Here is a 57,671-nt window from a genome sequence, read left to right as displayed (position 1 = left end):
TCGCCGATATATTCTCGTAGTTGTCACGAAGCTTTATCCGGTTTTCTCTTGTGAGAGTACCTATATGATAGTTTATGTGCTTCATTTCCCTAATCTCTGAAATATCTATGTCTGCGCTGTCAAGAAAACTTATATTCTCAAGAAAATACTCTTTTTCCTGAATGCTCTTCTTCATGTTTTCCATCTTCATTTTTATAGGAGCTATTACGCCATACATGGAATTCAGCCTGGATGTTATTTTCTCAAAATCATATTCCATGTCGATGTTTCTATCTGTCCTGAGCTCCATGTCGATGCTGTCTGCAATGAATGTCAGCTTTTCAAAGAGATCCTTGAAATCTGTTTTTTCAAATCTCAGTTTCTGCATGCTGCCAATATCGATGGAATCTTCCATTGCATCGCTGACCTTGTACATGGTAAGCGTATCGGAACTGTTGGACTTTGTATAATTCTGTATATGGACGCTTCCATCAATAACCAGGTCCTCAAGAATCGAATGCAGATTTTCAACTGGAGATACTATATTAAGCATCTTCATTTTTTCTATTGCCAAGCCTACTCACCACCTTTTACAAGTAATTTTCTTATTTCTCTGTTTTTGTATCTCACGCCTTCAAGTATGGTTGTTATATCCAGCGCCTCAAATTCCGAATCATGTATATATCTTACAAATTTGGCTATTGTCATTGGATTTGACTTGTCCAGCTTTGTCATCATCCTTACAAGATATCTGTTTATCATGACCTGGAGATACTTATCATCATCAGGATCGAGTTTTATCCCATAGCTTTCCAGCATTTCTATTATCAGCTCTATACAGTTTTCTGAATAAATAATGTTCTTCATTTTTTTTAAGTTGAGCTTTTCTCCGCCCAGTAGCGTGTAGTTGAAGATTTCTTCGTCCATAAGGTTATAATAGCGTTTTGCCCTGTATATCCACTGAATGTTTATGAGATCTATGTTCAGTCCTATTAAATATTCTACTATCTCTCTGTCCTCACCTGACAGCTTTTCTGCTCTTTTTCTGAGTTCTCTGAAATAAACCGCATCAAGGTTCATCTCGGCATGAAATTCTCTGAGCTTGAGGTCATCCTCGGTTATGCTTCTGAATGCATCCTCAAATATGGTTCCTCTGAACTCTTCGACTACATCAAATAATGTATTGTTGCTCAGGAGCCTGTCAAATGACACTGTCTCATATTTTCTGCTGTGCTCAAAATGCTGTGGAAGCTCATGGAGATCTTCCTTCCTGCTTACAGCCCTCAGTATGAGCTTGATGTCTTCCACCTCAGCCCTCAGAAACATAGCCTCGGCAAACTTTCTGTACGGCGTATCCAGATAGCTGATGAGCTTTTCGATATCGTTTATCAGTTCTCTTTTGAGTACCAGCTCGAACTCCCATCTCATTATTCTTTCTATGCTGTATTCGCTGAGAACTCTGGCATATCTGGTGTTGTGCTTTATATAGTTTCCAATTTCTCTTTCGGTGCCAAGTCCAAGCAGGATATCATATTCATTCTGACTGAGCAGCTTTGCATCCATAGCCTGCAGTTTGGTGTTCAAAGCACTGAATTTTGCTGCACTTCCCATTTTATTCCTCCAGGTTTCTTATTATCATATCAAATGAATCCTGAATAACCTTATCTTCAAACAGCCTGTATCTTTCCTGAAGTTCTCTGGCTTTCTGCTTTGATGATTCTCTTATCTCTGATATCTCAGCATCGGTTTCCATTGATATCTTCTTCTGGTACTCTTCAAGATCAGATCTCACTTCGACCTCTATTTTCTCCCTTATTTCTCTGAGTCTCAGCTTCTTTTGTTTTTCAAGATCTTCAAGCATGTTTTTAAAATCTTCTTCCTTCTGTATTGCGTCTTTGTCGATCTTAATTATACTTCTTATTATGTCTTTCAAAGTCTCCCCTCCTGTCCTTAAAAATTGAGTAATATTTGAATATCACATTTATCCATTATATACCCTTATTTCTTTAAAAACCAATTTAAAAATACGTTTAAAAACACATTTTATGCTGTAAAAACACAAATTATAGACTTTAAGCCCGAAATATCTTTGTATTGCTCGTTATTGCTCTGTTTAACTCTGTTTTGCATCGTTTATCTTTTTTGACAATAATCTATTTTTTATCACAAAAAAAGAGCCAGGGAATTTAATCCTGACTCTTTGCTGATAATCGTGTATTACAGATCTTTTCTTGCTTTTACCTGTTTCCATGCATAGAGTGCAAGTGATATTCCTATTACACCATATGCAACGAAAACCCTGAAGTATTCACCAATCTGTGCATTTCCAAAAAGATTCTGTCCTGCCTGAGGCGATACTATGAACAGAGTATGGAAAAGCGCTGTTCCTATTATGGCCTGACCGATGGTTGCCTTGCTTACTGAAGCTCCTCCTACAAGAAGAGCTGCTATGGCATACATACCAACCTGCTCATGGCCTCCGTAAGTATTAAGCGTACCTATGTTCTGAAGGAATATAAGCTGTCCCACTCCGGCAAGAACCGTTGAGATCATGATGGCTTTTATTCTCGTCTTATTTACATTTATTCCCGATACCGCAGCAACATGCATATCCTGGCCTACAGTCCTGAAATCCTGACCAAGCTTTGTGGTCATAAGGAATTTAGTGAATATGCAGATAAGCGCTACGCTGGCAAATGAAGCAGTAGGGAATTTTATCATGTTTATTATTGATTTCTGCTGTGAAAGCACTATCAGAAGCGCAAATATCACAACGAATATTCCTGCCTTTATAGCAGCGTTTATATATTTTTCGTATCTGTCTTCTTTTTTGTTCTTATATGCTCCATATGCGAACAGTGCAATAAGCACTACACATATCACCATGCTGGCATGTACGAATGTAATCTTGAAAAACGGATCAAAGGCTCTGTCCAGAGCATATTTTATCGCGTTAAGGTCTATCGTGTTCTTTATTCCTATCCCACTGCTGAGCACGAGCACAGGGTTGTTCATAGGAATGATTGTTCCTACAAGGAACAGGAACAGAAGCTGATAAAGACCGTTTGTGAAGTATCCAAGGATCATACCCGCTATCATCTCCTGGCCTCTGGTCTTGTTAAGGATTACTCCCGTAAGATAACCGAAAACTATGGAGATAGGTATCGTAAGCGCCACTGCCAGAGAGAATCCCGCAAGTCCTGTAACTCCCCAGTGAGTGACACATATAAGCGCTATCTGACCCGCCATGGCACCTATTACTATACCGAAGTTAAGTCCCATTCCGGCAAGTACCGGTATTATTAGTGAAAGCACAAGGAACAGGTTTCTTGAAAGCCTGCTCACAAGCTCATTTACAATAAAGCTCATAGGCATCTGAGCAACCTGTATACAGGCAAGGCACAGAGCCACGAATATAATAACAACTATGTTTTCTGTAAGCGTTTCCTTTATCTTTTTATTCCAGTCAATCTTATTTTTAGGTGTTTGTTGTGCCGGAGTTAGTTTATTATCTAGATTTTCCATTAGTCTGCTCCTCCTCCCATCTTAGTTAAAGCGTAGAGAATGATTCCATTCTGAACGATTATTCTCATTACCTCAGAGAGGTTTCCTTCGGTAACTATCTTGTTTGCTACCGGAAGAGAGAGAGTAAGAAGTCCCTGGAAAAGGAATGTTCCAAGCAGTACGTGGAATATAGTGGCTCTTTTTGAGCTTGCTCCACCAATCAGTATAGAGGCAACCGCAGCGAATCCCATCATCATCGGAGCCTGATACAGCTGATAGAAACCAAAGCTCTGTGCATATACTATTATTCCCACAGCTCCACACATTGTAGATATCATGGTTCCAAGAAGTCTTGCATTGTCAACGTTTATTCCTGATGATTTTGCAAATCTTGGGTTGTCCCCTGCAGTAGCCATAGCTATTCCTGTCTTTGTTCTGAGGAAAATCGCCATAAGCACACAGCAGAATGCAAAGAATATTAAAAGTCCGGTTGGTATGGTAATTCCAAACACATTGAATGCACCGTAATTATCAAGTATCTTGGAATATCTGCTTCCAAGAGTTATCGTAGTTCTTAGTCCGTCACCTATAGGCCATTTAAGCTCAAGGCTTTTGAAAGGAGCTACAAGCCATACGATACACATAAGTGAAATGATAGAGAATCCTGCATATGTAGATACAGTCATTTCAGATCCCTTTACCCTGTTAAGAAGTAGCCCATAGAGCCATCCTGCAACAAGTGAAAAAGGTATGGATACTATCATAGCCACAAAGAGGGCAGTGAATCCTGTAAGGTTGAGCTCTATACTTATAAGTCCTCCAAGGAGTCCGCACACTATGCCTATAGGTATACCAAAATTCAGTCCTATACCGCAGAGTATTCCTGGAACCATTGCCAGAACAAGCACTCCATTCATCCCCATCCTTACGAGCGCATCTGACAGCAGATTGTTAAGCGGAAGTCCAAGCTGAACGGCTGCCACACAGAGTATAAGGAAGAAGGAGATGATTATCAGTCTCGGAGTTCCTAATGAATTTATTCTCTTCTTTATATTATCCATTTAGATTTCCTCCTTTAACTTTCTTGTAATCTCCACTCATCATGAGTCCAAAATCTACGTCACTGTCTGTCGGAAGAAGTATTCCTTCAACCTTTCCTTCAGTTATTATAGCTATTCTGTCGCATACCATTCTCAGCTCGTTAAGCTCAGAAGATGTCATTACTACAGTCATTCCCTGCTCCTTGCTCAGTTCAACGAGGGTATCAAGCACTATTTTCTTTGCTCCGATATCAATACCTCTTGTCGGTTCAGACACGAACAGAAGATCCGGCTCAAGTGTAAGCGCCCTCGCTATACACACCTTCTGCTGGTTACCACCGGAAAGTCTTCTGGTAAACTGCTTCGGTCCGGTGCATCTTATGTCGAGCGACTGTATATATTTTTCGGCATTTTCTCTTATAGCTTTGTTATCAGCAAGTCTTATTCCTATTTTTTTAAGGAATTTTTCCTTTATCTGCATGGCAGTTGCGGATATGTTCTCTTCGATCGATACATCAAGAAGAAGGCCGACCCCTTTTCTGTCCTCTGAAACGAATGCTATTCCGTCCTTAAGTATGCTTTTTGTGTCACCAAGCTTGAGCTCTTTGCCCTTGAAGGTTATGTCTCCTGCCGCAGGATAGAGTCCTATTACTCCATTTGCGATACCAAGCTTTCCGTGCCCTGCCAGTCCACCGATACCAAGTATTTCACCCTTCATTATATCAAGATCTATACCCTTTGCTTCTTCAGCCGGCATATGTACTCTCATATTTCTTATAGACATTATAACTTCGTGGTTTTCCGCACTCTTTTCCTTTGTGTGCATCTCAACCTCACGACCTACCATTCTCTGAGCGATGTCTTCGATGTTGGTTTCTGAAGTATGAAGCTTGCATACGAGCGTTCCATCCCTGAGTATTGTTATATTGTCCGCAGCTGACATTACTTCGTCGAGCCTGTGAGTTATAAAAAGTATTGCAATACCTGAATCAGAAATTTTCTTCATTGCTTTTATTAGCTGCTCTGCCTCTGATTCTGTAAGCACCGCTGTAGGTTCGTCAAATACAAGCAGCTTTACATTTGATTTGTCAATCTCTCTGGCAATCTCTATGAACTGCATGTATCCAACTGGAAGTCCTGATACATACTCTTTTTCGCTGAAATCCATTCCTAGAGTGTCAAGCGCAGTCCTTGCATCCGCTTCCATCTTTTTTATGTCAAGCGACTTGAGAGACTCTCCAAAAACCTTGCTCACCGGGTTGCTCTTAAGTATCTCCCTGTTGAGCTTTATGTTTTCAGCAACAGTGAATCCCGGAATCAGCATGAACTCCTGATGCACCATGCCTATACCCATCTCCATTGCCTGTTTTGGTGATTTTATATGAACTTCTTCTCCATCGAAGGTTACTTTACCCTCAAAGCCTCCCGTGGAATGAATTACCGGCATACCGAATAAAATATTCATAAGTGTAGATTTTCCGGCTCCATTTTCCCCCAGAAGGGCATGTATTTCGCCTTTCTTTACTTCAAGGTCTACACCTTTAAGTACTTTATTGCCAAAGTAGGTTTTCTCTATCCCTTTCATAGATAAAACAAATTCGTTCATAAAAATTACCTCCTTTCGTTTTTGCAATTTTCTGAAATTTACATTCAATTTAAATAAAGACTACCAATCCTGGTAGTCTTTATTCATTTATCCTTATTTTCTACACAAAATTAGAATACTACATATTCAGACAGTACCATTAGATAGTTTTCAAATGTCGTTCCTGTTGCCTCATTAGTGTAAGGAGTTATTGTTACAGTTCCACCAACTGAGCTAAGGATTTCTGATACCTTGTCAAAATCAAGCTTGTCTGTAAATTCTCCGTCAAGATAAGCTTTTGCATACTCAACTCCACCCTCAACAAACATCATGTTTATTGGAACTGGCCAAGTTGCCATTCTTCCGCTCATTCCTGCTTCTCCAACCTTAGCAGTTATCTGCTCGATTACATATGGAACGTCTCCAGCTTTGTCATCTGGTATCTCGATACCAAGTGCTCCTGGATATCCATGGAATGGAGATGGACAGCATTGCTGTGGATAAAGCGCTTTAGTCTCTATTATAGCCTTGATCATAGGCTCCTGCATTGCACAGTTTGTTCCGAAGAATGCAGTCTCTGTTCCGAATTCTTCAACTTTTCTTGGAATATCTTCAAGTATGAACTGCTGTGTTCCTGGAACTCCAGCGTCTCCAGTTGGGTCTGGTGCAGTTGCATCTATGAATACAAGTCCTGCTGCCTCAGCATTTTGCTTAAGAAGGTCTCTTCTTGCTGCAAGCATCTGATATGACATGTGTCTTGGGAATGAATAGTGAACGAAAGTCTTAGCTCCCATTTTAACAGCCTCATCTATTATAGTCTGTCCCATTCCAAGCTCGTCAGCAACGAGTACAAGGTCAGCTTTTGAAGCTATCATGTCCGGATCTTCTCCTGGTGTTCCTGCAATTATAAGTAGATCGTCTCTAAGTTCTTTGGCCTGATCGATTGCTGCAGATGCTCCAGGAACTGCCTGACACATAACTATAGCTTTAACATCAGGATCTGATGCCATACTCATAAAGTTTGCTATAGTTGTCTCAGTTTCCTTCATGAAGTTGTCCGGATATGTCTTAGTTATGATCATATCACCGTATTTTTCCTTCATTTTTTCTGCCGCACGGAACTCTTCTTCACCCTGTGAAACAGTTCCTGTCAATATGCCTATTTTATATGTAGGCGTTTCAGTTGATTCAGCTGTTCCCTCTGATTCTGTTTCAGAGCCACCACATGCTGCCAATCCGAAAATCATCGTTGCACTTAAAAGTGCTGCTAAAATTCTTTTCATAGTCAGTTTCTCCCTCGTAATTTTGATTTTTTTGTAAGATTATTTCCAATTTTGTGTATATTTATAATACTACATTTATTCAAATAAGTCTACAAATTTTTAATATAATGTTTGATTATTGAAAACGATTTCCAAAAAAATGTATAAAAAAAGACAGGTTGACAGTAATCAACTTGCCTTTTTTACCTTGAGACTGACCTGGCCTTTTCCCCCACACTCGCCTGCTGGAGATTTCGCTCTGGTTCGCATCACTACTTTTCTCTCTCGATTTTCTCGGCAGGGCTTACATCTAAGACGCGCCATGCTCACTTTGTACATTTTTGACAAAGCTTACGTGGGTCCTTTTGCCCGCGTCTGGCTTGGACTTGCAGCCACAGACTCTCAAAGCTTTTTTATTTTACTTTATCTTCACTGCTTTTGTCAAACAAAAAATTTGTTAAATCCGCTTTTTTATCCATACCGGTGACAATGTCACAAATGACTTCATCAATATATGCATATTATGATATAATCTTTATAATTATATAGATTCCTTACAGAAAATTACAATTACAAAGGAGTATTATGACTATGAAACTTGAAAATTTTGACCAGAAAAAGATTTCTATGATAGAAAAATATGCCGGCCTTATCGTTACCACCGGAGTCAACCTTCAGAAGGGACAGCCTGTCATCCTCAGAGGTCCTGTAGGTGCGAGTGAATTCATGAGACTGGTTCTAAGAAAATGCTACCAGAATGGCGCCTCATACGTTCATGTTGAATATATAGACAGCCTTGCCGAAAAGGAAAAATACCTGCACGGAGGAGAAACAGCGGTTTCATATTTCCCGCAGTGGAAGGCAGATGGATATGAGGAAATGTGCCGAAATAATGCCTGTTTCATACGAATAAGCGGCGATGATCCTGATGTTTTTTCTGATGTACCTGCAGAGATAATCGGGCTTGCCAATAAAGTCAATTCACAGGGAATGAAAAAAGTCAACAAGTACACAATGAACAGCGAGCTTTCATGGGTAGTGGCCGCAGCCCCTACTGAAGAATGGGCCAGAAAGGTATTTCCAGGCCTTTCCTGCGAGGAAGCTGTTTCTGAGCTCTGGGACAGGATACTGATTGCCTCACGCGTTGACAGGGATGATCCGGAAAAGGCATGGCATGACCACAACGAAAGCCTCAGATCCAAGACTGAGTATCTTAACTCGATGCAGTTTGCTTCACTTCATTACAGATCTGCCGGAAACGGTATTACAAAAGGCACCGACCTCACTATAAAGCTCCCTGAAAATCATATATGGAGCGGCGGAGCTGAAAAGAATGCCAGTGGAATATACTTTAATGCGAACATGCCAACTGAGGAAGTATTCACAGCCCCTCAGAAATATGGCATAAACGGTTATGTTTCCAGTTCTCTTCCATTCAACTGCAATGGCAATCTCGTTGAGAATTTCGTGCTGTATTTCGAGAACGGAAAGGTAGTCGACATGACAGCAGAAAAAGGTCTGGATACTCTCAGAGAGCTTCTGGCTACAGATGAAGGAGCTTCGTATATCGGAGAGGTGGCACTCGTGCCTCATGATTCTCCAATCTCAAATACAAATACCATTTTCTTCAATACCCTCTTTGATGAAAATGCATCATGCCACCTGGCATTTGGAGAGGCTTATCCAAGCTGCATAAAGGGTGGTGAACTGATGACAGAAGAAGAGCTCGAGAAGAATGGGCTTAATACTTCTCTCATACACAATGATTTCATGATCGGTTTCCCTGACATGGATATAACTGCTGTCACAAGATCGGGAGAGACTGTTCAGATATTCAAGAACGGCAACTGGGCCATATAATGTTAGCTGAAGCATGACATTGCTTAACAAAATTATACAAGGGGGAAATTTTATGGATTATCTTATTTTGTTTCTGGAGGGTATCATAACATTTGTATCTCCCTGCATACTTCCTATGATTCCGATCTATATAACATATTTCATGGGTGATCAGGATGCCGCAAATCAGGAATCGGGTCTTACTCTCAGAAATCCGGCACTTAAAAACTCAATCGGATTCGTGCTTGGATTCACTACGGTATTCGTGTTGCTTGGAGCCGCTGCAGGAAGCATAGGACGGTTCGTGTTCACTCACGGCCAGATGTTCAACATAATTACCGGAGTTGTAATGGTATTGTTCGGCCTCAACTATATTGATGTGATTAATATAAAATTCCTGAAGAGAACTCACAAGATTGATTACAGAGCGGGCTCTTTCAAGTTCAGCAAATCTGTGCTGTTTGGAATGGTATTCTCAATTGGATGGTCTCCATGCGTAGGAGCGTTTCTGGGTTCAGCTCTGATGATAGCGGCAAACAGCCAGACGATGCTCAAAGGCTCACTGATGCTTTTTGTGTACAGCCTTGGCCTTGGAGTACCATTCATACTTTCGTCACTTCTTATAAACAGCCTTAAATCTACTTTTGATTTTATAAAGAGAAACTACAGAATAATAAACAATATATCCGGGATATTCCTTATTTTAGTCGGGATAATGATGATGACGGGGATCTTTACAAAACTGATCGTGTTCTTTTCATGATAGTTCCGGTTTCCATTATTTTAGAGAAAGGTGAAATTTATGAAAAATAGCAAGCTGCCGGTTATAATCCTGGCTATCGTGATTTTGTTTGGCGGGTCATTTTATGCGTACAACACTCTCAGCACCAGAGAGCCTCAGTCTGCAGAATCTGATGCATCAGGATCTCCGGAGCAGGCTCAGCCTGAGCCGGATTCATCCGAGACAACTGAGGAACAGACAGAGATAAAAGCGCCTGATTTCAAGGTTTTTGATGCTGACGGCAACGAAGTTTTTCTCAGCGACTTTTCAGGTCAGCCTGCTGTAATAAACTTCTGGGCAAGCTGGTGTCCTCCGTGCCGTGCTGAAATGGATTATTTCCAGAAAGCATCTGACACTTATTCTGACCAGGGAGTCAAGTTCTTTATGATTAACTCGACAGACGGAGACAGAGAGACAGTAGAGACTGCAACCACATATTTTGAAGAGAATTCATACGATATGGACATGTATTTCGACCTCGAGTTTGACGCGTCCTACAAATACAGCGCCCGAAGCCTTCCTACCACTTTTTTTGTGGATGCGCAGGGAAATGTAGTCAGCTACCATCCAGGAAGCATGTCTGAGGAAAGCCTTTTCAGAGCTATAGATTCCATACTGGAATCCAAGCCGGAATAGCGTTTTGGAGATAATGATATGATAGAACTTCTGAGAAGCCTGTCCAACAATCTTGGATATATTCTCCTTATAGCTTTTTTTGTTTCGAATATAAGAGTTTTCAAGAACCTTATACAGAAAGATGATCTCCGAAAAAGAGATCTTTTTCTACTCTCTCTTATATTTGGATCGTTCGGAATTCTGGGAACCTACACTGGGACAGAGATAAATGGCGCCATAGCAAACACACGGATAATAGGTGTAATGTCCGGCGGAATCCTTTGCGGACCATTCGTAGGAATAGCTTCCGGACTGATTGCCGGAATACACAGGTTCCTGATAGATCCGGGCGGCGTAACTACGCTTCCATGCAGCATAACTACAATAATCTCAGGAATTGTGGCCGGATATATATATAAGCAGTCGGACGATTCCAACCGATGGGCATACGGACTGATTGCCGGGCTTGTGATACAGACATTTGAAATGTTTTTAATAATAGTAATGGTTCCAGATTTTGATACTTCGATAAACATAGTCAAGAGCATATATTTTCCAATGAGCTTTGCCAATGCAATCGGAATTTCCATAATCATACTTCTCATTCAGAAAATCTTCAAGGAAAAAGACGAGATATCCGCCGAGCAGGCTCAGATTGCGCTTGAGATAGCAAACAAGACTCTTCCTCATTTCCGCGAGATGGATGAGAACTCCCTGGAAAAAATCTGCAGCATAATAAGGGATTCCATACAGGCAGACGCAGTGTCGATCACTGACAGAGAATATATTCTTGCGCATGTCGGAGTGGGATCTGACCATCATATAAAGGGAAACCTCATTGAGACCGAGGCAACGAAAAGAGTCATAAGGGAGGGAAATCTGATTTCTATATCGACAAAGGAAGGTATAAGCTGCAGCTATCCAAATTGCCAGCTCAAGTCTGCTATAATATCTCCGCTAAAGGAAGACGCTGAGGTTTCCGGAACACTAAAGATCTACTACTGCAAGGAAAATGCAATCTCGTTCAGGAACATAAACCTTGCGGCCGGACTTTCTCAGCTCATATCAACCCAGCTTGAGATAAGCCGCCTGGGAGAGCTCAAGGACATGGCCAACAAGGCTGAAATCCGTGCTCTACAAGCTCAGATAAACCCCCACTTTCTTTTCAATGCTCTTAATACGATTATTTCATTCATAAGGATCAATCCAGATGAAGCACGAAAGCTCATCATTAACCTGTCAACATACCTCAGGTATAATATCGAATCCGGAGAAAATTTTGTAGATATCAATCAGGAGCTTGAACAGGTAAAAGCTTATGTCGAAATCGAAAAGGCCAGATTTGGAGAAAAGCTGGACGTAATTTACGATATAGAAGATAATCTTGACATTAAAATACCCAGCCTGATAATCCAGCCTCTCGTGGAGAATTCAATTAAACACGGAATCCTGGAAGGAAAAGGATGTGGAACCGTAACCATAAGGATCAAAAAGTCATCACCCGAAACAGTAATAATAACAATTGAAGATGACGGCTGCGGAATATCCGAGGAAATAATAACCGGGATTCAGGAAGGCGATATAGACGATACCAAGATAGGGCTGTTAAACGTACACAAGCGCCTCAAATTCATATACGGACAGGGGCTCAGTATAGAAGAGCCTGAAATCGGAAGCCGTATATGCTTTACTGTCAGACGATAGGAGGGATTTCATTGAACTGCATCATTGTTGATGATGAGTTTCCATCAAGAGAGGAACTCAAATATTTTATAAATAATTTCAGTTCCATCAAGATCCTCGATGAATTCGACGATTCTCTGAAGGCACTGGAATATATTGAAAAAAACAGCATAGACATAATATTTCTGGACATAAACATGCCCAAACTTGATGGAATGGCCCTTGGAAGGATCATCAGCAGGTTCCCGAAGCATCCTATAATAGTATTCATAACAGCCTACAAGGATTTTGCGGTCGATGCTTTTGAAATAGAGGCCTATGACTATATACTCAAGCCCTACTCAGAGGAGCGAATGGTCGGGACTCTTAAAAAGCTTGAAAAACCGGCATACCAGACCTGTATTTCAAATAAGATCACGCTTTGGAAGGACAACAAGATGATAGTCATGAGAATCCTTGATATCTCATACTGCGAGGCTAATGGCCACGAGACGCTCATTTCAGTAAACGGCACCAAATATACTACAAATATAAGTATTACTGAATTTTACAAGAAGCTTCCGAAGGAATTTTTCTTCAGAAGCCACAGATCATTTATAATAAATACTGAAAAAATAGTAGAAATCATTCCCTGGTTCAATAATACCTATATGCTGAAAATGCAGGGAGAGTCAGCAGATATTCCTGTAAGCAGAAACAACATACCGGAATTCAGGACAATAATGGGCATATAAAAGCACTTCATGTGCTTTTTTTGTTTCTTCGTGCATTCTATATTCATTTTTTTCTGAAAATAACATAAAATCATATCATATGAACAGCATACATATAAGAACAATCTTTTATATCAGAAAAAAATACTTACGATATGATTCTCTGGCTGCTGTTACAAAATCATACAGGAGGAAAAAAACATGGCAACTTTTTTAATTGGACTTGCAATACTGGTTTTTGGAGGCTTTGCGTACGGTGCTTATATCGACAGGCTCTTTGGACCAGATGACAGAAAAACACCGGCTATCACCAAGAATGACGGCGTTGACTTCGTCCCTATGTCAAAATGGAAAAATGCACTTATTCAGTTACTTAACATCGCAGGGACAGGACCAATACTAGGACCTATACAGGGTATACTGTTTGGGCCAATCGCTTTCATAACCATACCGCTCGGTTGTGTTCTTGGCGGATCAGTACACGACTATATGTCAGGCATGATATGTCTTCGTGAAAATGGTAATCAGATGCCTTCACTCGTTAAAACTTTTATGGGCAAGAAGATATTCCAGTTCTACAACATATTCCTTTCACTTCTTATGCTCCTCGTTGGCGCTGTATTCATATATACGCCTGGAGATCTTGCAGTTACTCAGCTTCTCGGACAGAAAGCTACTGCTGATAATCCTACAGTATGGATAGTATATGGAGTAATATTTGTTTATTATCTCTGTGCTACGCTTTTCCCAATAGATAAGATAATCGGAAAGATATATCCTCTTTTTGGAGCAATCCTGCTTCTTTCTGCAGTTGGGGTTGGCGTTGGAATTTTCACAAATGGATATGAGCTTACAAATCTAAGCGCTTCCAACTGGATGGGAATTCACCCTAAGGGAGTCCCTTTCATCCCTATATTCTTTGTAACAGTTGCATGCGGAATAGTTTCCGGATTCCACTCTACTCAGTCAACACTTATAGCAAGATCCGTATCAAATGAAAGAGAAGGAAGAACTACGTTCTTCAACATGATGCTTCTTGAAGGATTCATCGCTATGATATGGGCTGCTGCTGCAATGGGAATATACAACAAGGGCATAGAAGCAGACCTAATAGGATCACCAGCTGTAATCGGACTTGTTGCAAGAGACCTTCTTGGAAACATCGGTGGAGTCGTTGCCATCATAGGGGTAATCGTTCTTCCTATCACTTCTGGAGATACTGCGCTCAGAGCTCTCAGACTTATGCTTGCAGATTTCCTTAACATTGATCAGAAATCACCTGCAAAGAGATTCACTCTTTCAGCTGTAATCTTCGCGTTCGTTGCAGGAATACTTGTATTTGCAAAGATGAGTTCCGAAGGATTTAATATACTCTGGAGATACTTTGCATGGAGCAACCAGACAATCGCTGTATTCGCATTCGCGATGATAACAATATATCTGATGAAGAACAAAAAGAACTACATGGTTTCACTTCTTCCTGGTATGTTCTACATGTTCATAATATCAAGCTATATCCTTAATGCACAGATAGGATTCAGACTTCCTATGAACGTTTCATATGTTGCAGGAGTAGTTCTTACTGGGATATATGCTTATGTAACCTATGCACATGGTAAAAAACTGGCATCTTCTTCTGAAAGACTTTCAGATAAGACCGCATAATAAAAGCTGCATATATAAAAACCTGCTTCTGACTATATTTTAGAAGCAGGTTTTTTTGTTTCGTTTTTGTTTATTATCCTTGCATTACATAATGTAAGGCAGCTTACCTCTACATCTGCAATGCTCTTTTTCAAAAGCGAGGCAAGCTCATTCATGGTAGTGCCGGTCGTGAATATGTCATCGAATATAAGGATTCTGAGATTTCTTTCAATGGAATCAGGGCATGTTTCTGAATGAAACTTTTCAAGCATTCTGTCAAGAGACTCAGTCTTTATCTCGAATGCCCCCTTTATTTCGCTTTTTCTCTGCGAATCGGGCAGCCTTGAAAGAAACGCCGTATGTCTTTTTCTCTCAAACAGTTCGATATATTTTTCGCTCTCATCAAGTTTTTCAGCAATTACATATGTCTGGTTGAAGCCTCTTGATCTCATTCTCTTTCTGGATATGGGTACTCCTGTTACAAAGTCATAATTCAGAGAGTTTGCCTTGATGAAGTCATTTGCCATCTGCGCAAAATACCTGGAAAGATAATTCCTGTGTCCGTATTTGTATCCATATATCTTTCCGTGCATGAAGTCATTGTACTTTAATATGCTGTATACTCTGTCGAAATAATATCTGTCTCCATGACAAAAAGTGCACAATCTGCTGTGTTCTCCAGTCCTTCCGCAATTTGTGCATATTTCCTTTATGAATTCCATATTTTCGAAGCACTCCCTGCAAATGCTGTAGGCATTTTGCCTGCTTATCGGCATGCTGCAGAAAATGCAGCTGATATTTCGGGGAAACAGAATCTCAGACACAATCTACCTCCTGAACAGATTTTCTATGCCAGCACGAATTTTTCTATGGCGTGAGCAACTCCGTCTTCGACGTTGCTGAGAGTTATATAATCTGCAATCTTCTTAAGAGGCTCGCAGGCGTTTGCTACTGCAATTCCAAGCGCTGCCTGCTTCAGCATTCCTATGTCATTCTCACCATCGCCTATTGCCATGACTTCCTCTTTTTTTATGCCGCAAAGCTCCATTATCAGCTTTAGACCCTCTGATTTATCCATCTCAGGGTTGAGGATTTCAAGCGCAGATTCGAGTGAATACCTAAGCTGTATATCCTCTCCAAATATATCATGAAGCTCATCCTTGATCTTTTCAAGTATGCTTCGGTCACCCATTATTACAGACTTCCCTGCAAATTTCTTCTCGAAATGCCCTGCCAGGTCTTCTACGGCCTCCAGCTCAATTCCTATTATATCATTGAAGAGCTCAAGGCCTCTGCTCTGAGCATAATCTTTTTCCATGTAGCATCTGGTCTCATCAGCTACCAGAAAGAGCACGCTGTCTTTGTATTTCCTGCAGATTTTCTGCGCCGCTCTTACATAATCCATGTTGAGCTCATTTACGCGGTAAAATCTGTCGCTTTTTCTCTCATATACCACCGATCCATTTGAAGTCACTGAATAATCTACAAAGTCAAGATATTCGAGATATTTCTCTGATTCATTGTGGGTCCTGCCTGTATTCATTATTATCCTTACACCCTTTTCATGTGCTTTTTCAAGGGTCTCTCTGGTTTTTGCGCTTATTCTGTGATTGTTGTCAAGTGTAGTGTTATCCATGTCAAGTGAAACTAATTTATACATTTTTTCTCCTTAATGCTATATAAAAGTATGTTACTTAAAACCTTAAAGCAGCAGCCCCATCATGCCACCTGCTATCGCCAGAGCCATTATTGTTCTCGCGTGATTTGGCCTGTCGCGCTTTATGAAAAAAACTAATGCTGCAATTATGGACATAGCTCCAAATAATATTGAAATAAACAGCTTGAGCTGATAGCTGAACGGCTGCGTTGAATAATTCACCGGAATTGACGTAAAGTCGATCCATGATATGAATATTGACCACATCGCTATCGAATTGAATATCATTGTATTTTTTCCATATTTCCCTCCGTCAATGAAGAGCAGTACCATTGCAAGCAATGATATCACTATCATGACAGCAAAAATTATGCGTAATATTTCCATTTTCTGTCTCCTTGATTTTCGTTATTCAAGTATTATATATGAATAAATTGACCTTTTAGTTACAATAAACTTACAGTTGATGTGTGATTTTTGCTCAAAGTATGATATCATAATGTCTTGAGAAGTAAAAATAATTTTAAGAAGCAGGTTTGTCATGAAAATCAAGAAGAAATTCAAATATATATTTTTAGCGCTCATAGTCATGGCTATATCATACAATGCCTTTGAAAATGACTCTGAGCTTGAAGTAAATGCATCAGGACTGAGCGAGCAGGAGATTCTTGCAAATGTCGATGCTCTTAAAAGGCTCGAAGCCGCCGAAACGTCAGCTATCGAGGAGAAGATACAAGCTGTTCAGCTTGAAATCTCAAAATCCGAGGAGGAAAGGTCTCTGCAGGTAAAATCCCATAAAAATGGATTCAGGAAGGCTTTTGAATCTGTGGTTTTCATGGGCGACTCCCAGGCTGAGCCACTGAGCCTGTATGGATATGCTGATTCATCCTCAGTAGTCGCAAGCAAAGGAAGAAATGTAATATCGGCAAAGGACGACGTTAAGAAAGCAGCTTCTCTGAGCCCTCAGAAGATAGTAATGCTTTATGGAGTAAATGATCTGCTGCTTTTCAAGACTACTGAGGATTTCATATCGCATTACCGGGCACTAATTGAGAGCGTGAGAATTGAGATTCCACGCGCTGAAATCTATGTCAACTCTGTATATCCGGTGAAAGACTCGGTCATTGAAAAAAAGCCGCTTTTCAAAAGAAGCGGGGATTTTAATGAGGCCCTTGTAAGTATGTGTTCGGATATGGGAATCACATACATCGATTCTACACATCTGATAAAGGAAAATCCGGACTATTATGCTGCAGATGGCATTCATTTTAAGGCTCAGTACTACCCTGCGTGGCTTGACTTCTTAATGGCTCAGATTGGTATACAGGAGAAAAAATAATGAATGATGGAGTTAAAATTAATAAAAGAAGGCTGAAAAGTGCAGTCCTTCTCATTATGCTGGCACTTCTCCTTGCTTCTGCCGGCGGCTGCAGCAAGGATTCACAGAGGAATGGCGAGATCGATATACAGGAGCTTGCATCAGGCATGCAGGATCTTATCGACAGCGATAAAATGATACGATCAGAGAATCCGTCAAGGTCCCTCAAGCGCTTTTTTGGACTTAATACAGCAGATTACGAGGATGTCGTGATCTATTCTCCTGCCTCTTCTATGGACGTAAGCGAGATGATGATTATAAAGCTCAGCGACAAGGCTCAGATCGAATCTGTCGAAGCTGCGATAGAAAGCCGGATATCCGCTCAGACCGAGAGCTTTGGCGGATATGCTCCCGAGCAGTGCGCGCTGCTTGAGGATTATATAGTCCGTATAAGTGATGACATCGTCTTTTATGCTGTAGCTGATAATTCAGAGGAGCTCAGGAATGCTTTTCTTGATGGGCATTAAGATATGGAATTTTTGAAATTATAACAGGAAGAAGGAATAAAGTGGTTTTCAGCAGTATATTTTTTCTATTCACATTCTTGCCGCTGTCACTTCTGCTCTACTGGATGTCTCCGGCAAAGATAAAGAACTTCACGCTTCTTGCAGTGAGCCTTTTTTTCTACGCATGGGGAGAGCCGGTGTACGTTCTGCTTATGATAGCGTCGATACTTACAAATTTTGTTTTTGGAATATTTATCGAATCGGAGCTCATAAAGGAAAAAAGGGCGGTTCTAAGAGCCCTGTTTATTTCCGCAGTTGTGTTCAATATTCTAATACTCGGTTTTTTCAAATATTACGGATTCCTGGCAGAAAATATCAATGCTCTGTTTAATGCAGATATTGCTTACAGTGAGCTGCCGCTTCCAATAGGAATCTCATTTTATACATTTCAGGTATTGTCCTATGTGATTGATGTATATCTTGGCAAGGTAAGGCTTCAGAGGAATCCTGTCTCATTTGCGCTCTACGTCACCATGTTCCCTCAGCTGATAGCCGGACCTATAGTAAGATACAGCGATATCGAATCTCAGCTCGAGCAAAGGAACGTATCAGCATCGAAATTCGGAGAAGGCGCTCAGAGATTCATACAGGGACTTGGTAAAAAAGTACTTATAGCAAACAGCATGGGAGCGCTGTGGGATATTACTCAGGCTATGGATATGACAGGCATTTCTGTATTTTCTGCATGGCTTGGCATAATTGCATATACATTCCAGATCTATTTTGATTTCAGCGGATATTCCGACATGGCAATAGGTCTTGGGAAGATGTTCGGATTTGAATTCATGGAAAATTTCGACCATCCCTATATTTCAAGAAGCGTCACGGAATTCTGGAGAAGATGGCATATCTCGCTGGGGACCTGGTTCAGGGAATACGTATATATCCCGCTTGGAGGAAATCGCTGCAGCCGCATCAGGCAGATTCGAAACATAATGGCAGTGTGGATGTTAACCGGACTGTGGCATGGTGCAAGCTGGAATTTCGTAGTCTGGGGAATTTACTACGGTTGCCTGCTGCTTATAGAAAAAATGTTCCTGAAAAAATTAATAGATAATGCTCCGGCTATAATATCTCATGTTTACTGCATGCTCGCAGTGATAATAGGATGGGTACTTTTTGCTTCAAGAGATATTGAATCTGCTGCGGCTTATCTCGGCGTGATGTCCGGAGCTTCGGGAAACGTGCTTGTTGATAATGCTTTTATATACTACCTGAAATCAAATGCGGTCATGCTTGTAATATCCCTGCTGTTTTCTACAGGTATCTTCAGGGAAATATTTGAGCCCGAGGAGATCAGCGATAAGATAAGGACCAGAGTAAGCCATTCAGCAGCCGTTATTCTTCACGCGTTCATACTCTTTATGTCCACGGCATACCTTGTAACCGAGACTTACAATCCATTTCTTTATTTCCGCTTTTAACTTAAAATTAATTTAATAATATTTATTATATAGAAAGATGCCCTATGAAACCAGATTTTGAAAAAAGTGATAATCAAAAACATAAATTCCATAAGATAAGTGGCATTATATTTGCGGCTTTCATATTTGTGACAGGAGCCATTGGTCTTATTCATGAGGATTCAAGGTTTTCAGAGAGTGAGAACAGGGTCCTTGCGAAAGTACCAAGGCTTGATGCCGACAATATACTCAGCGGACGGTTCAGCAGGAAATTCGAGAAGTATTCTGCAGACCAGATGCCGTATCGTACGCTGTGGGTCGAGATGAAGTCAAGAACAGACCTGCTTCTCGGAAGAAGAGAGGTTAACGGAGTCTTGAGAGGAAGCGAGGGATTTCTCTTTGAAAAACCCTCTGCGCCGGACAAAGCCTCTATGGATGAAAAAATCTCTGCAATAAATTCCTTTACTGAAAAGTACCGAAATATCCGATCGTTTTTCATACTGGTGCCAAATGCCTCAGATATCCTGTCATCATACCTTCCCGAGGATGCACCTCTGATAAGCCAGAAGGAATATATTCAGGATTTATACTCAGAGCTTGACAGCTCTGTCATAAAGATAGATTCATATAATGCCCTTACGCAGATATCAGATAAAGATGCTTTCTACAGGACAGATCATCACTGGACTACAGACAGCGCCTATGCGGTGTTCAAAAGCCTTGCCCGGGAGCTTAAGATAGATGTGACAGACAGTGCTTATAAAAAAATGCCTGTGACAGAGGATTTTTATGGGACTCTAGCCTCAAAAACAGGCTATTACGGCTACAATGGAGATACGATAAATGTCTATCTTCCAGACTCAAAATCTGATCAGTACGTAGTCAGCTACGTTGAGGAGAAACTCAAGTCCCCTTCTCTATTTGATGTCTCAAAGCTGAGCGCTAAAAATAAATATGAGGTATTCATGAGGGGCAACCATCCTCTGGTAAAGATAAAGACCGCGGCAAGAAATCAGAAATCCCTTCTCGTAATAAAGGATTCCTATGCAAACTGCTTCATTCCATTTCTTACTGCTCATTTCAGCCGAATAACAGTGGTGGACCCAAGGTACTATTACGAAGATTTGTATGAGCTTATCGACAGCGAGGATATATCACACGTACTTTATCTGTATAATGCAAATACTTTTTTTGAAGACCGATTTCTCGCATCCGTGCTCAACAATGAATAGCTGAAAAAACAAAGAACTGAGCTTTGTATCATAGAAATGATATCTTCTCAGTTCTTTTTATTTTTTCTTTTGTTTTTTCATTTATGATTCGATTTCTTCGCGCTGCATCTCAAACGTTATGCGCTCATCCTGCAGGTCCCTTATCCTCACAAGGATTCCATAGCTTTTTCCGTCACTTCCGGCAAGCCCTCTCAGCGCTATCACTTTGCCTTCTATGAGGCATTTTGCCATAGGCTTTGTGACCGTCATGCCTTTTGATGTGAAAAACCGGTCTTCCTTCCAGAGCGAAAATCTGCACGGAGGATCTTCTCTGTAGCCTTCACAGTAGTATGACTTTGAATTCTCGAATATATTCCTTCCGCATCTCGGGCATGTCCCTATGACTTCTCTTGTATCCTTATCTGCCTTTTTCCTGCCTTCATGCGGTTTTTTTATCTTTGTTATGCTTGCCCTGCGTCCGATTATCTCACTGAAATAGTCTGATGTCCTTTTGACTGCTTCATTTACAGTCATGTCTTTTCTGTAGATGTCCTTAAGTATTATCGAGGTCTCAACAGTCTTTTCCTTTGACATGTCAATGCTGAGCTGTTCGAGTGCCTGGACCAGGTATATTCCCTTTTCAGTAATGTCCAGCACAGTCTTCTTTTCAGTTATATAGCCATATCTCACTGCATTGGAGATTATGTTGTCCCTTGTCGCAACCGTTCCTATCTCAATACCTTTTAGCATCTGTGCATAGTCCCTGTCGTCATCCTCCCGGGTTTCTTCATATTCGTCTGCGCTGTCAGTATCCTCTGCAGTAGAATTCTTGAGATTTTTTATCTCTTCCCGAAACGGATTCTTGAGATAGTTGTTCATTTCAACCATCGTGAGCAGCTTTGGAGGGCTGGTCTCCCGAATAGCCTCAACGAACTTTGCGTCTACGATTTCTCCTTTTTCAAACTGAGGAAGGAGCTTTTCCTTTGAATCCGGCTTCTCATATCTGTAAAAGCCTTCTTTTTTTATGGAATTTCCTTTGAGCTCCACTATATATTCTCGATTGTCTGCCACAGTCTTTATCGTTATGCGGGTCTCTTCTACGATGGTTTTTTCTGATGCGAAGTTTGCCAGAAAGCGGCTTAATACGGCCTTGTACACATCTCTTTCATGAGCCTTGAGATTGTCAGCATTCACGCTCTTCACTGTCGGAAGCAGCGCGCTGTGACTCTCTACCTTGCTGTCATCAAACAGGGCTTTTGTATTCTTGAATTTTATACCATATCCCATAGCCGCATATTTTTCAACCAGGTTCTTTACATCCTGAGCCTCGCTTGAGTGAAGATACTCGGTATTGGTCCTCGGATAGGTTATGAGTCCCTTTTCATAAAGCGCCTGAGCCGCCTTCAGTGTATCCTCCAGAGTGAGCTTGAAGTTTTTTACCATATGGTTCTGAAGAGTGGTAAGTGAAAACAGCTTTTTAGGCTTTTTCTCCACTTCCTTTACCTGCTTGTCGCTGACGACAGATTCTGCAAGGTTAAGTGCTTCAATAGTCTTTCTGATGAGCTCTGCATCGTTCATGTCCGGAAATCTGCTGTTCTTTACAGCTGCCTTGAACTCCTGTGAGTCCTTTTGGATTATACAGTCTATTTCTGCATATTTTTCAGGCACGAAGTTCTCGATTTCGATTCTTCTGTCATAGACTTTCTTGACGATCGGAGTCAGCACCCTCCCTACAGGAAGGAAATCCCCCGCCTTGAGGGTTATATATCTGGTCAGGTTTATTCCATAAAGCCAGTCAAGATAAGTCCTTGCAAGACCTTCCTTGTACAGGCTGTCCGTCTCGCTGATATCCTTTATCCTTGCCAGTGAAGCCTTTATCTCCTCGAGGTTTATGGATTTGAGCCATAGCCTTCCTACCTGCTTTTTCACACTGTTCATGCTGAAGACTCTGTAGATTATGTTGTTTATAATGACTTCGCCTTCTCTGTCAGCGTCACCGCAGTTTATTACCATGTCCACATCCGGCCTCATTATCAGATGTTCCAGAAGCTCGTACTGCTTTCTTACGCCGTCGTCATCCCGTATCCTGAACTTGAATTTTTCCGGTATGAACGGCAGCTCTTCAATTGTCCATCTTGTTTTTTCACGCTCAAAATAATCATCCACATCCTGAAGCACAAGAAGATGACCGAATGCAAAGCTGACTATGTATCCTTCGTTTTCATAATATCCGCCCCGCTTTTCCATCTTTCCCAGAGCCTTTACGATTTCCATCGCAAGGCTCGGTTTTTCTGCTATTATTAGTTTTTTCATGTTCTCCAATGATGCGCCTCCAGTCAAAGCCTTATATTAAGTTGAGGCTTACTCTTCTTTCTACTTCATCAAGTCCTATATTGTTCTCATGCGCGCATTTTCTGACGCTTTCATATTCCAGATATGTCTTTGTTATTCCTTCATAGCTGCAGTGCTTGAGCACTATATCCCCAAGCTCGGTTGCAACTGTCTCAAAGCTTCTCTGCATCTTTACCCTGTCTATATCCTGCCTTCTTATTCCAATTGCTGTGGTATGTTCAAATACAGTCTTTATGATCTCAGATTCATGCTTTTTTTCACAAATCACGCTGAGCATGTACGCAGGGCGGTTCTTTTTCATCAGTATCGGAGTATGGTATACATCCAGCGCTCCTTTTTCAAGAAGGATCTCCATCGCATAACCAAGCTGCTCACCTTTCGCATCGTCTATATTGGTCTCTATCAGCACCACGCTGTCGCTGCATTCGTCTCCTGATTCAAGAGACTCTTCGATCATGTACACCCTGAGTATGTTGGCATGCGCGAAATCCTTGGTGCCCGCGCCGACGCCGACAGCCTTTATCAGTCCCTGAGGCATCGAGCCGAACTGTGGATTCATGCCTGCTACAAAAGCTGCGCCAGTAGGAGTTACTAGTTCTCCCCTGGTCTGAGTTATCTTAAGAGGTATGCCGTGCCTTACCGCCATCTCAAGAGTAGCCGGAGCCGGTACAGGAACTTTTCCGTGCTGACAGTGCACATGTCCCTGACCTTCATAAAGAGGCGAGAATACATACCTGTCCGCCCCAAGGCTGTCTATGCACACCGCCATGCCTGCTATGTCAACTATAGAGTCTATGGCTCCTACCTCATGAAAATGAACCTCATGCTTTGGAAGTCCGTGGACCTTGCCCTCTGCTTCAGCTATTATGTCAAATATCTCCAGCGCCAGCTTCTTAGCGCTCTCTGTCATTCTTGCTCTGTTTATTATATCTGTTATTTCCTTTAGGCCGCGATGGTGATGCTCGCCGCCATTCCCGTGATCATGATCGTGGTGGTCATGGTCGTGGTCGTGGTCGTGGTGGTGATCATGGCTGTGGTCGTGGTCGTGGTCATGTCCATGACTGTGGCTGTGGTCATGATTATTATGTTCATGGTTGTGATCGTGATGCTCATGTTGATGCTCATCATCTATTATCACATCAAACTTCGTTGCAGTTATCCCGCATTTCTGAGTATTGGAGATTTCGATCCTGAATCCATCGATGCCCAGACTCTCAATGGCTTCTGTGAGCATTTTCCTGTCTGCTCCAAGATCAAGCAGTGCTCCAACAGTCATATCTCCGCTTATACCGGAAAAACATTCAAAATACAGTGTTTTCATCTAATTCACACTCCTCTTATCTTTTTTCAAGCGCATTTACTACAAGGCGGTTTATCTGAGCGGCAAGATACCCTGCCCCGAATCCGTTATCTATATTCACTACACCTATTCCTTCGGCGCACGAGTTTAGCATCGTGAGCAGTGATGAAAGTCCTCCAAAGTTGGCTCCATATCCTACGCTCGTAGGAACTGCTATTACCGGTTTGTCTACAAGTCCGGCCAGCACTCCGGGAAGCGCGCCTTCCATTCCTGCCACTGCTATTATTGCATTCATATCTCTGAGCTCAGGCAGTACCTTGAGCAGTCTGTGAAGTCCCGCGACCCCTACATCGTATATCCTTATGACCTCTGCCCCGAATAGCTCTGCCGTGATTGCAGCCTCTTCGGCGACAGGTATATCAGAAGTGCCGCCTGTGCACACGGCTACCTTTCCTTTTAGCACTGTATCAGGATTTTTAAGATATATCACTCCTGAGCGCTCCTCAAACTTTGCTTCCGGAATGAGTTTTCTTACTTCCTCAAAATGTTCTGCATCTGCCCTTGTCGCAAGAAAGGATTTTTCACGTTCATTCAACCGGTGCGCTATTTCCGCCACCTGCGCCGGGGTTTTTCCCTGCGCGAATATAACCTCTGCGAATCCTGACCTCAATTTTCTGTGATGATCGACTCGCGCGTATTCAAGGTTTTCATATGGAAGATCTTTAAGATGGTCAATAACGCTCTCAAGCTCAAGATCGCCATTTTTATATGCTTCAAGTATGTCTTTCAATTTTACCTCCAACTGTTTTACTTAAGCCCGACATCCATGCTTCCGCTCCTGAAGCCCTCGATGTCCAGCGTGATATATGTGAATCCTATTTTTTTGAGTTCACTTGCAATATTCTTCCTGTTTATGAGGACTTTTTCGAAATCCTCTTCTTTTACCTCAATCCTGGCAATGTCTGAATGTACTCTCAGCCTGCAGACCTCAAGTCCGCACTGCTTGAGATAGTTCTCAGCGAGTTCTACCTTTTCAAGAGATTCTCTGGTTATTTCAGTATTATATGGGAATCTGGTAGCCATGCATGGTGCTGATGGCTTGTTGTGGACTCTTATTCCCAGCTCTTTGGCGAAATGCCTTACCTCATTTTTGGTTATACCCAGCTCTGCAAGAGGGCTTACTACTCCAAGCTCCCCCAGGGCCTGTATTCCCGGCCTGTATTCGTTATGATCGTCTGCATTAGTCCCGTCTGCGACAGTCTTGTATCCATTTTCATGTGCAAATTCAACGAGCTTCTCAAACAGCATCTTCTTGCAGAGATAGCATCTGTCAACAGGATTCTTCAGTATGTCAGGATTTGAAAACTCGTCAATCTCCATCACGGTGATCTGAGCGCCCATCTCCTGTGCAAGCTTTCTCGCCTCAGGCTCATCTGCTGCTGGATGAAGGCTTGTCCTGAACATAACCGCATGAACTCTTTTTCCTGTTTCTGAAGCTATCCTCAGTATCAGGGAGCTGTCGACTCCTCCTGAAAATGCAATGCACAGACCATCATCAGCTATTCTATCGATAAAACCTTTAAGTTCGTTTAATTTATTCATCGCTTTACCTCTTTCATTATAACATAAATTTTAAATAAAAAATTACCACAAAAACAAAATGCATCGCTTCAGCCTTTGCATTTACCTTCATGGTAATCTGTATGATTTATCCAGTATTTCTCTTATTTCCTCAAGACTTGAGGGTTTTGCAAAAAACGCTCCCTGCATCTCGTCACATCCAAGCTGTCTGAGCATCTGTGCCTGTCTGGAGTTGGATACCCCGTCAGCTGTTATCCTCTTTCCAAAAATTCTTCCTGCTGAAACAATCGCCTCTGCCAGAAGCTGGGAATCTCTTTCTCTTACGATTCCAGAGGTTATTCTATCTGATATCCTGAGTGTATCTGAGGGATAGCTTCTCAGTCTGGAAAGTGATGCATGGCCGTTTCCAAAGTCCTTCACGGATATCCTTACTCCCATTCGGCTCAGTTCACTGAGCTTTTCCATCATTATATTTCTGTCTTTTGGGTAGAAATTCTCTGTTATCTCAATCTCCAGATTTGATCCAGATATTCCATATCTGATTATATTATCACGAATTTCTTCCACTATGTTACTTCCCATGAAGTATCTTTCCGAAACCGGAATAAATACTCTGAGGTCCGAATCTCCTGATTCTGCAAGTTCAGCTATTGCACTGCAGGCTTTGTGCATCAGCCATCTGCCAATATCGATCGAGAATCCGCTGTCTTCGGCTATTACACTGAAATCCTCCTGCTTCATCCTTCCAAGTACTGGATTGTTCCATATGACAGATGCCTGCAGAGCCGAGATCGACATGTCATTTGATCGAACTACAGGAGAAAGAGTCATTTCCATCTCATTGTTTCTTATGGAATCATAAAGCCTGCTTTCTATTTCAAGCCTCAGCTTTTCCTTTTTCTTCATGCTGCTCGTGTAAAGAGAGATGCAGTCTCTGCCTTTTTCTTTCGAGCTGTAAAGCGCGCCGTCTGCCGCTCTTAAGAGAGAAGACGAATCTTTTCCGTTTTTTGGAAAAAGCGATACTCCTGCACTTACCGTCGATATTATTTTTGAGTCTCCTATATAAAAAGGTTCTCTGAATGCCTTAAGTATCCTGTCTGATATTTCGAGGATTCCTGATACATCTGTTACCGAGTCAATCAGTATGACAAATTCGTCCCCTCCAAGCCTTGCAAGGAAACCATCCTTTCCAAGGACTTCGCCAAATCTCTGCGCCGCGCTTATAAGAAGCCGGTCTCCTATCTCATGCCCGTACCAGTCATTTATAGACTTGAATCGGTCAAGATCTATGAACATCAGCGCAAAAAAAGTGCTGTCATTACTTATGTGTATTATGGATTCAAGCTTTTCAGTAAACTGCCTGCGGTTAGGCAGACCCGTGAGCTCATCCACTCCTGCAAGTATCTTCAGCTCCCGATTTTTGAGCTTAAGCTCCTCAGTTCTTTCTATTACTTTTTCCTCAAGCATCTCGTTGAGCTTTCTGTATTCTTCTGTCAGGTGCTCATTTACGAAGTAGGTATGCATGAATCTGGATATTACATTTCTGAATATCACAAGCACCGAAAGCAGCGCAAAGGCTGTGATATCATCATAGCTGAGCAGCATGGCGATAATAAACAGGATTTTCATTGCTGCAGAAGAGCTTTTTCTCTTATGAGAGCTCGTCGGCTCAAATTCATTTTTAATGATATCGGTTAGGCCATTTCTGACTCTGTAATCCAGGCTATACCATATCATGAAAAAAGCAGCCAGCCAGAATACATCAATATAACTTGAATCTGTGTATGTGCCGCTCAGATATTCCCAGTAATAATATATATCGGTTGTGCACCATATAAGAAGTGCGAGAGAATTCAGCCTGTCTGCAAAATCATTCCTTCCTATATGAGATATCACCGAAACAGAAAATATGAGTACGAAATCTATGAATACATATAAGAAGAGCACATATCTCTCCGCCGGATTTTCAATCGCTGTCAGAGCCGCATTCCCAAGAAACAGCTTCCATGCGATATATATGACAAGGCCTGCTATTATAAATGCATCTGCCCCAGACTCGATCCTCTCAAATCTCCCTGACATCCTTATGATCACATTAATAGCTGCGATGCAGAACAGAATCCCCTGAAGCGCATAGAATGCCGAACTTATGTGCAGAAGTCCCGGTTCGGATGAGTAGAGCATATTGTGCGAAACCCACAGGAAATCTCCAAAAATATAAAAGAGCACAGCCATTCCTGTAAAAAGAGTGTATATCCTGTAATCCCCGCTTTTCCAGAAATTACCGAATATCAGGATGGAAGAAGCCAAAAATCCAAGAGACAGTATGACATTGCTGCCCAGGTCATTTATACTGAGTGGGGCAAGTGTTTTCCATATAAAATAAAACGCAATATACGAAAAAATAAAGATTTGTTTTTTATTTATTCTTTCCATCTGATAAATTATCACGGTCCTCTCTGATTTATGCTTTTTTTACAAATTCAGATTTGAGCTTCATGGCTCCAAAGCCGTCTATTTTACAGTCTATATCATGATCTCCGTCATCTATAAGACGTATATTCTTAACCTTTGTCCCGATCTTGAGAACCGAAGAGCTTCCCTTGACTTTAAGGTCCTTAATGATGGTAACGCTGTCTCCGTCACTGAGCACATTCCCATTTGAATCCTTCACGACCTTTACATCTGCATCCGATGATGCATCTGCTCCTGCAGGCCACTCATGAGCGCACTCAGGGCATACTATCATATTTCCATCTTCATAAGCATATTTCGATCCACATTTAGGACAATCTGGTAAACTTGACATCTATATCTTCCTCCATTATTACATTAAAAATATGTTCACAGAATATAATATTATCACAATCCAGACTCATTTACAAATGTATCTTTAAATTTTGTCATGACTGGTTTATAAGTCATGCTATAAGAGGTATATATATAACAGTGTGATTATTTTGAATAACTTTTACTGACAAGGAGAACCTTATGAATTATAACAAAATCGATGCCCTTACCGTGAACACCATCAGGGCCCTTTCTGCAGACGCAGTGCAGAAAGCCAACTCAGGTCACCCGGGACTGCCTCTTGGCGCAGCTCCGATGGCTTATGCCCTCTGGACAAATATGAGACACAGCGGCAAAAATCCGCAGTGGCATGACAGGGACAGGTTCGTGCTTTCTGCAGGACATGGATCCATGCTTGTGTATTCCCTGCTTCACCTTTTCGGATATGAGGTTTCACTCGAAGATATAAAAGACTTCCGTCAGCTCGGCAGCATAACTCCGGGCCATCCTGAATACGGACACACAAAAGGAATAGAAACCACTACCGGTCCGCTCGGACAGGGCGTGGCAAATGCTGTAGGAATGGCTATAGCAGAATCTTTCATGGCAGATAAATTCAACAGGCCAGGATTTGAGATCTCGGATCATTACACATTCGTCATAGCCGGAGACGGATGCCTCATGGAGGGAATATCCTCAGAAGCGTCCTCGCTTGCAGGAACACTTGGTCTTGGAAAGCTCATAATGCTATATGATTCAAACAGCATATCAATTGAAGGAAGCACAGATCTGGCCTTTACAGAGGATGTAGCGGCAAGATACAGAGCCTATGGCTGGCATGTCGATGAAGTATCAGACGGCAACGACCTGAACGCCATAGCTGCAGCTATTGAATCCGCAAAAAAGGAATCAGAAAAGCCTTCTCTGATAATAGTAAGGACTGAGATTGGTTATGGCTGCCCGGCAAAGCAGGGAAGCGCTTCAGCTCATGGTGAGCCACTGGGAACGGATAATGTAAGAGCTCTCAAGGAAAATCTCGGTCTTGACCCGGATTCGCATTTCAATATCCCGGAGCAGGTATATGAGCATATGAAAATCTTGGTAGAAAAAGGCATGAAAGCAGAATCGGACTGGAACAATCTCCTTGAGTCATACTCTGCTGCTTATCCCGATCTCTTCAATGAATATATAAAATGGCATGACAGAGATATCTCAGAAACTCTCAAGGATCTTCTGAGCCCTGAAGGCTACGACAAGCCCGTCTCTACTCGTGAGGCATCCGGCAGCATACTAAACAGGCTTTCAGCGACTGTAGGAAACCTTATTGGAGGTTCTGCCGATCTTGCTCCATCCAACAAGACATTCATGAAAAACATGGGAGAATTCTCTGCATCTTCAAGATCGGGAAGAAATATTCATTTCGGAGTGAGAGAGCATGCCATGGCATCTGTCACAAACGGAATCTATCTCCACGGAGGCCTCAGGCCATACTGCGGAACATTCCTCGTATTTTCCGACTATATGAAGGGAGCAATGCGCCTGTCTGCGATTATGGGAATACCTGTAACTTATGTACTCACCCATGACAGCATAGGCGTGGGTGAAGACGGCCCGACGCATCAGCCTGTAGAACATCTTTCATCCCTGAGGAGCATACCGAACATGACAGTGTTCAGGCCTGCTGACGCAAAGGAAACCGCAGCCGGATGGTATCATGCCCTTACGTGCAAAGATTCCCCGACTTCCCTTATACTGACAAGGCAGAACCTTCCTGTATTTAAGGAGAGCAGCGATGAGGCTCTCAAGGGAGGTTATGTACTGAGAGACTCAGACAAGGAAAAACCTGACATAATCCTTATGGCCTCAGGCTCAGAGGTTGAACTCATATATTCCGCATACGACTCTCTGCGGGAGCTCGGGATAGACCCAAGAGTAGTCAGCATTCCTTCTTTTGAGCTTTTCGATGCTCAGGAAGATGAATACAGAGAAAAAGTACTGCCTTCGGATGTACGAAGGAGAATTGCAGTCGAAGCTTCAAATTCGGCTGAGTGGTATAAATATATCGGACTCGATGGAAAATTCATAAAGATGGAAGGATTTGGAGCCTCTGGAAAGGCACCTGATCTTTTCAGGCACTTTGGATTTACTGTTGAAAATGTAGTCGATGCCGCAGTAAGAATGATCAACTCCTGATAAATAAGAAAACTCTCTGAATGAGCACTGCTCTTCGGGGAGTTTTTTGCTTCATTGTATATCTTATGCCTGATGTCTTACGCCGATTAGAGATATACCTCTGCGGACATGGCTGTAAGGCTTTCCTGATCCATAACCTCATAGCAGCCTTCGCATCGCCTCAGATATCCGGCTTCGCAGAACCTGTCCACGGTTCGCAGAAGATGCCTGTAGCTGGTAGCCAGAAGCTGAGCTGTCTCTGACAGATTTACCTCAAAATATATCCTGTCTCTTTTTTCTGAGGTCTTGAGGATATATCCTGCAAGACGGCTTTCAAGCGGATACAGAAGGTTTATGGAGCTGTTGTGCGAGCTTCTATGCAGCTTGTCTCCCAGGCTTTTGCAGATAAACCTGAGAAATCTCGAATCATACATCAGCCCGGGATTTACCGTGCTCATCGGGATTCCTATGCAGTAAGTATCTTCTACCGCCTCCATGCTTCCTGAGGCTAAATCTGTTCCCAGCAGTTCAACGTCCCCCATTACTTCAAAATCTTCATAAAAACATATGAGAAGATTCTTTCCATTTTGAAGTGAGATATATGATTTTGCCCTTCCCTGTGTAAGAAACAGAAGATAATCCAGCTTTTCACCCTCTCTGCACAGCATATCACCTTTTCTGAAAAGCAGGAGCTTCATTTCATCCGTTATATCAGAGCTGAAGATTCTGTCAATCTGGTAACGATTTATATGCCTCTGTTTTATTTTTTCATCATTTAAAATTATCATTTTACCTGACTCCTCCCTCATGATATGGAAATTAAAAATAAAATCCGTTCTGTGTGACATATGTCATATTACTGTATAAAAAAGCCATGATATAATAAAATTACCAAAGTATTAAAAAGGAGTAAAATATGAACAATATAATCTCAGCAGCTACGGGTATACTGATTGCTCTCATGCTGCTTTTCAATGGTTATCTTGCGGAGATCTTTGGGATATATACCTCAAGCGTCCTTATCCACATGGCCGGACTCATAACTGTTGCTGTCGCCGTTCTGGCAGGAAGACACAGATTCGACAGATTAAGGGATGCAAAGTGGTATCTTTACAGCGCCGGAGCTATCGGAGTCATAACCGTTATATTCAACAACATATCATTTTCCGGGATGGGAGTTTCACTTACGCTTGCTGTAAGCCTCCTTGGTCAGTCACTCGCAGCGATAATAATCGATCACTTCGGCCTTCTCGGAATGAAGAAAATCAAATTTGAAAGGCAGAAAATAACAGGACTTGTTCTGATAGTATCAGGAATAATAGTCATGTCAGTATTTTAGGAGGTAAACCATGTTTTATATTATAGCTGCAATAATCTCTGGTGCATCCGTGCTGATAGCCAGAATAGTAAACTCAATGCTGGCTGAAAAGATAGGTGTATTTCAGGGAACTTTCTTTAACAACCTTACAGGACTCATAGTATCTTTTGTACTGATGTTCATAAGCCAGGATGCACTTATTACTTCAGAACTGATTTCACAGACCTCATGGTATATGTACCTTGGAGGAGTTCTTGGAGTAGCCGTGGTCTCGATTTCAAGCTTCATGACTCCAAAAATGTCAGCCTTTTATTTCACGCTGTTTTCTTTCGTAGGTCAGCTTTTTGGAGCCGTGCTTATTGACTATATGACTACCGGCGCCTTATCAGTCCCAAAGGCAGCAGGAGGGATACTCGTGCTCGCCGGCCTCAGCTACAACCTGATGCTTGATTCAAAAAAAGCCTCAGATCTTTCTGAAAATGAGAATGCTGCATATTGCTCAGATGATGAGAAGGTTATGCAGCACTGATATGACTTTTATTATCTGGTTTTTCCGTAATAGAAAAGAGCTATCGTTCCGGGTCCTGAGTGGACTCCTATGACAGGATCGACATAGTTTATCTCGATATCCTCGAGCCCGAGTTTTGCTTTTATGCCGTCCGCGAGATACTGCGCATCCTCAAGGCAGTCTCCGTGAGCTATGAATATCTTCTGCGGCTTAATTTTTACTACAGTCTCTTCCATGTGCTGAACCAGCGCATTGAGAGATTTTTTTCTGCCTTTAACCTTGCTTACCATCACGAGCCTTCCCTCTTCATCTATATGAAGAATAGGCTTGATCTCAAGAAGAGAGCCTGCAAGCGCAGCCGCACCAGACAGCCTTCCCCCTCTTTTAAGAAAGAACAGGTCATCTACGGTAAACCACTGGCATATATTCATCTTGTGATTCTCCACCCATTCAAGGGTTTCCTCTATTGTTGCTCCCCTTTGTGCAAGCTCGAGGGCATGATATACGAGAAGCCCCTCTCCCATGGAGGCGCTGAGGCTGTCCACGCATAACAGCTTCTGGTCCGGGTGCTTCGTCCTAAGCTCCTGCATGCAGTTGCTTACATTCTGAAATGTACCGCTCAGCGCAGACGAAAATCCTATATAAAGTATATCCCTTCCTGATTCTGCAATTGGTCTGAGCACTCTCATGCACTCTTCATAATTTGCAAGAGAAGTCCTTGCTTCTTCCTTCTTTCTTATCCTTGCATAAAACTCGGAATAATCCGTTTTTACTCCTTCTTTATATGAAAGGTATTCCTCTTCCCCTATAAAATATGAAAGCGAGATGATTTTCAAATCATATTTTTCTATAAGACTGTCGGTAAGGTTTGCACTCGAATCTGTAATAATCTCAAATTTCATTTTTTCACTCCCTTTGTATTATAATAATTACATTGTTATTCTATACCCAATGCCCTGATGATTATTGATAATATTCAAGCATTTTTCTCAGCATATCAACAAACATCTCAGGATTTCCCTTTACTGCGACACTGGCATTCGGCAATCTGTCTCTGTGAGACCTGTCTATATCCACTACAGTCCGCCCTTCGTTAAGTCCTCTGCGAGTCTCGACTGTGACATAATAATCCCTGCATTCAAGAAGGCTCGGAGAAATTACGCCTGCGACCGCCAGCGCATCATGAAGCGGTATGAAATCACGCCCCAGAGATCTGTAAAAACGGGACATGCTGTCAAGCAGCTCTCCCGCCTCCTTTGAGACAGCCGATTTAATGCTCTTCAGCTCCTTTATGTGAGACTCTGTCAGGACCGTATTCATAGTAACATTAAGACCAACCATGGTTACCGGTATTTCTGACTTGAAGACTATATCTGCGGCAAAAGGGTCCTCCCATATGTTGAATTCACTGTATACTCCGTTGTTTCCATAATCAGTGGAGCCTCCCATCAGTACTATTCTGTCAACGTATTTTTTGAGATCTCTGTATTTAAGGATTGCAACAGCTACATTAGTCAGAGGCCCCACAGCTATTATCTGGAGCTTTCCCTCAGCTTTCACGGCTTCCTGGTACATTACATCCCAGGCGTAGTCGCTGTCAAACTCAAGATTTCCATCAGGAAGGACAACGCTGCCTATTCCCGACTCTCCGTGTACCTCATCAGCTATCTCTATTTCCTTGTTTACAGGCTTTTCAGCGCCCTTTGCTATCCTCGTTTTCATCTTGAGAAAAGAAGCTATGTCAAGCGCGTTCTTTGATGTCTTCTTAAGCGTCTGATTTCCTGCGACAACCGTGACCGCCTTTATATCAAGCCTGTCACTGCTGTTTGCAAGCATTATTGCCATGAAATCATCCACTCCGGGATCAGTATCAAGTATTACCGGAATCTTTATCATCTGCTTCTCCTTATCAGATCTAATCATATTTATTCACCGCCTCTGCGAGCATGTCTATAAGTTTTTCCCTGTCTACGTCAAACAGTACGTCGGTATTTGGCTCAAGCCCAAGCCTGTTGTTGAAATCGGTGACCGTGCACCCCGTAGTATGCTCTCCATCAGTGTCTATCTGAACATTGAGCCTTTTCGACGTGAATATTTCAGGATTTATGAGCCACGCAGCCGCACACGGGTCATGAAGCGGTGCATAATCCCATCCGCATATATCGCTGTGGAATTTTATGAAATAATCCAGAAGATCTGCGACAAGCTCTGCTGTCCTTCCTCCCTGCTTCCTTATCCTGTCTATGTCCTGTGGGTACAGCCTTGCCTTGTGAGTCACATCAAGTCCAGCCATAGTGATCGGGATCCCTGATCTGAATACTATATCTGCCGCCTCAGGATCTACCAGTATGTTGAACTCTGCAGCTGCAGTCCAGTTTCCACCTGCGGCTGAGCCTCCCATGAGGCATATTCTGTCTATCCTCGATTTGAGATGAGGGTATGCAAGCAGGAATATTGCAATGTTTGTCAGCGGTCCTGTCGGGATGAGTGTTACCTTGTCCTCGCTCTCCTCAACGACTCTTGCCATGAGCTCAAAAGCTGAAATATTGAGCGCTTCATATGAAGGCTCCGGAATCTCAGGTCCGTCAAGGCCTGTATCTCCATGAACCTCCGGCGCAGTTTCAAGTTTTCTCCTGAGCGGCTTCTCTGCTCCCATGGCAACCGGGATTTTTCTGTCAATGAAGCTCAGTATCCTCAGGGCATTGTTTGTGGTCTTCTGAATGGTCTGATTTCCTGCGGTCGTTGTGACAGCTCTTACATCCAGCCGGTCCGATGCACATGCCAGTATTATGGCTATCGCATCATCATGCCCCGGATCGCAGTCCATTATCACCGGTATTTTCCTCGTCTTTCCGGCCACCTCTGACATGAAGGGGATCGAAGGAGCTGCCCCTTTTCTTGATACCGCTATGGATGATGCCATGCTTGCCTCGAGCAGGGCGTCCTTTACCTGAAGACCTCTGCTTACTGCAGAAAGAAAATATCCTGTGAAAGTATCCCCTGCTGCAGTTGTATCCACTGCCTCAGTTCTTATAGCCGGCTGAATGACCTTCTGATCTTTATCCGCATATACTGAGCCTTTTTTCCCAAGCGTCAGAACTATTTTCAGATCCGGGTATCTCTCAAGAAGGCTGGAGATTATTTCATCCGGAACGCTCTCTCCGGTAAGGCTTTCGCCCTCTATCTCATTGAGAAGGAGCCACTCTATCCTGCTCATATCTATCTCTCTTATCGACTGATCTATCGGTGATGGATTGAGAGCGATTCTCATTCCTTTCTCCCATGCTCTGTCCACAATATATCCCAGTGAAGAAATCTCATTCTGGAGTATGAGAATATCCCCCCTGTCAAAATTTCCAAGCACATGATCGGCAAATTCCCTGTCAATCAACCTGTTGGCTCCTCCAAAAAGGAGTATGCTGTTCTGCCCTTCAGCATTTACCTGTATTACTGCGTGGCCGGTCTGAGCATCAGTTACCCTCAGAAACGAAGTATCCACTTTGTTTTCCTCAAGCATGTCTTTGAGAAAAATCCCGTCCATTCCTATAATTCCGCCATGATAGACATCAGCACCTGCTCTTGCTGCTGCTATCGACTGGTTAAGTCCTTTTCCGCCTGCATAAGTCTCCATTTTAAGAGATGATATTGTCTCCCCTGCTCTTACGAACTCATCCACGCTGTATACCCTGTCTATGTTAAGCGACCCGAAATTCAGTATCTTCATTTTCTGCCTCCTGTTTATTTACTTTACAATTCATTTTACATAATAACAGCAGAAAACTCAATGCTCTTCTTCATTAACACTGACGGATTTCCATTATTTACCATGTCTATAGGAATTATAGTTTTTTCGATTAGTCATGACTACATGCAAATGATATAATACCAAAGTATTTAAGTTTTTTAAAAGTACATAAAAAGAAGGAAACAATACAGATGAATCCAAACCTCAAGCTTAAACCCGTTCAGATTTCGATAAAAAACTGCACGGTCCATTAAGAAATTTTATCTTAAATTCAGTTAATACCTAAACCAGTTAGAAGTCATACACAAAATAATTTTTGAATCAAAAAATTAAAGAAGTTTGCATAAACTGCTGAATTAAAGTATAATATTTAATATAAAATTTTAACGAGGTGGCTCATGGATAACAAAGGACAACTTCTTGATATAATGGAAAAAACAATATCATCGCTTGAAGTGAACAAAGACTCTATGATGTCTCTGATTGAAAACATGCAGTCAGAGTATGAAAAGAAAAAACAGGAGCTTACTGACATACAGATACAGATCCCGCTTCTGATGGAAGAGGTCAAAAAGCTTACAGCATATGACACTCAGATGAGGCAGAGGCTCGCATCAGCATCTGAGGATTTCAGCGAAAAGGGGAGAATAAGGCTTCAGGAGATATATGACGAGGCAAACAAAATCCACTACCAGCTTCTCAAATCCGAAGAAGATGAAGACGCCCTAATAAAAAGACGTAACAATCTGGAACTTGAGCTTAAGCGAAATCAGTTTTACATATCCCAGGCAGAGCATATGGCGCAGCAGCTTGTGGTTTCGCTGTCCTACCTTAAGACCGGAATATCACACCTGACTTCAGTCCCTGAAGAAAACAGCGCCAGCAACCACAGTGTCTTCTCTGCTCAGTACATGTCCTTCCTGAAATCCATTGAAAATGAAAAACTCCATATAGCAAGAGATATTCACGACGGGCCTGCTCAGCAGATTGCAAGTGCTCAGATGCGTGTTGATTTTTGCAAAACTGTACTCAGGCATGATCTCGAGAAGGGACTCAAGATTCTCGATCAGCTCAAAGCAGACCTTGCCTCTTCGCTTACAGAGGTGAGAAACATACTTTTCAATCTGACCCCGGCACCGCTTGAAAAAATGGGGCTTAAAGGATCGATTGAAAATCTCCTCAATACCATACTCGATTCCGAAAAAACTCAGACAGCCTTTCATTTTGAGCTGTATGACATAGATATTGAGCAGGGCATCGAAACTACCATATACAGAATCGTTCAGGAGCTGATAAACAACATCAAGAAGCATGCCAATGCCACTCAGGTAGCCCTGAGGCTCTCATCCTCTGACAAGTATGTATACATACACATGGTGGATGACGGAAAAGGATTCGATGTTCCTGATGATCTTGAAGAATTTTCAAACGCTCAGAAATCATTCGGTCTCGCTAATATATACACAAGGATAAAGGACCTTGACGGTCACCTGAAGATAACCAGCCAGCTAGATAAAGGTACAGTGTTCAAAATTCAGCTTCCAGTTTGATAAAAAAGGAGGAATCATGACCCAGAAAATCAAGATCATAATAGTAGATGATCACCCACTCATAAAAGAAGGCCTCAAGCAGATACTATCTTTCTATCCTGATATTGAAATCGTCAGTGAAGGCTCAAACGGCAGCGAAGCCATAAGCATAGTCAGCGAAACCAGCTGCGATATCCTGCTTCTTGATATAAACATGCCCGTAATGAGCGGCCTTGATGCACTCAAGATAATAAGACAGAACAACCCATATCTCAAGGTCCTGCTGCTAACTGTCGAAAATGACTTTGGAACTCTCAGAGAAGCTATTGATTTAAAGGTAAACGGATATATACTCAAGGAATCAGCAGGAAGTACTCTTACAGACGCTATACGCCACGTGTATTCCGGTGGAAACTATATAGACCAGACTCTCACAAAACATGTATTTAACATAATAAATGAGCCTTCAGTGGCCAAAGAAAGCACCTCAAAGCCTGAGATGCCTGATCCTTTTTCGCTCCTTACTGAACGCGAAAAGGAAATACTGTCCTACATTTCAAAGGGATGCAGCAACAAGGAAATCGCGTCAAAGCTCTTCCTTTCTGAAAAGACCATACGAAATACGATAACATCCATATTCAAGAAAATAAACGTAAAAGACAGGGTTCAGGCTGCAATATATGTACTTAACTGCACAAGCTGACAGCACAAAAAATACAGTCTGCATGTTCAAGCTGAACATGCAGACTGTATTCGTATCTGTGAAGGGTTTATATAAAATGCATTTTTTTCTCCATGACTTTTACAAATGCCTCTACAACATCCGGATCAAAGTGGCTTCCGCTGCATCCTATGATCTCATTTAAGGCATCCTTTATCTCAACGGCACTGTGGTATGGTCTGTCATTTGTCATGGCATCAAAGGCATCAACCACGCATATTATCCTTGACATCTCAGGAATCTCATTTTTTCTGAGAGACAGCGGATATCCCGAGCCATCCCATTTTTCATGGTGTCCCCTTACAGCCTCAGCTATGTTTTCAAGCCCCTCCGAAGCCAGCACTATCTTGTATCCGTTTTCGGAATGTGACTTGATTGTCTGGAATTCTTCATATGTAAGTCTTGATGGCTTAAGCAGAATGTCCTCAGGAACTGTAATCTTTCCAATGTCATGAAGCCTGGTCGCAAGATCAAGTTCGCAGAGCCTGCTTATTGACATTCCCATATGGCTGCCCACCAGTATGGCATTGTCTCTCATCCTTATTGTATGCTCCATAGTCTCGGTATTCTGAGATTCAAGCAGCTTCAGAAGAGAATCTATTGACTCATAGGACCTGATATTGCAGTCCAAGAGCTTTTTTCTGACACTGTAATCGCTTGTCTCTCTCATTTTAGAGTACACGCTTTCATTTTCCTCTGTCATCTGCTCCTCCTAAGTTTATACTCATATTTAAATTATAGATTTTGACATTGTCCCTTGTCTACATTCCAAAGGTCCCAATAAATCAGGACATAAGTCCTTCATTTTGTACTTCCGGTTCATTTTTGATATAATAAATTCATATGTTGCAAGGAGGATAATATGAATATTTACGGATTAACATTTTCAGCACTGGAAAAACACATTACGATGAGGGGACAAAAGTCTTCAAAGGCCCCCTCAGCAGCCAGATTCATCTACGCAGATCCCGAATGTGGAACTGCTCACATGCCCGAGGCTGGACAGAGAACAAAAAAAATCCTCATGGAGGATTTCAACATGTCCCTTCTGGACACAGTAAAAATAATTAAATCTGATGATTCGGCAAAATTTCTTTTCAGCCTTCATGATTCGAATATAATAGAAGCCGTCCTTATGTATCAGAAGCACGGAAACACACTCTGTATTTCGTCACAGGTTGGATGCAGCATGGGATGCAGCTTCTGCCAGAGCGGAAGGCAGAAAAAGATAAGGAATCTTGAGACCTGGGAGATGACTGCGCAGGTCATGGCTGTACAAAACGAGCTTTCATTAAAAATATCAAACGTGGTCCTGATGGGCATGGGAGAGCCTCTTGACAATTATGTGAATGTAATGGATTTCATAAGCATACTTCGCAATCCATACATGCTTGCAATCGGCAAAAACCACATATCTGTGTCGACATGCGGCATTGCCCCGAAAATATATGAATATGCCGCTAATCCTGACTGCTGCCTTCTGGCTGTGAGCCTTCATGCGCCTTTTGACGGCCTCAGAAACGAACTTATGCCCATAAACAGAATCTATGCTATAGACGAGCTCATGAAATCTATTGATGCATATACTTCAAAAGTCAATAAAAAAGTCATGATCGAGTATGTTATGCTAAGCGGAGTAAATGATACTCCCGAATGTGCGCTTGAGCTCGCAAAACTCATGAAAGGCAGGAAATGCCATGTAAATCTTATTCCATACAACGAGACCCAGAATCATGATTTTTCAAAAAGCTCCGATGAAAGGATAATGGCTTTTTACGACATTCTCAAGAAAAAATGCATCCCGGTAACCATGAGAAGGGTGTTCGGCTCTTCATCAAATGCAGCCTGCGGACAGCTAAGGGCTGATTTTGCATCTTCTTACCAGGCTCCATGATAGCCTATGGTCTCGCTGCTGCTTTTTGCGCCCATCTCCATGCACTGCCTTATGGAGAGGCCACTGAGCAGCCCCATGAGGAAACCTGCAATATAGCTGTCACCTGCGCCCATGGTATCTACTACTTCACATTCTATGATCCCAAATTCCGTAAATTCAATTCCATCATATGCCAGGCTTCCCTTTTCTCCTCTTGTAACTATTACTATCTGGGGGCCTGCAGATTTAACTGATTTCATGAAATCGTGAAGCTCCTGCTCACTGCCTGCATCATATGAGAAAAACGCGTAGTCGACAAAAGGAAGCGCCTTCTTTGTTATCTCGTGTTCCGGCTTGTCCGCAAAGTCAAAGGCCACAGGGACATTTCTTTCCTTAATCCTGTGAAGATCTGATTCTATCATTCCCCATATTCCGCTCACGACCAGGTCATGGCCGGCGAGAAAATCAATGTCCTCCTCATCCAGCCTGAAGTCCGCCATCACGCCTTCTTCATAGTCCCCAAGTATCCTGTCGCCGTCTTCATGCTCAACATGAGTGACTGCGGTGCTTCCCTCAAGGATCTTTATGTGCGAGGTATCTACTCCCTTTTCCAATATTGCCTTTATAATCCTCTCCCCATATTCATCAGTCCCTACTGCTCCCGTATATGAAGAGTCTCCGCCCAGACGTTTCACGTAGACGGCCACGTTTACCGGATTGCCCCCCGGATAAGCCTCGCCTGTGCTTTTATATACGTCCATGCAGTTATCTCCTACTGCCGCTATCCTTATCTTTCTTTCCATATATTCCTCGCTTATCTGTAAATATCTCTGAAACTGTCAATCGCTCTTCTTGCATAAAGTGAAGGCTCATTTATGTATGCCGTTACCAGCTCTATAGTAGCACTTCCCTGATACCCATAGTCTTCTATCTCCATCAGCAGCTCTCTTAGCGGAATATTTCCTTCACCTGGAAGAAAATGCGTATCGCTTTTTCCGTCACTGTCCACTATATGGAGATGTTTCAGGCTCTTGCCCAGTTTTTTGAAGCAGCTCATTATGCTCTCATGCTGTACATATGGCGGAACTATGTCGCACATAGCTCCCAGCCACGGAGAATCTATGTAGCTGATTATATCACACAGATCATCTGATGATGTACATACATTTGATTCAAATGGCGTGAGCGCCTCAATGAGAAGCATATGTTCTCTTTCCTGCGCATGGTCTGCAAGCTCTCTTATGCTTCTGGTCAGCCTTTCCCACTTCTGGCTTCGTGTCGCATCGTATCCTGCATGCCCGGCCGATATTATCGTAAAATCCGCTCCGATTTCGCTTCCCATGTCTATCGCCGTCCTGAGATAGTCTATGGAGTCTCTCCACTGATGCTCGTCTCCTGCCATGTAGTTGTATGGATAAGCGTTGTGCTCAGGAGTATATGCCTTTACAGGGATCTCATATTTATCAATCAGCCTGCGCAGCTCTTCCTTCCCTCCTCTTTTGAGGTCATATGGGTAGGCATGAGGCCTGGCTCCCCAGAGCTCTATGTAATCATATCCAAATCTTTTTGCATCCCTGAAGATATCTTCGATGTCATTTCTCTGATATCCCGATGTGAACATTCCTATTTTCATTTTTTCCTCCTTCAATTGTAAAGACAGACTGCTTCGTAATCTGAAGCAGCCTGCCTCCTGAAACAGGTTAATCCGAATCAGCTGTGTTAATAATCCAGCTGTCTGTAATATCTTCTTATCTCCATTGGATGGCAGTTCAGCCTCTCTATATGGACATCCACTCTGTTGGTTATTACTCTCATCAGAAGATGCGAAAGATGGCCTCTGAACTTCTCGCTTATTCCCTTGAGCTCATAATCCTTTGTATCGATTATGTTATAGTTTGCGCATATCCTTGGCAGGAATCTGGCAACTCTCTCGCTGAGGGCCCTCTGAGAATCTTCGCCTACGAACACTGTAACCGCAGTGTCTCTGTCTATTATTTCAAACATCCCGTGGAAGAATTCTGCGCTGTGTATTGATTTAGTCCTTATCCAGTGCTGCTCTTCCCAGTAGCACATTGCATAGGAGTATGTCGCTCCATACTGATTTCCTGCCCCGACAAAGTAATGTATGCTGTCATTCATGTGCTTTTCGGCTATTCTCTGTCCCAGCTCGTCAGCGGACTTTTCCACCTCGACAAGCGCTGCGGCAAGATGCTGCTCGAGCTCTGAGTAAAGCTCATTATACTCATCAAATTCTCCTGCATTGTACATGAACCTGTCAGCTGTCATGAAGAACTTGAGCTGCTCATTGAGCGGGAATGAAATCAGATGATCCACCATCTTCGCGAGCTTTGTATCAGCTACGTCCACGAATCCGATGACCACTGCTCCATCTTCCTGAGCCTTTCTTACCCCGTCAACCATCTCAGAAGTGCTTCCTGTAACAGAAGAAATTATTACTACCGTTCCTTCTCCTACCTTTCTGTTTCCTGTAACGAGGTACTCTGCTGCATTTTCTACATAAAAGTTTATGCCTGATCTTTCCTTCATATGGATCTCTGCCTGAAGACATGAAGCATAAGTGCCTCCTATGCCCAGCCAGCAGATGTTCCTGTAGCCTTTTTTGCAGATATCATCTACGATCGATTCAATCTGTCCTCTCAGCGCCAATGCTCCATTTACGCTGTCGAGCTGTTTCTGTTCGTCAAATTTTAACATTATTTCCGTCTCCTCAAGCTATAGTCTGAATTATTCGCCTACCTTCAGCTTCTGATAGTAATCATTGTATATTGTGATCGCCTCTCCGACATCTTCCTGGAAGAATACGTTCTGCTTGTAGTCGAAGTCTCTTGCAGGGTCATTTTTATAAGTGTCTGAAGCTGCTTCCACTGCTGCATCATTTGGACATGAATATGGGTATTCAACAAGGTTTGCTGCCATGACCTCAGGGTCACAGATGTAGTTCAGGAACTTTTCTGCAAGGTCTACATGCTTTGCTCCCTTTGGCACTACATAAAGGTCAAATCCAAGCTGTACAGGATCATTTTCAAAATCAGCTATTACAAGATTGTTCTTTTCTCCAAGCTCAGCCATTGCCCATGAAGCATTTCCATCGTAAGTGAAGGCTACTGAAGCCGTTCCGTTTGTAAGGTTCTGCTCTGCGTTTCCGTATGCCACAACGTTCTCATTGTATTTTACAAGCCATTCGTAAGCCTCTGCTATTTCGCTTTCCTCAGTAGAGTTTGGATCATATCCAAGTGCAACAAGCGCTATAGGGAAGAGATTTCTCGCTCCGTCTATCGAAGCTATCTGCCCCTTGAGAGCTGGGTTTATAAGGTCATTGTAGCTCTTGATTTCTACCGGGCATGTGTCCTTGTTATATACTACGTATATATAGTTCATAAGGTAAGGCACGCAGTATTCTTTGGCTGTCCAGTATGACTCATTGATGTTTGATGCATTTGGAACATTGTCAAAATTTATCTTTTCAACATAGTCTCCTGCCACAAGCGATTCCATGTATGCATCGCATGTCATGATAAGGTCATATTCCTGGCCTCCACCTGCAGTAAGCTTTGTGATGGCATCTGCATTGTCGCTCATATAAGAAAGATTGACCTTGCAGTTGTTCTCTTCCTCAAATTTTGCGATAAGATCATCAGATATGTACTGCTGCCACATGTAAATGTTAAGCTCTGTGCTCGCCGCCGCCTCAGTCGTCTCCTCTGATGCTCCGCTGTCTGATCCTCCGCAGCCTGTGAGAAGTGCCATGGACATCGCCATGGTAAGTAATAATGAAATCAGTTTCTTCATATTTCTGCCTCCTTTTTATTGCGCTTGTTTAACGCATGCTTGATTGAATTATTCAGGATCATTGCCGCTACAATGATTAGAATCATGATTGTTGTGAGTGCGTTTACGTCGGGAGTCACCCCTGTCTTGTTCATGGAAAGTATCAGCACCGGAAGGGTCGAGTTCTTGGCTCCGGCGAGCATATTGCTCATTACTACGTCATCTATGGATAGCGTGAATGACAGGAATGCCGCACTCATGACTCCTGGCATTATGCTTGGAAGAGTTACTCTCAGGAAGGTCTGTATCCTGTTTGCGCCAAGATCCATGGACGCCTCTTCCATACTGTATCCGTCTCCGCTTATACGCCCCTTTATGGTCACGACTGCATAAGGTATGCAGAACGTGCAGTGACCAATAAGTATAGTGCCCATACCAAGAGCGATGCCTATCTTCATGAATATTATAAGAAGCGCTACCGCCATTACTATCTCGGGAACAATTATAGGAATATAGAGCATGTTGTTTACGAACTTTCTTCCTCTGAACTCATATTTCCTCAATCCTAGCGCTCCTATGGTTCCTATGGTAACGGATATCACCGTCGCCAGCACCGCTATTATGACAGAGTACCAGAGGCTGCCGATTACAGCCGAGTTGCTGAACAGCTTTGAATACCACTGCGTCGTGAAGCCGTTCCAGTAATAATTGTATCTCTGATCATTAAATGAGAATATCATCATTACCAGCACCGGTATATAAAGCACCGAGTATATGAGGATGGAGTAGAGCGCTCCAATTATGTCTTCTCTTCTCTGTCTTTTCTGCTTCTTTGAAAGGCTCATCTATACTACCTCCATATCTTCTATTTTTGCAAATCTGGTATATATGAAGATAAGAAGTCCCGTGATTACAATAAGAAGCACTGAAAGCGCTGCCCCCAGAGGCCAGTTTCTTATCGCGCCGAACTGATTCTTGATTATGTTACCTATGTAGAGTACTTTTCCTCCTCCAAGCATGTCAGTTACGGTATAGATTCCAAGCGAAGGTATGAATACCAGTATTATCGAAGAAAATATCCCCGGGAATGTCAGCGGCAGAGTTATATTGAAGAAGGTTTCCCTCCTTGATGCCCCAAGGTCCGCCGATGCCTCAAGAAGAGACTTGCTGAGCTTTTCTATGGAGCTGTACATAGGCAGCACCGCAAACGGCAGCATGTTGGTTATCATACCAAGCATTACGAGTCCGTCCGTATATACGAATCCCACTGGAGCATCTACTATTCCCGTACTCTGAAGAAGACTGTTTACAGGACCGCTCGTCTGAAACAGGAGCAGCCAGCTGTTGAGCCTCATCAGGGAGTTCGTCCAGAACGGTATCATTATGAGCATTATCAGCTTTGACGCCTTCTCTTTGGGCTGTTTTGCTATGTAGTATGCGAATGGATACCCTGCCAGCAGACAGAGCACAGTAGTTATAAACGCTGCTCTTATTGATTTTACTATTACCTTGAAATATACGCTGTCCAGAAGCGTCTTGTAGCTGTCAGTCGAAAACTCATAGACCACGTCCCCAAACACTCCTCTGGACATGAAGCTTATGTATATTATAAAGAGCATCGGAAGCGCTACGAAAAGTATCATCCACAGCGACACCGGACCGGCCATGGCAATCGCAGGAAGCGTATTTTTCTTAAAATTGTTTTTTCGATTCATTTCATCCTCCAGACTATTTCACAGCTTTTATTGCAACAGCTCTTTCAGGATTCCAGTAAACACTTAGCGTGTCTCCTTCTCTGAAATCATCATCCTTTTCAAATCTTGAGTACTTTATCTCTGTTCCGTCCTTGAGATCGACTGAGGTTTTTACGACAGTTCCCATATATATGAAATCTTTGACGGTTCCCCTGAGATCAAATCCCTCTGCATTATCCCTGCTCACCTTTATGTACTCCGGCCTTATTGAAACATGGATAGCTTCCCCTTTTTCAAAACCTTCCCCTTTTACTCTTACAGTTCCGGCATGCGTCTCGACCTCGATAATCCCATTGGCAGATCCAGTAACCTTTCCATCGAATATATTGGACTCTCCTATGAATCCTGCAACGAATTTAGTCAGCGGCCTGTCATATATTTCCATAGGCGATGCCAGCTGTTCAATTATACCCTCATTCATTACCGCTATCCTGTCGCTCATAGTGAGCGCTTCCTCCTGGTCATGAGTAACATATACGAACGTTATCCCAAGCTTTTTCTGAAGGCGCTTGAGCTCAACCTGCATCTGCTTTCTGAGCTTTAAATCCAGCGCTCCGAGAGGTTCGTCAAGCAGCAGCACCTTTGGATCGTTTATGAGAGCCCTTGCTATAGCCACCCTCTGCTTCTGTCCGCCGGAAAGCGCATCCGGCTTTCTGCCTTCATAGCCTCTCAGCTGCACGAGGTCCAGCATGGCGTTTACTCTTAGTGATATCTCTTCTTTTGGCCTTTTCTTTATCTTCAGGCCGTATGCGATATTGTCAAATACGGTCATGTGGGGAAACAGTGCATAATTCTGAAATACCGTATTTACATCTCTCTCGAAAGGCTCCTTATCCTCAACCCTCTCGCCCTGAACTTTTATGATCCCTGAAGTAGCTTCTTCAAATCCTGCTATCATCCTTAATGTAGTGGTTTTTCCACAGCCAGATGGTCCCAGCAGAGTAAGAAATTCGCCTTCCTTTATCTCCATGTTCATCTTCTTTACTACCTTATTATTTCCAAAACTCTTTTCAACATCAATTAATGATACAATCGATTCAGACATTTTTTCACCTCTTTGATAAACGACTCAGATTTCCTACCCGAGGTCCTAATTCTGAGCATCAGTATTTTCTCAACCACTTTTCATAATTAATATACCAGTATAATCCCAAGAATGCAATATTTAATTTTCAATTTTTAGAATATTATTACAACTTGGACAACTTTCAACCTTTCGGGAACATTTCAGTCCCGTTGACTCGATTTAAAAATGAGTTTATAATCAATTTATATAAAATTCCAAAATTTCAAAAACGCGAGGTCTGAAGATGCGAAAAAATCTACTTACGCTTGATATCACAATTGCAAAAGAAATCGAACACCTGCTGTCCAGCGAGGGGTATATTCCAGGCGACAAGCTGCCTTCAGAACGGGCTTTTTCAGAGCTTTTCAGCGTAAACAGGCAGACCGTCCGAAGCGCACTCGGCATACTTGTACAGGAGCGGATAATAAGATCCGAGGAAAGAAAGGGGTATTTTGTTGAGAAACCCAGAATAATCAAATACACAAATCCATTCAGCCACGACTATTACGAAGATGTTTCCAGCCTGGAATACAAGCTTCATTCATTTGAAATCATCCACTGCGATCCAAGGCTATCAGAGAAAATGCTCCTCCCCCGAGGAAGCGAAATATTCCGGATCACAAAATTAGTTATGGAAAATACCATACCAGTTGAAATTGAAATTTCCCATATTCCATGCGATGCCGTCACGAAGCTTTCAAAAGATGAACTGATGTTGCACTCCACCTCTAAAGTCCTGAAGAAATATCTCAAGCATGACATAGAAAACTCAAACCAGAAAATAACGCTGGTATATACCAATGAAACCGAATCTCAGCTGCTTGATACTGATCTCGGAACCCCTGTGATGAAACATAAGGGATTCGTTTATGACAATACAGGAAAGCTTGTCATATTCTTTGAGAATATAATGAGGATGGAGAGATTTGCATTCATAAGAAAATTATCAGAATAAGATCATATGCCTGAAAGTGAGGATTTATGAGTAAAGAAAAAATTACATCTGCTGATATAGAAGATATAATTATTGACCGTATCGAAAGACAGGAGTATCTCCCGGGGGAGATGATATCGAGCGAAAGAAACCTCTCACAGATTTATGGCGTGAGCAGACAGACTGTGAGAAATGCGATCGAAAGCCTTGTAAAGCGAAGATATCTCACCAGGATTCAGGGAAAGGGTACCTTTGTCAAGAAGGCTGAAAGCAACAAGGTTGCGCTCGGAGTCCTAAATGAATCTGAAAATGCCAGCTTTACATCGCTTGTGAGGAATTTCGGAATCGAGATATCAAACAAGCTGCTGTGCACAGGGACGATAGAGGGATCCCGGTATTTTTCACACAAGCTCGGCCTGAATCCGGATGAACCGATATACGGAATCCACCGTATCCGTTATGGAAACCGTGAGCCGCTTGCCATAGAGTACACCTATCTGCCGCTGAAATTCTTTCCAGACATCGCCGGATATAATTTTGAAAGAGTATCTCTTTATGACTACATGGCATCCAAGAATCACCTTCCCTGTAATTTCAGGGAAACCATGACCATGATGAGCGCAGACAGGAAAATGAGCTCTCATCTTCGACTCACCGATGAAAATATAGTCAATCATATCGAGATATTTGGCTACGACAGTTCTGGAAACCTGGTTGAGTATACCGAGAGCTATTCAAGACCTGACAGGCTTGAGGTGAGATTCGTGACTTCAAGATAATTTAACGCGCTAAAAAGCTGCCTCCGTGTTTTCACGGGGGCAGCTGCAATTTTACTCTGTTGAATTTATTTTCCTTTTGCCTTTGACTGTACTTTTGCGCTGGATGGCTTTGCTTTTTCAGCTTTTGGTTTTTCTGTCTTTGATTTTTCCGGCTTTACTTTTTCCGACTTTGCCTGTACTTTTGAATCCTTCTGAATCACGGATTTTCCTGCTTTAAGGCTTTCATTCTTTGCTGCCAGCTCCTTATAAGGAGTGAGGCCCTTTAGTTTTGCGTCCCATTCTTTCAAATGGTTTGCCTTTTCGGATGTACTATCATTTTAACACGTTAAGACATCTATTTCAATTCCTATTTCAGATATTCAATCAGAAGCTTCAGCGTATTTTCCACTCCATCCATATGGCTTCTTTCATATCCGTGAGATGCATATACTCCTGGTCCTATGAGTCCATGCCTGAAGTCAAAGCCAGCCTTGAGCGTAGCATCTACATCTGATGCATAAAACGGATATACGTCAGCAGCATATCCTATACCAGCTTTTTCTGCCGCTCCTATGAGGGCCTTTACTATATCGTAGTGATATGGGCCTCCGCTGTCCTTTACGCATATGGATACCTCGTGCTCAGTGCATTCAAGCCCTTCTCCTACACAGCCCATGTCGACTGACAGTATTTCCTTTACGTTTTCAGGAACCGATGCGCTCGCGCCGTGTCCTACCTCCTCAAATACAGTAAAGTGCTGGAACACAGTCCTTTCCGGCTCGATTTTCTCATCCTTGAGGTACTTAGCATATCCAAGAAGTATTGCCGCGCTCAGCTTGTCATCGAGAAAACGGCTCTTTATATATCCGCTTTCAGTGATTCTTGTAGCTGGCGAGAAGCATACATAGTCTCCGTTGCTTATACCCAGCTTCCTGGTCTCTTCCTTCGAAGAAGTTTTTTCATCGATCACTATCTCGACAGTGTCAAAACTGCGCTTTATGTTGCTGTATTCTCCATTTACATGAGTGGAGGCATTGATCAGCTGGCACGTGCCTTCGTAAATCTGTCCTGATTTTGTATGTATCCTGCATATCTCAGTCTCGACATTATTGGCGTTTAGACCTCCAACGGCAGCTAATCTGAGTCTTCCATTTGATTTTATCTCTGCCACCATAGCTCCGAGCGTATCCACGTGGGCATCCAGCATCACAGCGTCATCTCTCTTCTTTCCAGGTATCTCAGCCATAACTCCGCCTTTTACGGTTTTGTATGATTCGTAACCTATATCTGCGAATTCTTTCATAAGATAATTTGTTACTTCCTCAGTAAATCCTGATGGGCTGTCTATGGACAGCAGCTGTGTTGCCTGCTTAACTATGTAATCTACGTACTTTTTCATATCGATCTCCCTTCGACTTTGTTTATTGTGACAATATTATATTAACCTTATATTCAAAATTGTGCAAGCTTTCAAAAAAAATAATATTCTTGTGTCATTTTTCATTGCGCAATCACCGCATTTGTATTAACATAAAACTAAAAGCGATAACTATACATAACAACCTGAAAAGGAGACCATAGAATGGATATAGCAGCCGGAATGATCATAAGCTTTTCAGCACTGATTTACTCTGTGAGCAACAGCATATTCGTAGGGATTCCCCTCATACTCAGCTTTCTCATTTTTTCTGTCATATCACTGAAGAGAGGGTTTTCTGCCAGGGACATACTTTCCATGTCATACGAAGGAAGCAGGAAGGCCTTTGTAGTGCTAAGGATATTCATACTGATAGGGGCCATTACTTCTGTCTGGATGGCTTCGGGAACCGTGCCTGCCATAGTTTATTATGGGATAAATATCATGAATCCGGACTATTTCATAATGTATGCATTCCTCATAACAGCTGCCACATCTTTTCTGCTTGGCACCTCGCTCGGGACTGTAGGTACCGTGGGAATTGCTCTGATAGTAATGGCCAAGGGCGGAAATGTCGATGTGAATCTTGCGGCAGGAGCGATAATATCCGGATCCTATTTCGGAGACAGATGCTCTCCGATGTCTTCAAGCGCCAGCCTGGTTGCAAGCCTTACAGATACCGAGCTGTTCACGAACATAAGGAACATGTTCGAAAGCTCTGTGCTGCCGTTCATAATAACCGTAGCGCTTTACGGAATATTTTCACTGCGTCAGCCTCTTGTCTATGAGCAGACAGGGATTTTCTCTGACATCAATTCAACCTTTGATATATCATGGCCTGTACTGATTCCTGCACTCATAATACTTGTCTTCTCACTTATGCGGATAAATGTCCGGATTTCCATGAGCCTGAGCATCCTTTCTGCAGCTGTCATAAGTATTGTCATGCAGGATCAGTCGCCTCTGGATGTACTAAGGCAGCTGATTTTCGGATTTTATCTTGAACCCGAAAACCCGCTTCATGGAATTATAAAAGGCGGAGGAATAATATCAATGTGGAAGGCCTCGGTCGCCGTAGTCATATCGTGCGCTATCGCCGGCATATTCGAGGGCACACAGATGCTGATGAGCGTTGAGAGCCTTCTGAAAAAAGCGACCTCGCGCGCCGAGGTGTTTTTTTATACCATCATAGTGAGCATAGTTACTGCTGCTTTTGGCTGCAGCCAGTCCATATCTACAGTCCTGACGAGCCAGCTCATGAAAAAGACATATGAGAACCGCAGCATCCACAAATACGATTTTGCGCTCAACCTTGAAAATACAGGTATAGTCCTCTCTGCGCTGATTCCATGGAATACGGCCGCATTTCTTCCAACCACGACGATGGACGTAAGCTACTCCGGGTTCATACCCTACGCTTTCTATCTGTACCTTCTGCCCCTCATTACTCTTGTTATAATGAAAATCAGGGAGCTGAGGAAAGGTTCAGAATCAAGAGTGATATCTTATTCAGATATGGATGAAGATGAAAAAGCACAGGCTGTCAGCTATATGAGGATCAACGATAAGCTTGAGGATGATTACATAAGGAAGTGTATAGAAGGCAAGATATATGACCGAGGAAGAGGCATGTTTTTCGCATTTAATGACCGGGAAGTTACCTGCAAGGGGTTTCTGGTCATGGAGACCATAGAGACTCTGGGCTGCGCATATATACACAAAGTATCTGCTATCCAGTCTTACTTTGAAGACTGCGAAAAATCCTGCAGAAGTTGCATTGAAAATGGGATTCTGGAAACTGTAGACAGGCTGAAGGCCTTTGCAGAGGAAAATGGCGCTGCAGATATAAGGCTGGGATTTTCAGATAATCCTTCTCAGCTCAGGCTCATGGAGCTTTTTAAAGGCAGGAACCGATACGACAGGGCTTACAGGAGCTTTATCATGAAGCTTAATCATGACAGAATATCTCCGGAGACCGATACTCTTGAGCTGAGGGATATACAAGAGCTAAGCATGAAGGAATATGCACAGCTTTATAATGACAGTTTTGAGGTAGCACCTCACAGAAGCTTCATGGGAGAAGATGAGGCGCTGGAGGCTTTTTCTGGAAGAGATGACACAGAACACTTTATCGTATGGGACGGCGCTGTGAAGACAGGTTTTCTGGATTTCTATGAAGACAGAGAGAATGGCAAAGGAAAGTTTGATCTTGGAATAGTCCGGGATAAGAGAGGCCTTGGATATGGCCGCAGGATCCTTGAAACGGCAATACAGCATCTTGCAGAAAAAAATCTGGAGGTCGAGCTTATCGTGCTCGAACCCAATACAGTAGCTTATGAGATGTACAAAAAGAGAGGATTTGAGATCAGGAGCATCATGAGTCACTGGATCAGGCTTTAAATCTGAATTTAAAAGGGGCTGTCGGAGAATGAAGTTTTTTGACCCCCAAACTTTAATAATTAAGAATCCTAGATTATTCAACATCTACAAAAACGTAGAACACAGAATAATTTAGGATTTTTTTTGTTTAATTCAATATTTATTGTATGACAAAAAAAGCCACTTGATAATTTCTCATGACTTATAAAAATCCGATAGGATTAAGCTATTTTTGCTTCATAGGTCTTAATTATTTCTTTTGAGAAGCGATAATACTTATTTAAATTTCTGCCTATAGCATACAAAAAGAACTCTTTATGTACTTTTTCAGATGTCCGATGATTAAATCTTCTAAAATTATCATTTTCTTTGATGTCTCCAAAATGACCTTCGGTCTGAATGGAACGTATCTGACGATACAAGATACCTTTTTCACTTTGTACATTATTATTGGACTCTGTCTTTAAGGTTTCCCAAAGCAGATTTATCTTCATAACTTTGTTTTTGTGGATATCTTTTTCTTCGTTGTATTTATACAAACAGTGTGGCTTAAACTCGCATCCGCTGCAATCTTTGCAAGCGTAGACTTCGAAATTACTTCTGTAACCATTATGTTTTCTGTATTCGGAGCGTTCATATTGAAGTTTTCGTCCATCTTTGCATATGAACTGAACACCGTTTTCTGTAATTATTTTTTCCATATTATAAAACTTGCCGGGATCGTTCTTGTACGCCCTGGTTTTCATTTTTTCATGCATTTGAAGTTTTATGTATGAATCTATGTTATTGTTTTTAAGGTAAACTAAGTTAGCTTCACTGGAATAACCACTATCGGCCGTCACTTCCTGCGGAAAATTATTAAGATAAGCTTTATGTTTTTCAAGTACAGGAATAAGTGTATTGTAATCCGTTCGGTCATTGCTTATGTAAGTATGGATAATAAAGTAATTTTCAACTGCAATTTGAACGTTGTATGCTGGTTTTAACTGTCCATTTTGCATATGATCATCTTTCATACGCATAAAGGTTGCTTCTATATCTGTTTTTGAATAACTATTTCGATCAGTTCCCATAAGCTTGAAATGTTCTTTATATTTCAATAGTCTTGTTGAAGCTTCTTCAATTGCCTCATAGAGTTTTTGCAGCTCACTTTTTTTATTTCTCTTTCCATGAACAAAGAGAATTTTTTCTGCGTCAGCAATGCGACTTAAGTTTGCTTGAAGCTCAATTAATTTCAATGGACATATATTGCCGATTTCAATGATTGAGTTGTTTGAAATTTTTTCCAGATTTAATGATTTTCGCTTTCTATTTTTAGCAATAATATCCTTAACTTTATCAATTCCTTCCACAACAAACATGGTTTCTAAAGGTAAGTTATAGGTTTTGTGATAATTTTTAGATTCCAAAAACTGATTATATCTTAGGTACAGCTTATCAATATTATCCAGAAGACCTGCTAAATGATAATTTACAGTTCCTCTCCATACAAATGTATATCTATTTGCATTTGCTTCAATTTTAGTGCCGTCAATAAATAGGGTTTTTAAAGTAACGAGTCCCTTCTTTTCTAATATTCTTATGAATTGGTAATGAAGATCTTCAAGTATTTCCTTTGTTAATTTTTCATTTAAGAAAGCATAGAAAGTATCTCTTTGAGGCTTTTCGCCTTTTGTCAGCCAAATAAAGGCTATATCTCTTTCGCAAAGTTCTACAATGCGGTCAACAGCTCTAATTCCTCTCATATTTGCGTAAAGCAATACTGCAAATAACATAATAGGGTTATAGCCTTTTCTTCCCTTGTTTGAGTATCTAGCCAGCAAGCTAGAAAAATCGAAATCCTCCAATATATTTATTAGGGTATAGACTGGATCGTCAGCAGATAAACCTAAATTGTAAAAATTAAAATTAATAACCTGTTGTCCTTTTTCAAAAAATTGGTTATAATATTGTTTCATGAGTAGTTATATTTTATAATATAACGGAAAGAGATGGCAATATTATTTTGTCATCTTTTTTTTGTGTTTTTTTTTGCATTAAAAAAAGCGAGCTAGTCGCTTTTTTCTTTGGGGGCTATTTCCCGACAGCCCCTTTATTAATCATATTATGCCTTAGCAATGCTCTTTCCATATTCAAAGGCTGATTTTTTCATGTCCTCATCAGGGTTCCACATGTTTCTGAAGCCATCATCAATTATCTCAAATCCGGCCTTGCTCATCATTTCATTTATTACCTTTACAGACTCTCCGCTCCAGCCATAACAACCGAACGCGGCAGCTTTTTTGTTCTTGAACTTCATCTCCTTGACCATGTGGATAAATCCTGCCACTGAATGAAGTACACTGTTTCCAACAGTAGGAGAACCAATAAGCACGGTCTTTGACTTGAATATCTCTGTTATCAGGTCATTCTCGTCGCTTTTCGCGAGATTGAATACTTTTAACTGTACATCCTTGTCCTGCTCAAATATTCCCTCTGCTATTTTTTCAGCGATGGTCTTTGTTCCATTCCACATAGTGTCATATATTATGGTAATCTGATTTTCCTGATAGTCATTTGCCCACTGAACATATTTTTCAACTATCTGCATAGGATTGTCTCTCCAGATTATCCCGTGACTCGTAGCGATTATATCTATAGGAAGATTGAGCGCTATTATCTCATCGAGCTTCTTTCTGAGTATCGCGCTGAAAGGAGTTATTATATTTGCATAATATTTGATTGCCTCATTGAAAAGATCTCCCTGATCAACAAGATCATTGTAGAGTCTCTCGCTTGCAAGGTGCTGTCCGAATGCGTCATTGCTGAAAAGAATATTGTCACCAGTCATATACGTAGCCATGCTGTCTGGCCAGTGAAGCATGGACATTTCTACAAAGACAAGTTCTTTTCCATTTCCGATGTCAAGCTTGTCTCCGGTCTTTACCACATTGAGGTTCCAGTCCTGATGGTACTGACCCTTAAGTGACTTCACTGCGTTTGCTGTACAGTATATCGGTTTTTCCGGTATCCTTTTCATAAGCTCAACGAGAGCCCCGCTATGATCCACTTCGCCATGGTTTATGATTATATAGTCGATATCCTCAAGGTCTATTTCTGAAGCCAGGTTTTCAACAAATTCCTTGCCAAATGGCATCCATACCGTATCAATCAAAACGTTCTTTTCTTCTCTTATAAGATAAGAATTGTAGCTTGAACCATTATGTGTGGAGTAATCATCTCCGTGGAATTTCTGAAGCTCCCAGTCCACCTTTCCTACCCAGTATACATTGTTTTTAATAAGTTTCTTCATGATATTCTCAACCTTTCCAAATATAATTAGATAATAACTCAGATTAATACCTTTCAGAATATTATACTATTATTTCTCCTCCGTGTATATAAAAATAGCGTCTCTCAGAAATTTTGCCATGCCTGGCTGGTCCCTGTCATAGTACGCCGTAAAACGTTCATCATCGACATACATCTGCGCTACACCTGCATGAGCTTCTTTTGTATAATTCTTCCAGTAAAAGCTGAGCCACTGCCTGTGAAGATCTGCGCATCTCTGTTTGAGTCATCTACCGCCTGATCTCCGTATTTTCCTCTTATCTCATTTCCATATTTCTTCTCATTCTCATCAATAATCTTTTTCTTAAATCCTTCAAATTTCTCTCTGGCACTCATATCCAAATCCCCTTTCCTTGATGATATCGTCATGTCTACATTTTCTATAAGGCTGTCCAGCTGAGCGTACGCGTGCTTATTCCAGCCATCTTCGCCAGCTTCTGAACTGTATATTCCATATTCCACCTCCCGATAGCTAAATATTACACGTTTACGCTGCGTCAATGTCAAGGGTATTTTTGAAAAACATTTCGTTTATTTTCTTTTTGAAATATATAATACAAACACGCCATACAATGGCTAAATTGTATGGCGTCGCATATTGTTTCATTTCATTATGTCATGCAGGATTTTCAGGCCCTCTTCGAGCTCCTCAACAGATTCGGGCGCACATATTGCAACACGGACGGCTCTTTCCGCAGCGGTGTTACCCACCGCAAAACGTTCAGCGGCATAAACCTGAACGCCCTTGTCCAGAGCGGCTTGTTCAAAGTATGATCCTTTTATACTTCCCTTAAGGTGCAGCCATCGGAAGATACTGTTTTCATTACCTCTGTAGATATTCGACGGAAAGTATCTATTGAACAGTTCATTTCTCTCTTTCGTTTTATCTTTATGCTCTCTTATAATGATATCTATCTGCCCCGAAACAATCAGTCTCGCTGACAACTCCGCCATCAGTGGCGATACTGAAACATTAAGACTTGTGAGAGCAAGTGAAATTGAAGATTTAACAGAAAGCGGCACTGACGCATAGCCGATTCGGAGGCCTGGAGCCAGTGACTTCGAAAGGCTTGTTATATAAACAGACTGCTCCGGTATAAAAGAGGCAACCGGTGATATGGGCCTGTCATTCATAAGACTGTAGGTTGCATCTTCAATCAGCCATATCTTTTGTTCTTTTATAACCGATGCGATTATTTTTCTTTGCGTGAAGGACATCGTATTCGTAGTTGGATCCTGACAATCTGGAATAAGGTAGACTCCTTTGAGATCCTCTTTTTTACAATAATACATGAGAGCATCGGCGTCCATGGATCCTCCGCTCGGCCGTATTGGCACAAGCTGTATTCCAAGCATGTCTGCAGCAGTTTTTATTCCCGGGTATATATGATTGTCGACACCTATTTTGTCCCCGTGACTGAATATACCGGAAAGAACTGCCACCAGTGCATTTTGTCCTCCAGCTGCAAACAGGATCTTCTCTCTGCTGGTTTCATAACCACATTTTTTCATCAGCATTACTGCAGCTTCTTTTTGCCATTCGCTCTCGCCGAGT

At 42.0% G+C, this 57,671-nt stretch carries 53 protein-coding genes, 1 pseudogene and 1 riboswitch (2 of these 55 running past the window's edge); of the genes and pseudogenes, 19 read left to right on the top strand and 35 right to left on the bottom strand.

Features of this window, described 5'->3' with window-relative positions; translation table 11 throughout:
• From AC4PGZ_RS03090 to AC4PGZ_RS03060, 7 genes are all read right to left on the bottom strand, one after another.
• Nucleotides 1–553, bottom strand: partial view of a V-type ATP synthase subunit I gene (locus AC4PGZ_RS03090; protein ID WP_492159580.1) — the 5' end (the start) only. The gene continues 1,436 nt to the left of window position 1, outside the view; 553 of the gene's 1,989 nt are visible here — the first part of the coding sequence; it begins with the start codon at nt 551–553; its stop codon lies beyond the left edge, outside the window.
• A 2-nt stretch (nt 554–555) separates the two neighbouring features.
• Nucleotides 556–1,590 carry a V-type ATPase subunit gene (locus AC4PGZ_RS03085; RefSeq protein ID WP_492159579.1) on the bottom strand — a complete coding sequence of 345 codons (1,035 nt, stop codon included), beginning with the start codon at nt 1,588–1,590 and terminating at the stop codon, nt 556–558.
• 1 nt (nt 1,591) lies between these two features.
• Nucleotides 1,592–1,912 carry a hypothetical protein gene (locus tag AC4PGZ_RS03080; protein WP_492159578.1) on the bottom strand — a complete coding sequence of 107 codons (321 nt, stop codon included), beginning with the start codon at nt 1,910–1,912 and terminating at the stop codon, nt 1,592–1,594.
• 284 nt (nt 1,913–2,196) lie between these two features.
• Nucleotides 2,197–3,504, bottom strand: coding sequence for an ABC transporter permease subunit (locus tag AC4PGZ_RS03075; RefSeq protein WP_492159577.1), 1,308 nt, complete (start codon nt 3,502–3,504; stop codon nt 2,197–2,199).
• Nucleotides 3,504–4,544: an ABC transporter permease subunit gene (locus tag AC4PGZ_RS03070; RefSeq protein ID WP_492159576.1), complete on the bottom strand. Its 1,041-nt coding sequence runs from the start codon at nt 4,542–4,544 to the stop codon at nt 3,504–3,506. Before AC4PGZ_RS03070 ends, AC4PGZ_RS03075 begins: the two co-directional genes overlap by 1 nt.
• A complete protein-coding gene (locus AC4PGZ_RS03065; RefSeq protein ID WP_492159575.1) occupies nt 4,537–6,129 on the bottom strand; it encodes a sugar ABC transporter ATP-binding protein in 1,593 nt (530 codons plus the stop codon). The genes AC4PGZ_RS03070 and AC4PGZ_RS03065 overlap by 8 nt, the downstream gene beginning before the upstream one ends.
• A 110-nt stretch (nt 6,130–6,239) precedes the next feature.
• On the bottom strand, nt 6,240–7,391 hold the full coding sequence (locus AC4PGZ_RS03060) for a DUF3798 domain-containing protein (RefSeq protein ID WP_492159574.1): 1,152 nt from the start codon (nt 7,389–7,391) through the stop codon (nt 6,240–6,242).
• A gap of 570 nt (nt 7,392–7,961) precedes the next feature.
• On the opposite strand from AC4PGZ_RS03060, the gene AC4PGZ_RS03055 reads away from it, so the two are divergent.
• The 6 genes from AC4PGZ_RS03055 to AC4PGZ_RS03030 all read left to right on the top strand — a co-directional run bounded on the left by AC4PGZ_RS03055 (nt 7,962) and on the right by AC4PGZ_RS03030 (nt 14,666).
• Nucleotides 7,962–9,230 carry an aminopeptidase gene (locus AC4PGZ_RS03055; protein WP_492159573.1) on the top strand — a complete coding sequence of 423 codons (1,269 nt, stop codon included), beginning with the start codon at nt 7,962–7,964 and terminating at the stop codon, nt 9,228–9,230.
• Between the two features lie 52 nt (nt 9,231–9,282).
• Nucleotides 9,283–9,972 (top strand): cytochrome c biogenesis CcdA family protein, encoded by a 690-nt coding sequence (locus AC4PGZ_RS03050; RefSeq protein ID WP_492159572.1) that lies wholly within the window; start codon nt 9,283–9,285, stop codon nt 9,970–9,972.
• A 39-nt stretch (nt 9,973–10,011) separates the two neighbouring features.
• The gene (locus AC4PGZ_RS03045; protein ID WP_492159571.1) at nt 10,012–10,626 is read left to right on the top strand and encodes a TlpA family protein disulfide reductase; all 615 of its coding nucleotides are present in this window, start codon (nt 10,012–10,014) and stop codon (nt 10,624–10,626) included.
• 18 nt (nt 10,627–10,644) lie between these two features.
• On the top strand, nt 10,645–12,309 hold the full coding sequence (locus tag AC4PGZ_RS03040) for a LytS/YhcK type 5TM receptor domain-containing protein (protein WP_492159570.1): 1,665 nt from the start codon (nt 10,645–10,647) through the stop codon (nt 12,307–12,309).
• 11 nt (nt 12,310–12,320) lie between these two features.
• A complete protein-coding gene (locus AC4PGZ_RS03035) occupies nt 12,321–13,022 on the top strand; it encodes a LytR/AlgR family response regulator transcription factor (RefSeq protein ID WP_492159569.1) in 702 nt (233 codons plus the stop codon).
• Nucleotides 13,023–13,202: 180 nt separating this feature from the next.
• Complete coding sequence (locus AC4PGZ_RS03030) at nt 13,203–14,666, top strand: carbon starvation CstA family protein (RefSeq protein WP_492159568.1); 1,464 nt, start codon at nt 13,203–13,205, stop codon at nt 14,664–14,666.
• 32 nt (nt 14,667–14,698) lie between these two features.
• On the opposite strand, the gene AC4PGZ_RS03025 is transcribed toward AC4PGZ_RS03030, so the two are convergent.
• From AC4PGZ_RS03025 to AC4PGZ_RS03015, 3 genes are read right to left on the bottom strand one after another with little or no spacing between them, the layout of a single operon-like run.
• Nucleotides 14,699–15,469, bottom strand: coding sequence for a ComFC family protein (locus AC4PGZ_RS03025; protein WP_492159567.1), 771 nt, complete (start codon nt 15,467–15,469; stop codon nt 14,699–14,701).
• A 23-nt stretch (nt 15,470–15,492) separates the two neighbouring features.
• The gene (locus tag AC4PGZ_RS03020; protein WP_492159566.1) at nt 15,493–16,305 is read right to left on the bottom strand and encodes a Cof-type HAD-IIB family hydrolase; all 813 of its coding nucleotides are present in this window, start codon (nt 16,303–16,305) and stop codon (nt 15,493–15,495) included.
• 42 nt (nt 16,306–16,347) lie between these two features.
• Entirely contained in the window at nt 16,348–16,689 is a 342-nt protein-coding gene (locus tag AC4PGZ_RS03015; RefSeq protein WP_492159565.1) for a hypothetical protein, read from the bottom strand.
• A gap of 154 nt (nt 16,690–16,843) precedes the next feature.
• Here AC4PGZ_RS03015 and AC4PGZ_RS03010 point away from each other — a divergent pair, with 154 nt between their 5' ends.
• The 4 genes from AC4PGZ_RS03010 to AC4PGZ_RS02995 are packed head-to-tail and all read left to right on the top strand — an operon-like array spanning nt 16,844 to nt 20,821.
• The gene (locus AC4PGZ_RS03010; protein WP_492159564.1) at nt 16,844–17,641 is read left to right on the top strand and encodes a GDSL-type esterase/lipase family protein; all 798 of its coding nucleotides are present in this window, start codon (nt 16,844–16,846) and stop codon (nt 17,639–17,641) included.
• A complete protein-coding gene (locus AC4PGZ_RS03005; protein WP_492159563.1) occupies nt 17,641–18,147 on the top strand; it encodes a DUF4358 domain-containing protein in 507 nt (168 codons plus the stop codon). Before AC4PGZ_RS03010 ends, AC4PGZ_RS03005 begins: the two co-directional genes overlap by 1 nt.
• 41 nt (nt 18,148–18,188) lie before the next feature.
• On the top strand, nt 18,189–19,610 hold the full coding sequence (locus tag AC4PGZ_RS03000; RefSeq protein WP_492159562.1) for an MBOAT family O-acyltransferase: 1,422 nt from the start codon (nt 18,189–18,191) through the stop codon (nt 19,608–19,610).
• 44 nt (nt 19,611–19,654) lie between these two features.
• Nucleotides 19,655–20,821: a DHHW family protein gene (locus AC4PGZ_RS02995; RefSeq protein ID WP_492159561.1), complete on the top strand. Its 1,167-nt coding sequence runs from the start codon at nt 19,655–19,657 to the stop codon at nt 20,819–20,821.
• 81 nt (nt 20,822–20,902) lie between these two features.
• Here the strand turns inward: AC4PGZ_RS02995 and AC4PGZ_RS02990 are convergent, their stop codons facing one another.
• The 6 genes from AC4PGZ_RS02990 to AC4PGZ_RS02965 form a co-directional block, all read right to left on the bottom strand.
• Nucleotides 20,903–23,113 carry a DNA topoisomerase gene (locus AC4PGZ_RS02990; protein WP_492159560.1) on the bottom strand — a complete coding sequence of 737 codons (2,211 nt, stop codon included), beginning with the start codon at nt 23,111–23,113 and terminating at the stop codon, nt 20,903–20,905.
• Between the two features lie 31 nt (nt 23,114–23,144).
• The gene (gene larC / locus AC4PGZ_RS02985; RefSeq protein WP_492159559.1) at nt 23,145–24,473 is read right to left on the bottom strand and encodes a nickel pincer cofactor biosynthesis protein LarC; all 1,329 of its coding nucleotides are present in this window, start codon (nt 24,471–24,473) and stop codon (nt 23,145–23,147) included.
• A gap of 16 nt (nt 24,474–24,489) precedes the next feature.
• Complete coding sequence (gene larB / locus AC4PGZ_RS02980; RefSeq protein WP_492159558.1) at nt 24,490–25,242, bottom strand: nickel pincer cofactor biosynthesis protein LarB; 753 nt, start codon at nt 25,240–25,242, stop codon at nt 24,490–24,492.
• A 17-nt stretch (nt 25,243–25,259) separates the two neighbouring features.
• The gene (gene larE, locus AC4PGZ_RS02975) at nt 25,260–26,054 is read right to left on the bottom strand and encodes an ATP-dependent sacrificial sulfur transferase LarE (protein ID WP_492159557.1); all 795 of its coding nucleotides are present in this window, start codon (nt 26,052–26,054) and stop codon (nt 25,260–25,262) included.
• An 87-nt stretch (nt 26,055–26,141) separates the two neighbouring features.
• A complete protein-coding gene (locus tag AC4PGZ_RS02970) occupies nt 26,142–28,484 on the bottom strand; it encodes a putative bifunctional diguanylate cyclase/phosphodiesterase (RefSeq protein ID WP_492159556.1) in 2,343 nt (780 codons plus the stop codon).
• 13 nt (nt 28,485–28,497) lie between these two features.
• A complete protein-coding gene (locus tag AC4PGZ_RS02965) occupies nt 28,498–28,842 on the bottom strand; it encodes a zinc ribbon domain-containing protein YjdM (protein WP_492159555.1) in 345 nt (114 codons plus the stop codon).
• Nucleotides 28,843–29,024: 182 nt separating this feature from the next.
• Here AC4PGZ_RS02965 and tkt point away from each other — a divergent pair, with 182 nt between their 5' ends.
• Nucleotides 29,025–31,016, top strand: a complete 1,992-nt coding sequence (gene tkt / locus AC4PGZ_RS02960; RefSeq protein WP_492159554.1) for a transketolase — start codon at nt 29,025–29,027, stop codon at nt 31,014–31,016.
• An 86-nt stretch (nt 31,017–31,102) separates the two neighbouring features.
• Here tkt and AC4PGZ_RS02955 read toward each other — a convergent pair whose 3' ends face one another.
• Nucleotides 31,103–31,783 carry a cyclic nucleotide-binding domain-containing protein gene (locus tag AC4PGZ_RS02955; RefSeq protein WP_492159553.1) on the bottom strand — a complete coding sequence of 227 codons (681 nt, stop codon included), beginning with the start codon at nt 31,781–31,783 and terminating at the stop codon, nt 31,103–31,105.
• 128 nt (nt 31,784–31,911) lie between these two features.
• Between AC4PGZ_RS02955 and AC4PGZ_RS02950 the strand changes: the two genes are divergently transcribed.
• On the top strand, nt 31,912–32,334 hold the full coding sequence (locus AC4PGZ_RS02950) for a DMT family transporter (protein WP_492159552.1): 423 nt from the start codon (nt 31,912–31,914) through the stop codon (nt 32,332–32,334).
• A gap of 10 nt (nt 32,335–32,344) precedes the next feature.
• Nucleotides 32,345–32,842, top strand: coding sequence for a DMT family transporter (locus tag AC4PGZ_RS02945; RefSeq protein WP_492159551.1), 498 nt, complete (start codon nt 32,345–32,347; stop codon nt 32,840–32,842).
• Nucleotides 32,843–32,853: 11 nt separating this feature from the next.
• On the opposite strand, the gene AC4PGZ_RS02940 is transcribed toward AC4PGZ_RS02945, so the two are convergent.
• The 3 genes from AC4PGZ_RS02940 to AC4PGZ_RS02930 all read right to left on the bottom strand — a co-directional run bounded on the left by AC4PGZ_RS02940 (nt 32,854) and on the right by AC4PGZ_RS02930 (nt 36,545).
• Nucleotides 32,854–33,723 (bottom strand): DegV family protein, encoded by an 870-nt coding sequence (locus AC4PGZ_RS02940; RefSeq protein ID WP_492159550.1) that lies wholly within the window; start codon nt 33,721–33,723, stop codon nt 32,854–32,856.
• Between the two features lie 61 nt (nt 33,724–33,784).
• Nucleotides 33,785–34,744: a nucleoside hydrolase gene (locus AC4PGZ_RS02935; protein WP_492159549.1), complete on the bottom strand. Its 960-nt coding sequence runs from the start codon at nt 34,742–34,744 to the stop codon at nt 33,785–33,787.
• The gene (locus AC4PGZ_RS02930) at nt 34,737–36,545 is read right to left on the bottom strand and encodes a PfkB family carbohydrate kinase (protein WP_492159548.1); all 1,809 of its coding nucleotides are present in this window, start codon (nt 36,543–36,545) and stop codon (nt 34,737–34,739) included. The genes AC4PGZ_RS02935 and AC4PGZ_RS02930 overlap by 8 nt, the downstream gene beginning before the upstream one ends.
• Before the next feature lie 419 nt (nt 36,546–36,964).
• Here AC4PGZ_RS02930 and AC4PGZ_RS02925 point away from each other — a divergent pair, with 419 nt between their 5' ends.
• Nucleotides 36,965–38,116 carry a sensor histidine kinase gene (locus tag AC4PGZ_RS02925; RefSeq protein ID WP_492159547.1) on the top strand — a complete coding sequence of 384 codons (1,152 nt, stop codon included), beginning with the start codon at nt 36,965–36,967 and terminating at the stop codon, nt 38,114–38,116.
• Between the two features lie 16 nt (nt 38,117–38,132).
• Nucleotides 38,133–38,798 carry a response regulator gene (locus AC4PGZ_RS02920; RefSeq protein WP_492159546.1) on the top strand — a complete coding sequence of 222 codons (666 nt, stop codon included), beginning with the start codon at nt 38,133–38,135 and terminating at the stop codon, nt 38,796–38,798.
• Between the two features lie 67 nt (nt 38,799–38,865).
• Here AC4PGZ_RS02920 and AC4PGZ_RS02915 read toward each other — a convergent pair whose 3' ends face one another.
• Nucleotides 38,866–39,519 (bottom strand): HD-GYP domain-containing protein, encoded by a 654-nt coding sequence (locus AC4PGZ_RS02915; RefSeq protein WP_492159545.1) that lies wholly within the window; start codon nt 39,517–39,519, stop codon nt 38,866–38,868.
• 159 nt (nt 39,520–39,678) lie between these two features.
• Between AC4PGZ_RS02915 and rlmN the strand changes: the two genes are divergently transcribed.
• Complete coding sequence (rlmN, locus tag AC4PGZ_RS02910; RefSeq protein ID WP_492159544.1) at nt 39,679–40,710, top strand: dual-specificity RNA methyltransferase RlmN; 1,032 nt, start codon at nt 39,679–39,681, stop codon at nt 40,708–40,710.
• Here the strand turns inward: rlmN and frlD are convergent.
• The 7 genes from frlD to AC4PGZ_RS02875 all read right to left on the bottom strand — a co-directional run bounded on the left by frlD (nt 40,695) and on the right by AC4PGZ_RS02875 (nt 47,277).
• Entirely contained in the window at nt 40,695–41,492 is a 798-nt protein-coding gene (frlD, locus tag AC4PGZ_RS02905) for a fructoselysine 6-kinase (protein ID WP_492159543.1), read from the bottom strand. The two genes, rlmN and frlD, sit on opposite strands and share 16 nt — an antisense overlap.
• 11 nt (nt 41,493–41,503) lie before the next feature.
• Nucleotides 41,504–42,322, bottom strand: a complete 819-nt coding sequence (gene frlC, locus AC4PGZ_RS02900) for a fructoselysine 3-epimerase (protein ID WP_492159542.1) — start codon at nt 42,320–42,322, stop codon at nt 41,504–41,506.
• An 86-nt stretch (nt 42,323–42,408) separates the two neighbouring features.
• Nucleotides 42,409–43,404: an SIS domain-containing protein gene (locus AC4PGZ_RS02895; protein WP_492159541.1), complete on the bottom strand. Its 996-nt coding sequence runs from the start codon at nt 43,402–43,404 to the stop codon at nt 42,409–42,411.
• A gap of 30 nt (nt 43,405–43,434) precedes the next feature.
• Nucleotides 43,435–44,499, bottom strand: coding sequence for an ABC transporter substrate-binding protein (locus tag AC4PGZ_RS02890; RefSeq protein ID WP_492159540.1), 1,065 nt, complete (start codon nt 44,497–44,499; stop codon nt 43,435–43,437).
• Nucleotides 44,496–45,323: an ABC transporter permease gene (locus AC4PGZ_RS02885; protein ID WP_492159539.1), complete on the bottom strand. Its 828-nt coding sequence runs from the start codon at nt 45,321–45,323 to the stop codon at nt 44,496–44,498. The genes AC4PGZ_RS02890 and AC4PGZ_RS02885 overlap by 4 nt, the downstream gene beginning before the upstream one ends.
• Nucleotides 45,324–46,193 carry an ABC transporter permease gene (locus tag AC4PGZ_RS02880; RefSeq protein WP_492159538.1) on the bottom strand — a complete coding sequence of 290 codons (870 nt, stop codon included), beginning with the start codon at nt 46,191–46,193 and terminating at the stop codon, nt 45,324–45,326.
• 13 nt (nt 46,194–46,206) lie between these two features.
• On the bottom strand, nt 46,207–47,277 hold the full coding sequence (locus tag AC4PGZ_RS02875; protein ID WP_492159537.1) for an ABC transporter ATP-binding protein: 1,071 nt from the start codon (nt 47,275–47,277) through the stop codon (nt 46,207–46,209).
• A 265-nt stretch (nt 47,278–47,542) separates the two neighbouring features.
• Here AC4PGZ_RS02875 and AC4PGZ_RS02870 point away from each other — a divergent pair, with 265 nt between their 5' ends.
• Together AC4PGZ_RS02870 and AC4PGZ_RS02865 are read left to right on the top strand one after the other, a co-directional pair.
• Nucleotides 47,543–48,253 (top strand): GntR family transcriptional regulator, encoded by a 711-nt coding sequence (locus AC4PGZ_RS02870; RefSeq protein ID WP_492159536.1) that lies wholly within the window; start codon nt 47,543–47,545, stop codon nt 48,251–48,253.
• A gap of 26 nt (nt 48,254–48,279) precedes the next feature.
• Entirely contained in the window at nt 48,280–49,011 is a 732-nt protein-coding gene (locus tag AC4PGZ_RS02865) for a GntR family transcriptional regulator (protein WP_492159535.1), read from the top strand.
• A gap of 65 nt (nt 49,012–49,076) precedes the next feature.
• Here AC4PGZ_RS02865 and AC4PGZ_RS02860 read toward each other — a convergent pair whose 3' ends face one another.
• Both AC4PGZ_RS02860 and AC4PGZ_RS02855 read right to left on the bottom strand, forming a co-directional pair.
• Complete coding sequence (locus AC4PGZ_RS02860; protein ID WP_492159534.1) at nt 49,077–49,211, bottom strand: hypothetical protein; 135 nt, start codon at nt 49,209–49,211, stop codon at nt 49,077–49,079.
• 21 nt (nt 49,212–49,232) lie between these two features.
• Nucleotides 49,233–49,318: riboswitch (cyclic di-GMP riboswitch) on the bottom strand.
• A gap of 39 nt (nt 49,319–49,357) precedes the next feature.
• Complete coding sequence (locus AC4PGZ_RS02855; RefSeq protein ID WP_492159533.1) at nt 49,358–50,389, bottom strand: M42 family metallopeptidase; 1,032 nt, start codon at nt 50,387–50,389, stop codon at nt 49,358–49,360.
• Between the two features lie 183 nt (nt 50,390–50,572).
• Here AC4PGZ_RS02855 and AC4PGZ_RS02850 point away from each other — a divergent pair, with 183 nt between their 5' ends.
• Nucleotides 50,573–52,807 carry a GNAT family N-acetyltransferase gene (locus AC4PGZ_RS02850; protein WP_492159532.1) on the top strand — a complete coding sequence of 745 codons (2,235 nt, stop codon included), beginning with the start codon at nt 50,573–50,575 and terminating at the stop codon, nt 52,805–52,807.
• Nucleotides 52,808–53,007: 200 nt separating this feature from the next.
• Here AC4PGZ_RS02850 and AC4PGZ_RS02845 read toward each other — a convergent pair whose 3' ends face one another.
• From AC4PGZ_RS02845 to AC4PGZ_RS02825, 5 genes and pseudogenes are all read right to left on the bottom strand, one after another.
• Nucleotides 53,008–54,744 (bottom strand): IS1182 family transposase, encoded by a 1,737-nt coding sequence (locus AC4PGZ_RS02845; protein ID WP_492159531.1) that lies wholly within the window; start codon nt 54,742–54,744, stop codon nt 53,008–53,010.
• A gap of 146 nt (nt 54,745–54,890) precedes the next feature.
• The gene (locus tag AC4PGZ_RS02840) at nt 54,891–56,078 is read right to left on the bottom strand and encodes an anaerobic nitric oxide reductase flavorubredoxin (RefSeq protein ID WP_492159530.1); all 1,188 of its coding nucleotides are present in this window, start codon (nt 56,076–56,078) and stop codon (nt 54,891–54,893) included.
• Nucleotides 56,079–56,147: 69 nt separating this feature from the next.
• Nucleotides 56,148–56,276 (bottom strand): annotated as a pseudogene (locus AC4PGZ_RS02835) (TipAS antibiotic-recognition domain-containing protein); the annotation flags it as partial.
• Nucleotides 56,258–56,578 (bottom strand): hypothetical protein, encoded by a 321-nt coding sequence (locus AC4PGZ_RS02830; RefSeq protein WP_492159529.1) that lies wholly within the window; start codon nt 56,576–56,578, stop codon nt 56,258–56,260. The gene AC4PGZ_RS02830 and the pseudogene AC4PGZ_RS02835, both read right to left, overlap by 19 nt.
• 141 nt (nt 56,579–56,719) lie before the next feature.
• A protein-coding gene (locus AC4PGZ_RS02825; protein ID WP_492159528.1) for an aminotransferase-like domain-containing protein crosses the window boundary here: on the bottom strand, nt 56,720–57,671 show its 3' portion. It continues 422 nt past the right edge of the window; 952 of the gene's 1,374 nt are visible here — the last part of the coding sequence; its start codon lies off the right edge, out of view; the stop codon is at nt 56,720–56,722.

This window comes from Proteocatella sp. QWL-06 (genome assembly GCF_058684135.1).
The sequence above is the reverse complement of the archived record's forward strand: the minus strand, read 5'-3'. Positions and strand labels throughout refer to the sequence as shown.

Coding starts and splice junctions, on each gene's coding strand:
- AC4PGZ_RS03085 (WP_492159579.1), bottom strand. CDS start 1,590: ATGGGAAGTGCAGCAAAATTCAGTGCTTTGAACACCAAACTGCAGGCT.
- AC4PGZ_RS03075 (WP_492159577.1), bottom strand. CDS start 3,504: ATGGAAAATCTAGATAATAAACTAACTCCGGCACAACAAACACCTAAA.
- AC4PGZ_RS03070 (WP_492159576.1), bottom strand. CDS start 4,544: ATGGATAATATAAAGAAGAGAATAAATTCATTAGGAACTCCGAGACTG.
- AC4PGZ_RS03065 (WP_492159575.1), bottom strand. CDS start 6,129: ATGAACGAATTTGTTTTATCTATGAAAGGGATAGAGAAAACCTACTTT.
- AC4PGZ_RS03060 (WP_492159574.1), bottom strand. CDS start 7,391: ATGAAAAGAATTTTAGCAGCACTTTTAAGTGCAACGATGATTTTCGGA.
- AC4PGZ_RS03055 (WP_492159573.1), top strand. CDS start 7,962: ATGAAACTTGAAAATTTTGACCAGAAAAAGATTTCTATGATAGAAAAA.
- AC4PGZ_RS03050 (WP_492159572.1), top strand. CDS start 9,283: ATGGATTATCTTATTTTGTTTCTGGAGGGTATCATAACATTTGTATCT.
- AC4PGZ_RS03045 (WP_492159571.1), top strand. CDS start 10,012: ATGAAAAATAGCAAGCTGCCGGTTATAATCCTGGCTATCGTGATTTTG.
- AC4PGZ_RS03040 (WP_492159570.1), top strand. CDS start 10,645: ATGATAGAACTTCTGAGAAGCCTGTCCAACAATCTTGGATATATTCTC.
- AC4PGZ_RS03030 (WP_492159568.1), top strand. CDS start 13,203: ATGGCAACTTTTTTAATTGGACTTGCAATACTGGTTTTTGGAGGCTTT.
- AC4PGZ_RS03020 (WP_492159566.1), bottom strand. CDS start 16,305: ATGTATAAATTAGTTTCACTTGACATGGATAACACTACACTTGACAAC.
- AC4PGZ_RS03015 (WP_492159565.1), bottom strand. CDS start 16,689: ATGGAAATATTACGCATAATTTTTGCTGTCATGATAGTGATATCATTG.
- AC4PGZ_RS03010 (WP_492159564.1), top strand. CDS start 16,844: ATGAAAATCAAGAAGAAATTCAAATATATATTTTTAGCGCTCATAGTC.
- AC4PGZ_RS03005 (WP_492159563.1), top strand. CDS start 17,641: ATGAATGATGGAGTTAAAATTAATAAAAGAAGGCTGAAAAGTGCAGTC.
- AC4PGZ_RS02995 (WP_492159561.1), top strand. CDS start 19,655: ATGAAACCAGATTTTGAAAAAAGTGATAATCAAAAACATAAATTCCAT.
- AC4PGZ_RS02990 (WP_492159560.1), bottom strand. CDS start 23,113: ATGAAAAAACTAATAATAGCAGAAAAACCGAGCCTTGCGATGGAAATC.
- larC (WP_492159559.1), bottom strand. CDS start 24,473: ATGAAAACACTGTATTTTGAATGTTTTTCCGGTATAAGCGGAGATATG.
- larE (WP_492159557.1), bottom strand. CDS start 26,054: ATGAATAAATTAAACGAACTTAAAGGTTTTATCGATAGAATAGCTGAT.
- AC4PGZ_RS02965 (WP_492159555.1), bottom strand. CDS start 28,842: ATGTCAAGTTTACCAGATTGTCCTAAATGTGGATCGAAATATGCTTAT.
- tkt (WP_492159554.1), top strand. CDS start 29,025: ATGAATTATAACAAAATCGATGCCCTTACCGTGAACACCATCAGGGCC.
- AC4PGZ_RS02955 (WP_492159553.1), bottom strand. CDS start 31,783: ATGATAATTTTAAATGATGAAAAAATAAAACAGAGGCATATAAATCGT.
- AC4PGZ_RS02950 (WP_492159552.1), top strand. CDS start 31,912: ATGAACAATATAATCTCAGCAGCTACGGGTATACTGATTGCTCTCATG.
- AC4PGZ_RS02945 (WP_492159551.1), top strand. CDS start 32,345: ATGTTTTATATTATAGCTGCAATAATCTCTGGTGCATCCGTGCTGATA.
- AC4PGZ_RS02940 (WP_492159550.1), bottom strand. CDS start 33,723: ATGAAATTTGAGATTATTACAGATTCGAGTGCAAACCTTACCGACAGT.
- AC4PGZ_RS02935 (WP_492159549.1), bottom strand. CDS start 34,744: ATGATTAGATCTGATAAGGAGAAGCAGATGATAAAGATTCCGGTAATA.
- AC4PGZ_RS02930 (WP_492159548.1), bottom strand. CDS start 36,545: ATGAAGATACTGAATTTCGGGTCGCTTAACATAGACAGGGTATACAGC.
- AC4PGZ_RS02925 (WP_492159547.1), top strand. CDS start 36,965: ATGGATAACAAAGGACAACTTCTTGATATAATGGAAAAAACAATATCA.
- AC4PGZ_RS02920 (WP_492159546.1), top strand. CDS start 38,133: ATGACCCAGAAAATCAAGATCATAATAGTAGATGATCACCCACTCATA.
- AC4PGZ_RS02915 (WP_492159545.1), bottom strand. CDS start 39,519: ATGACAGAGGAAAATGAAAGCGTGTACTCTAAAATGAGAGAGACAAGC.
- rlmN (WP_492159544.1), top strand. CDS start 39,679: ATGAATATTTACGGATTAACATTTTCAGCACTGGAAAAACACATTACG.
- frlD (WP_492159543.1), bottom strand. CDS start 41,492: ATGGAAAGAAAGATAAGGATAGCGGCAGTAGGAGATAACTGCATGGAC.
- frlC (WP_492159542.1), bottom strand. CDS start 42,322: ATGAAAATAGGAATGTTCACATCGGGATATCAGAGAAATGACATCGAA.
- AC4PGZ_RS02895 (WP_492159541.1), bottom strand. CDS start 43,404: ATGTTAAAATTTGACGAACAGAAACAGCTCGACAGCGTAAATGGAGCA.
- AC4PGZ_RS02890 (WP_492159540.1), bottom strand. CDS start 44,499: ATGAAGAAACTGATTTCATTATTACTTACCATGGCGATGTCCATGGCA.
- AC4PGZ_RS02885 (WP_492159539.1), bottom strand. CDS start 45,323: ATGAGCCTTTCAAAGAAGCAGAAAAGACAGAGAAGAGAAGACATAATT.
- AC4PGZ_RS02880 (WP_492159538.1), bottom strand. CDS start 46,193: ATGAATCGAAAAAACAATTTTAAGAAAAATACGCTTCCTGCGATTGCC.
- AC4PGZ_RS02875 (WP_492159537.1), bottom strand. CDS start 47,277: ATGTCTGAATCGATTGTATCATTAATTGATGTTGAAAAGAGTTTTGGA.
- AC4PGZ_RS02870 (WP_492159536.1), top strand. CDS start 47,543: ATGCGAAAAAATCTACTTACGCTTGATATCACAATTGCAAAAGAAATC.
- AC4PGZ_RS02865 (WP_492159535.1), top strand. CDS start 48,280: ATGAGTAAAGAAAAAATTACATCTGCTGATATAGAAGATATAATTATT.
- AC4PGZ_RS02855 (WP_492159533.1), bottom strand. CDS start 50,389: ATGAAAAAGTACGTAGATTACATAGTTAAGCAGGCAACACAGCTGCTG.
- AC4PGZ_RS02850 (WP_492159532.1), top strand. CDS start 50,573: ATGGATATAGCAGCCGGAATGATCATAAGCTTTTCAGCACTGATTTAC.
- AC4PGZ_RS02845 (WP_492159531.1), bottom strand. CDS start 54,744: ATGAAACAATATTATAACCAATTTTTTGAAAAAGGACAACAGGTTATT.
- AC4PGZ_RS02840 (WP_492159530.1), bottom strand. CDS start 56,078: ATGAAGAAACTTATTAAAAACAATGTATACTGGGTAGGAAAGGTGGAC.